Source organism: Mycobacterium sp. NGS39 (assembly GCF_059812765.1).
Genome location: NZ_JCALDH010000016.1, coordinates 1 through 54759, shown reverse-complemented (window position 1 = coordinate 54759; position 54759 = coordinate 1). Strand labels below are relative to the sequence as shown.

Annotated in this window: 57 protein-coding genes, 1 tRNA gene and 1 pseudogene; 26 read left to right on the top strand and 33 right to left on the bottom strand. The window is 67.4% G+C overall.

What is annotated here, in order from left to right:
* Positions 1 to 11: 11 nt before the first annotated feature.
* The 3 genes from AC5Y39_RS19835 to AC5Y39_RS19825 are packed head-to-tail and all read right to left on the bottom strand — an operon-like array spanning position 12 to position 1398.
* Positions 12 to 788 carry an MBL fold metallo-hydrolase gene (locus AC5Y39_RS19835; RefSeq protein WP_500021042.1) on the bottom strand — a complete coding sequence of 259 codons (777 nt, stop codon included), beginning with the start codon at positions 786 to 788 and terminating at the stop codon, positions 12 to 14.
* Positions 785 to 1240: a RidA family protein gene (locus AC5Y39_RS19830; RefSeq protein ID WP_500021044.1), complete on the bottom strand. Its 456-nt coding sequence runs from the start codon at positions 1238 to 1240 to the stop codon at positions 785 to 787. The genes AC5Y39_RS19835 and AC5Y39_RS19830 overlap by 4 nt, the downstream gene beginning before the upstream one ends.
* On the bottom strand, positions 1237 to 1398 hold the full coding sequence (locus AC5Y39_RS19825; protein WP_500021046.1) for a hypothetical protein: 162 nt from the start codon (positions 1396 to 1398) through the stop codon (positions 1237 to 1239). Before AC5Y39_RS19825 ends, AC5Y39_RS19830 begins: the two co-directional genes overlap by 4 nt.
* Positions 1399 to 1447: 49 nt before the next feature.
* Here AC5Y39_RS19825 and bagA point away from each other — a divergent pair, with 49 nt between their 5' ends.
* Positions 1448 to 2467, top strand: coding sequence for an ATPase BagA (gene bagA / locus AC5Y39_RS19820; RefSeq protein WP_500021048.1), 1020 nt, complete (start codon positions 1448 to 1450; stop codon positions 2465 to 2467).
* A 28-nt stretch (positions 2468 to 2495) separates the two neighbouring features.
* Positions 2496 to 3623, top strand: a complete 1128-nt coding sequence (bagB, locus tag AC5Y39_RS19815) for an ATPase BagB (RefSeq protein WP_500048274.1) — start codon at positions 2496 to 2498, stop codon at positions 3621 to 3623.
* A gap of 2 nt (positions 3624 to 3625) precedes the next feature.
* On the opposite strand, the gene AC5Y39_RS19810 is transcribed toward bagB, so the two are convergent.
* Complete coding sequence (locus AC5Y39_RS19810) at positions 3626 to 3934, bottom strand: WhiB family transcriptional regulator (protein ID WP_499907339.1); 309 nt, start codon at positions 3932 to 3934, stop codon at positions 3626 to 3628.
* A gap of 389 nt (positions 3935 to 4323) precedes the next feature.
* Between AC5Y39_RS19810 and ponA2 the strand changes: the two genes are divergently transcribed.
* The 4 genes from ponA2 (at position 4324) to AC5Y39_RS19790 (ending at position 9228) form a co-directional block, all read left to right on the top strand.
* Positions 4324 to 6759 (top strand): transglycosylase/D,D-transpeptidase PonA2, encoded by a 2436-nt coding sequence (gene ponA2 / locus AC5Y39_RS19805; protein WP_500021052.1) that lies wholly within the window; start codon positions 4324 to 4326, stop codon positions 6757 to 6759.
* 74 nt (positions 6760 to 6833) lie between these two features.
* Entirely contained in the window at positions 6834 to 7790 is a 957-nt protein-coding gene (locus tag AC5Y39_RS19800; protein ID WP_500021054.1) for a metallophosphoesterase, read from the top strand.
* Positions 7787 to 8884, top strand: a complete 1098-nt coding sequence (cds1, locus tag AC5Y39_RS19795) for an L-cysteine desulfhydrase Cds1 (protein ID WP_500021056.1) — start codon at positions 7787 to 7789, stop codon at positions 8882 to 8884. The genes AC5Y39_RS19800 and cds1 overlap by 4 nt, the downstream gene beginning before the upstream one ends.
* Before the next feature lie 270 nt (positions 8885 to 9154).
* Positions 9155 to 9228, top strand: a tRNA-Pro gene (locus AC5Y39_RS19790).
* A gap of 11 nt (positions 9229 to 9239) precedes the next feature.
* On the opposite strand, the gene AC5Y39_RS19785 is transcribed toward AC5Y39_RS19790, so the two are convergent.
* Positions 9240 to 10217: a trypsin-like serine peptidase gene (locus tag AC5Y39_RS19785; RefSeq protein ID WP_500021058.1), complete on the bottom strand. Its 978-nt coding sequence runs from the start codon at positions 10215 to 10217 to the stop codon at positions 9240 to 9242.
* A gap of 250 nt (positions 10218 to 10467) precedes the next feature.
* On the opposite strand from AC5Y39_RS19785, the gene AC5Y39_RS19780 reads away from it, so the two are divergent.
* The 3 genes from AC5Y39_RS19780 to AC5Y39_RS19770 are packed head-to-tail and all read left to right on the top strand — an operon-like array spanning position 10468 to position 12485.
* A complete protein-coding gene (locus AC5Y39_RS19780; protein WP_500021060.1) occupies positions 10468 to 11064 on the top strand; it encodes a DUF305 domain-containing protein in 597 nt (198 codons plus the stop codon).
* A gap of 15 nt (positions 11065 to 11079) precedes the next feature.
* Positions 11080 to 11445 (top strand): hypothetical protein, encoded by a 366-nt coding sequence (locus AC5Y39_RS19775; protein ID WP_500021062.1) that lies wholly within the window; start codon positions 11080 to 11082, stop codon positions 11443 to 11445.
* A gap of 35 nt (positions 11446 to 11480) precedes the next feature.
* Positions 11481 to 12485, top strand: coding sequence for an iron-containing redox enzyme family protein (locus tag AC5Y39_RS19770; RefSeq protein WP_500021064.1), 1005 nt, complete (start codon positions 11481 to 11483; stop codon positions 12483 to 12485).
* Here AC5Y39_RS19770 and AC5Y39_RS19765 read toward each other — a convergent pair.
* The gene (locus AC5Y39_RS19765; RefSeq protein ID WP_500021066.1) at positions 12465 to 12683 is read right to left on the bottom strand and encodes a CDGSH iron-sulfur domain-containing protein; all 219 of its coding nucleotides are present in this window, start codon (positions 12681 to 12683) and stop codon (positions 12465 to 12467) included. The two genes, AC5Y39_RS19770 and AC5Y39_RS19765, sit on opposite strands and share 21 nt — an antisense overlap.
* Complete coding sequence (locus tag AC5Y39_RS19760) at positions 12680 to 13375, bottom strand: HemK2/MTQ2 family protein methyltransferase (protein ID WP_500021068.1); 696 nt, start codon at positions 13373 to 13375, stop codon at positions 12680 to 12682. The genes AC5Y39_RS19765 and AC5Y39_RS19760 overlap by 4 nt, the downstream gene beginning before the upstream one ends.
* A 154-nt stretch (positions 13376 to 13529) precedes the next feature.
* On the opposite strand from AC5Y39_RS19760, the gene AC5Y39_RS19755 reads away from it, so the two are divergent.
* Positions 13530 to 14207: a phosphodiesterase gene (locus tag AC5Y39_RS19755; protein WP_500021070.1), complete on the top strand. Its 678-nt coding sequence runs from the start codon at positions 13530 to 13532 to the stop codon at positions 14205 to 14207.
* 3 nt (positions 14208 to 14210) lie between these two features.
* Here AC5Y39_RS19755 and AC5Y39_RS19750 read toward each other — a convergent pair whose 3' ends face one another.
* From AC5Y39_RS19750 to AC5Y39_RS19730, 5 genes are all read right to left on the bottom strand, one after another.
* The gene (locus AC5Y39_RS19750; RefSeq protein ID WP_500021072.1) at positions 14211 to 14342 is read right to left on the bottom strand and encodes a hypothetical protein; all 132 of its coding nucleotides are present in this window, start codon (positions 14340 to 14342) and stop codon (positions 14211 to 14213) included.
* A 70-nt stretch (positions 14343 to 14412) separates the two neighbouring features.
* The gene (locus AC5Y39_RS19745; RefSeq protein WP_500021074.1) at positions 14413 to 14997 is read right to left on the bottom strand and encodes a hemerythrin domain-containing protein; all 585 of its coding nucleotides are present in this window, start codon (positions 14995 to 14997) and stop codon (positions 14413 to 14415) included.
* A 5-nt stretch (positions 14998 to 15002) separates the two neighbouring features.
* On the bottom strand, positions 15003 to 15896 hold the full coding sequence (locus tag AC5Y39_RS19740) for a manganese catalase family protein (RefSeq protein WP_500021075.1): 894 nt from the start codon (positions 15894 to 15896) through the stop codon (positions 15003 to 15005).
* Between the two features lie 118 nt (positions 15897 to 16014).
* Positions 16015 to 17004, bottom strand: coding sequence for an LLM class F420-dependent oxidoreductase (locus tag AC5Y39_RS19735; RefSeq protein ID WP_500021077.1), 990 nt, complete (start codon positions 17002 to 17004; stop codon positions 16015 to 16017).
* Between the two features lie 37 nt (positions 17005 to 17041).
* Entirely contained in the window at positions 17042 to 17506 is a 465-nt protein-coding gene (locus AC5Y39_RS19730) for a GatB/YqeY domain-containing protein (protein ID WP_499907368.1), read from the bottom strand.
* Positions 17507 to 17578: 72 nt separating this feature from the next.
* On the opposite strand from AC5Y39_RS19730, the gene AC5Y39_RS19725 reads away from it, so the two are divergent.
* Genes AC5Y39_RS19725 through AC5Y39_RS19705 form a run of 5 tightly spaced genes read left to right on the top strand, consistent with a single transcriptional unit; the run spans position 17579 to position 22815 of the window.
* Positions 17579 to 18724: a DUF7847 domain-containing protein gene (locus AC5Y39_RS19725; RefSeq protein WP_500021079.1), complete on the top strand. Its 1146-nt coding sequence runs from the start codon at positions 17579 to 17581 to the stop codon at positions 18722 to 18724.
* A 2-nt stretch (positions 18725 to 18726) separates the two neighbouring features.
* Entirely contained in the window at positions 18727 to 19380 is a 654-nt protein-coding gene (locus AC5Y39_RS19720) for a DUF4129 domain-containing protein (protein WP_500021152.1), read from the top strand.
* A complete protein-coding gene (locus tag AC5Y39_RS19715; RefSeq protein ID WP_500021081.1) occupies positions 19362 to 20519 on the top strand; it encodes a DUF4350 domain-containing protein in 1158 nt (385 codons plus the stop codon). Before AC5Y39_RS19720 ends, AC5Y39_RS19715 begins: the two co-directional genes overlap by 19 nt.
* Positions 20516 to 21493 carry an AAA family ATPase gene (locus AC5Y39_RS19710; protein WP_500021083.1) on the top strand — a complete coding sequence of 326 codons (978 nt, stop codon included), beginning with the start codon at positions 20516 to 20518 and terminating at the stop codon, positions 21491 to 21493. Before AC5Y39_RS19715 ends, AC5Y39_RS19710 begins: the two co-directional genes overlap by 4 nt.
* Positions 21493 to 22815 (top strand): DUF58 domain-containing protein, encoded by a 1323-nt coding sequence (locus tag AC5Y39_RS19705; protein WP_500021084.1) that lies wholly within the window; start codon positions 21493 to 21495, stop codon positions 22813 to 22815. Before AC5Y39_RS19710 ends, AC5Y39_RS19705 begins: the two co-directional genes overlap by 1 nt.
* A gap of 75 nt (positions 22816 to 22890) precedes the next feature.
* Here AC5Y39_RS19705 and AC5Y39_RS19700 read toward each other — a convergent pair whose 3' ends face one another.
* Positions 22891 to 23883 carry a stage II sporulation protein M gene (locus tag AC5Y39_RS19700; protein ID WP_500021086.1) on the bottom strand — a complete coding sequence of 331 codons (993 nt, stop codon included), beginning with the start codon at positions 23881 to 23883 and terminating at the stop codon, positions 22891 to 22893.
* A 46-nt stretch (positions 23884 to 23929) separates the two neighbouring features.
* Here AC5Y39_RS19700 and AC5Y39_RS19695 point away from each other — a divergent pair, with 46 nt between their 5' ends.
* Positions 23930 to 24808 (top strand): RDD family protein, encoded by an 879-nt coding sequence (locus tag AC5Y39_RS19695; protein WP_500021088.1) that lies wholly within the window; start codon positions 23930 to 23932, stop codon positions 24806 to 24808.
* Between the two features lie 2 nt (positions 24809 to 24810).
* Here AC5Y39_RS19695 and AC5Y39_RS19690 read toward each other — a convergent pair whose 3' ends face one another.
* Entirely contained in the window at positions 24811 to 26136 is a 1326-nt protein-coding gene (locus AC5Y39_RS19690; protein WP_500021090.1) for a carotenoid oxygenase family protein, read from the bottom strand.
* Between the two features lie 59 nt (positions 26137 to 26195).
* Here AC5Y39_RS19690 and AC5Y39_RS19685 point away from each other — a divergent pair, with 59 nt between their 5' ends.
* From AC5Y39_RS19685 to AC5Y39_RS19675, 3 genes are all read left to right on the top strand, one after another.
* Positions 26196 to 26714 (top strand): PadR family transcriptional regulator, encoded by a 519-nt coding sequence (locus AC5Y39_RS19685; RefSeq protein WP_500021092.1) that lies wholly within the window; start codon positions 26196 to 26198, stop codon positions 26712 to 26714.
* A gap of 85 nt (positions 26715 to 26799) precedes the next feature.
* The gene (locus AC5Y39_RS19680) at positions 26800 to 27561 is read left to right on the top strand and encodes a PadR family transcriptional regulator (RefSeq protein ID WP_500021094.1); all 762 of its coding nucleotides are present in this window, start codon (positions 26800 to 26802) and stop codon (positions 27559 to 27561) included.
* A 40-nt stretch (positions 27562 to 27601) separates the two neighbouring features.
* Positions 27602 to 28486 carry an oxidoreductase gene (locus AC5Y39_RS19675; protein ID WP_500021096.1) on the top strand — a complete coding sequence of 295 codons (885 nt, stop codon included), beginning with the start codon at positions 27602 to 27604 and terminating at the stop codon, positions 28484 to 28486.
* 11 nt (positions 28487 to 28497) lie between these two features.
* Here AC5Y39_RS19675 and glpK read toward each other — a convergent pair whose 3' ends face one another.
* Positions 28498 to 30012, bottom strand: coding sequence for a glycerol kinase GlpK (gene glpK / locus AC5Y39_RS19670; RefSeq protein WP_500021098.1), 1515 nt, complete (start codon positions 30010 to 30012; stop codon positions 28498 to 28500).
* Positions 30013 to 30068: 56 nt separating this feature from the next.
* On the opposite strand from glpK, the gene AC5Y39_RS19665 reads away from it, so the two are divergent.
* Entirely contained in the window at positions 30069 to 30842 is a 774-nt protein-coding gene (locus tag AC5Y39_RS19665) for a class I SAM-dependent methyltransferase (protein ID WP_500021100.1), read from the top strand.
* A 9-nt stretch (positions 30843 to 30851) separates the two neighbouring features.
* On the opposite strand, the gene AC5Y39_RS19660 is transcribed toward AC5Y39_RS19665, so the two are convergent.
* Genes AC5Y39_RS19660 through AC5Y39_RS19650 form a run of 3 tightly spaced genes read right to left on the bottom strand, consistent with a single transcriptional unit; the run spans position 30852 to position 33393 of the window.
* On the bottom strand, positions 30852 to 31349 hold the full coding sequence (locus AC5Y39_RS19660) for a YegP family protein (RefSeq protein ID WP_500021102.1): 498 nt from the start codon (positions 31347 to 31349) through the stop codon (positions 30852 to 30854).
* A gap of 36 nt (positions 31350 to 31385) precedes the next feature.
* Positions 31386 to 32558: an acyltransferase family protein gene (locus AC5Y39_RS19655; RefSeq protein WP_500021104.1), complete on the bottom strand. Its 1173-nt coding sequence runs from the start codon at positions 32556 to 32558 to the stop codon at positions 31386 to 31388.
* A gap of 31 nt (positions 32559 to 32589) precedes the next feature.
* Positions 32590 to 33393 (bottom strand): MBL fold metallo-hydrolase, encoded by an 804-nt coding sequence (locus tag AC5Y39_RS19650; protein ID WP_500021105.1) that lies wholly within the window; start codon positions 33391 to 33393, stop codon positions 32590 to 32592.
* Positions 33394 to 33489: 96 nt separating this feature from the next.
* Between AC5Y39_RS19650 and AC5Y39_RS19645 the strand changes: the two genes are divergently transcribed.
* Both AC5Y39_RS19645 and AC5Y39_RS19640 read left to right on the top strand, forming a co-directional pair.
* Positions 33490 to 34965: a glutamate-cysteine ligase family protein gene (locus AC5Y39_RS19645; RefSeq protein WP_500021107.1), complete on the top strand. Its 1476-nt coding sequence runs from the start codon at positions 33490 to 33492 to the stop codon at positions 34963 to 34965.
* Between the two features lie 10 nt (positions 34966 to 34975).
* On the top strand, positions 34976 to 35650 hold the full coding sequence (locus tag AC5Y39_RS19640; protein WP_500021109.1) for a class I SAM-dependent methyltransferase: 675 nt from the start codon (positions 34976 to 34978) through the stop codon (positions 35648 to 35650).
* On the opposite strand, the gene egtE is transcribed toward AC5Y39_RS19640, so the two are convergent.
* The 12 genes from egtE to AC5Y39_RS19580 form a co-directional block, all read right to left on the bottom strand.
* On the bottom strand, positions 35628 to 36752 hold the full coding sequence (gene egtE / locus AC5Y39_RS19635) for an ergothioneine biosynthesis PLP-dependent enzyme EgtE (protein WP_500021112.1): 1125 nt from the start codon (positions 36750 to 36752) through the stop codon (positions 35628 to 35630). The two genes, AC5Y39_RS19640 and egtE, sit on opposite strands and share 23 nt — an antisense overlap.
* On the bottom strand, positions 36749 to 37714 hold the full coding sequence (egtD, locus tag AC5Y39_RS19630) for an L-histidine N(alpha)-methyltransferase (protein WP_500021114.1): 966 nt from the start codon (positions 37712 to 37714) through the stop codon (positions 36749 to 36751). Before egtD ends, egtE begins: the two co-directional genes overlap by 4 nt.
* Positions 37711 to 38406: an ergothioneine biosynthesis protein EgtC gene (gene egtC, locus AC5Y39_RS19625; protein ID WP_500021116.1), complete on the bottom strand. Its 696-nt coding sequence runs from the start codon at positions 38404 to 38406 to the stop codon at positions 37711 to 37713. The genes egtD and egtC overlap by 4 nt, the downstream gene beginning before the upstream one ends.
* Complete coding sequence (gene egtB / locus AC5Y39_RS19620; protein ID WP_500021118.1) at positions 38406 to 39677, bottom strand: ergothioneine biosynthesis protein EgtB; 1272 nt, start codon at positions 39675 to 39677, stop codon at positions 38406 to 38408. Before egtB ends, egtC begins: the two co-directional genes overlap by 1 nt.
* Positions 39677 to 40945 carry an ergothioneine biosynthesis glutamate--cysteine ligase EgtA gene (gene egtA, locus AC5Y39_RS19615; protein ID WP_500021120.1) on the bottom strand — a complete coding sequence of 423 codons (1269 nt, stop codon included), beginning with the start codon at positions 40943 to 40945 and terminating at the stop codon, positions 39677 to 39679. The genes egtB and egtA overlap by 1 nt, the downstream gene beginning before the upstream one ends.
* A gap of 75 nt (positions 40946 to 41020) precedes the next feature.
* Positions 41021 to 41686, bottom strand: a complete 666-nt coding sequence (locus tag AC5Y39_RS19610; RefSeq protein WP_500021122.1) for a sensor domain-containing protein — start codon at positions 41684 to 41686, stop codon at positions 41021 to 41023.
* The gene (locus AC5Y39_RS19605; protein ID WP_500021124.1) at positions 41664 to 42092 is read right to left on the bottom strand and encodes an organic hydroperoxide resistance protein; all 429 of its coding nucleotides are present in this window, start codon (positions 42090 to 42092) and stop codon (positions 41664 to 41666) included. Before AC5Y39_RS19605 ends, AC5Y39_RS19610 begins: the two co-directional genes overlap by 23 nt.
* Before the next feature lie 58 nt (positions 42093 to 42150).
* Entirely contained in the window at positions 42151 to 43611 is a 1461-nt protein-coding gene (locus AC5Y39_RS19600) for a catalase (RefSeq protein ID WP_500021126.1), read from the bottom strand.
* A gap of 151 nt (positions 43612 to 43762) precedes the next feature.
* The gene (locus tag AC5Y39_RS19595) at positions 43763 to 44131 is read right to left on the bottom strand and encodes a hypothetical protein (RefSeq protein ID WP_500021128.1); all 369 of its coding nucleotides are present in this window, start codon (positions 44129 to 44131) and stop codon (positions 43763 to 43765) included.
* 104 nt (positions 44132 to 44235) lie between these two features.
* Positions 44236 to 45339, bottom strand: coding sequence for a DUF4185 domain-containing protein (locus AC5Y39_RS19590; protein ID WP_500021154.1), 1104 nt, complete (start codon positions 45337 to 45339; stop codon positions 44236 to 44238).
* Between the two features lie 64 nt (positions 45340 to 45403).
* On the bottom strand, positions 45404 to 46435 hold the full coding sequence (locus AC5Y39_RS19585) for an aspartate-semialdehyde dehydrogenase (protein WP_500021130.1): 1032 nt from the start codon (positions 46433 to 46435) through the stop codon (positions 45404 to 45406).
* The gene (locus AC5Y39_RS19580) at positions 46436 to 47701 is read right to left on the bottom strand and encodes an aspartate kinase (protein WP_500021132.1); all 1266 of its coding nucleotides are present in this window, start codon (positions 47699 to 47701) and stop codon (positions 46436 to 46438) included.
* Positions 47702 to 47782: 81 nt separating this feature from the next.
* Between AC5Y39_RS19580 and AC5Y39_RS19575 the strand changes: the two genes are divergently transcribed.
* Both AC5Y39_RS19575 and leuA read left to right on the top strand, forming a co-directional pair.
* The gene (locus AC5Y39_RS19575; protein ID WP_500021134.1) at positions 47783 to 48373 is read left to right on the top strand and encodes a nitroreductase family protein; all 591 of its coding nucleotides are present in this window, start codon (positions 47783 to 47785) and stop codon (positions 48371 to 48373) included.
* Positions 48374 to 48542: 169 nt separating this feature from the next.
* Complete coding sequence (leuA, locus tag AC5Y39_RS19570; protein WP_500021136.1) at positions 48543 to 50366, top strand: 2-isopropylmalate synthase; 1824 nt, start codon at positions 48543 to 48545, stop codon at positions 50364 to 50366.
* 67 nt (positions 50367 to 50433) lie between these two features.
* On the opposite strand, the gene AC5Y39_RS19565 is transcribed toward leuA, so the two are convergent.
* Both AC5Y39_RS19565 and AC5Y39_RS19560 read right to left on the bottom strand, forming a co-directional pair.
* Positions 50434 to 50790 carry a hypothetical protein gene (locus AC5Y39_RS19565; RefSeq protein WP_500021138.1) on the bottom strand — a complete coding sequence of 119 codons (357 nt, stop codon included), beginning with the start codon at positions 50788 to 50790 and terminating at the stop codon, positions 50434 to 50436.
* A 156-nt stretch (positions 50791 to 50946) separates the two neighbouring features.
* On the bottom strand, positions 50947 to 51954 hold the full coding sequence (locus tag AC5Y39_RS19560) for a DEDDh family exonuclease (protein WP_500021140.1): 1008 nt from the start codon (positions 51952 to 51954) through the stop codon (positions 50947 to 50949).
* An 89-nt stretch (positions 51955 to 52043) separates the two neighbouring features.
* Between AC5Y39_RS19560 and AC5Y39_RS19555 the strand changes: the two genes are divergently transcribed.
* Together AC5Y39_RS19555 and AC5Y39_RS19550 are read left to right on the top strand one after the other, a co-directional pair.
* A complete protein-coding gene (locus AC5Y39_RS19555; RefSeq protein WP_500021142.1) occupies positions 52044 to 53276 on the top strand; it encodes a Mur ligase family protein in 1233 nt (410 codons plus the stop codon).
* Positions 53269 to 53973, top strand: coding sequence for a type 1 glutamine amidotransferase (locus tag AC5Y39_RS19550; protein WP_500021144.1), 705 nt, complete (start codon positions 53269 to 53271; stop codon positions 53971 to 53973). Before AC5Y39_RS19555 ends, AC5Y39_RS19550 begins: the two co-directional genes overlap by 8 nt.
* On the opposite strand, the pseudogene AC5Y39_RS19545 reads toward AC5Y39_RS19550, so the two are convergent.
* Positions 53962 to 54759: pseudogene (locus tag AC5Y39_RS19545) on the bottom strand (type IV toxin-antitoxin system AbiEi family antitoxin); the annotation flags it as partial. The gene AC5Y39_RS19550 and the pseudogene AC5Y39_RS19545 overlap by 12 nt on opposite strands.

The following is a 54759-nucleotide window of genomic DNA, read 5'->3' as shown; positions in this document are numbered from 1 at the left end:
GCGCACCGAATTCACCCGCGGAGGTAGTCCAGTTGGGCTTGGACGCTGGATTCGGCCGCTTCCCAGAGCTTTTCGGCGACGTCCGTATAGACGTGCTCGACGATCTGGCGCGCGGTTGCGTCGCCACCGAGCGCGTCCAGCGCGTCGCGCACCTGGTTCAGCCGCTCGTCGCGGTGTGCCAGATACATGTCGGCGACGGCGGCGAGGTCGCTGCGCTCCGGTCCGTGCCCGGGTAGCACGACCCGCCGGCCGAGACCGCGCAGCCGGCGCAGCGACTCCAGGTAGTCGCCGAGGCTGCCGTCTTCGCTGTCGATCACGGTGGTGCCGCGGCCCAGCACGGTGTCGGCGGTCAGCACCGCGTCGTCGAGCACAAACGACAGCGAGTCCGCCGTGTGGCCCGGCGTGGCCATCACCGTGATGCGCACGCCCGCTGCGTCGATCACCTCACCCTCGGTGAGCGGCCCGCCGAGACCGCGCAGAAACCCGCTGCCAACCGATCGCACCACCGCACCGGTCAGCTCGACGATCGTGTCGATGCCGCCGGTGTGGTCCTCGTGGCGGTGGCTGATCAACACCAACGCCACCTTGGCTACGTCGGCCACCCGCTGCAGGTGCTCGACGTCGTGGGGGCCAGGGTCGACGATCACCACCTCGTCGCTTCCCGGGCCGCGCAGCACCCAGGTGTTGGTGCCCTCGAGCGTCATGACGCCCGGGTTGTCGCACAGCAGCACCGACGCGGTCTCGGTGACCGGCCGCAGCACGCCATAGGCAGGATGATCGTCGCTCACGCGACCTCCACAATCACTTCCACTTCCACCGGCGCGTTCAACGGCAACTCCGCAACGCCGACTGCCGACCGCGCATGTACCCCGGCCTCACCGAACACCTCGGCGAACAGCTCTGATGCGCCGTTGATCACCCCGGGCTGGCCAGTGAACCCGGGCGCGGATGCAACGTACCCGACGACCTTCACGACGCGGGTCACCGCGTCGATGCCCACCAGCGCGTCGACCGCTGCCAGCGCGTTGAGTGCACACTGGCGCGCCAGCGCCCGACCGTCCTCGGCGGGGACCTCCCCACCGACTTTCCCACTGCGCACCAAGTTGCCGCCGGCCAACGGCAGCTGACCCGCGGTATAGACCAGATTTCCGGTGCGCACGGCCGGAACGTAAGCGGCCAGCGGCTTGGCGACCGTCGGCAGCTCGATGCCCAGCTCCGCCAGCCGCGCTGACGCCGTCACTTCGGTTTCTTGAGGTAGGCCACGTGCTGCTCCCCGGTGGGCCCCGGCAGCACCGTGACCAGCTCCCAACCCCGCTCGCCCCAGTTGTCGAGAATCTGCTTGGTCGCATGGATCAGCAGCGGGACCGTGACGTACTCCCATTGGGTCGGTTCGCTCATGAGAGCCAACCCTAGCGGTCGCGACCAGGCCGTTGGCTAGGCTGCAAAGGTGGCAATCATAGGCGAGGCAGGACCGGAGGTCGGTTGGCCCGCGCGGCTGCGCGACGCGCGCCTGCACTTCGTGACCGGCAAAGGCGGCACCGGCAAGTCGACCATCGCAGCGTCGCTGGCCCTCGCGATGGCCGCCGGCGGCCGCAAGGTGCTCCTCGTGGAAGTCGAAGGGCGCCAAGGGATTGCACAGCTTTTCGACGTACCGCCGCTGCCCTACCAAGAAGTCAAGATCGCCACCGCGGAACGTGGTGGACAGGTCAACGCGCTGGCCATCGACATCGAGGCGGCGTTTTTGGAATACCTCGACATGTTCTACAACCTCGGCCTCGCCGGCCGGGCCATGCGCCGGATCGGTGCGGTCGAATTCGCGACGACGATCGCGCCGGGGCTTCGCGACGTGCTGCTCACCGGCAAGATCAAAGAGACTGTGGTGCGTTCCGACAAAGCGCGGCTGCCCGCTTACGACGCGGTCGTCGTCGACTCGCCGCCGACCGGCCGGATCACCCGGTTCCTCGACGTCACCAAGGCAGTCTCGGATCTGGCCAAGGGTGGCCCCGTGCACTCACAAGCGGAAGGTGTTGTGCAGCTGCTGCATTCACCGCAGACCGCGATCCACATCGTCACGCTGCTGGAGGCGTTGCCCATGCAGGAGACCGTGGAGGCGATCGACGAGCTGCAGAAGATGGACCTGCCGGTGGGCAGCGTGATCGTCAACCGGACGCTGCCGGTCTACCTTCAGCCCGACGATCTGGCCAAAGCGGCCGAAGGCGACATCGACGCCGACACGGTGCGGGCCGACCTGGCCAAGGTCGGGGTGAACCTCCCCGACGCCGATTTCGCGGGCCTGCTCACCGAGACCATCGAACACGCCACCCGGCTCAAGGCCCGCGCCGAAGCCGCCGAGCAACTCGACGAGATCCACATGCCGCGTCTCGAGCTGCCTCAGCTCGCCGACGGCATCGATTTGGGCAGCCTCTACGAATTGGCCGAAGAGCTTGGGCGACAGGGGGTCCGATGAGTACGAAGCGACGCGTGCGGAGCGGCCAGTGAGTAACGCACCCACACTGGACATGGCCTCGATCCTGGCCGACAGAGCCAACCGCGTGGTGGTCTGCTGCGGGGCGGGCGGTGTCGGCAAGACCACCACGGCCGCGGCGATGGCGTTGCGAGCGGCCGAATACGGCCGCACCGTGGTGGTGCTGACCATCGACCCCGCCCGCCGGCTCGCGCAGGCACTGGGCATCGCGGATTTGGGCAATTCGCCGCAGCGAGTGCCGCTGGGCCCGGAGGTCCAAGGCGAGCTGCACGCGATGATGCTCGACATGCGCCGCACGTTCGACGAGATGGTGGTCGAGTACTCCGGATCCGAACGCGCACAAGCGATTCTGGACAACCAGTTCTATCAGACCGTCGCCACGTCGTTGGCGGGCACGCAGGAATACATGGCGATGGAGAAGCTGGGACAGCTTGTCTCACAAGACAAGTGGGACCTGGTGGTGGTGGACACCCCGCCGTCGCGCAACGCGCTGGATTTCCTCGATGCGCCAAAACGGTTGGGCAGCTTCATGGACAGCCGGCTGTGGCGGATGCTGTTGGCGCCCGGACGCGGCATCGGCCGGCTGGTCACCGGCGCCGTCGGGCTCGCCATGCGCGCCATATCGACGATCTTGGGTTCGCAGATGCTCTCCGACGCGGCGGCGTTCGTGCAGTCGCTGGATTCCACGTTCGGCGGTTTCCGCCAGAAGGCCGAGCGGACCTATGCGCTACTGAAGCGCCGCGGCACGCAGTTCGTCGTGGTGTCGGCGGCCGAACCCGACGCACCGCGCGAGGCGTCCTTCTTCGTCGACCGGCTCTCAGCCGAAGCGATGCCGCTTGCGGGGCTGATCCTCAACCGCACGCATCCGACGTTGTCCAGCCTGCATATCGAGCGGGCGGTCGACGCTGCCGAGGAACTGGAAGCCGACGATCCGGAGTCGCTGGCCGCTGCGGTGCTGCGCATCCACGCCGACCGGGCGCAGACCGCCAAGCGTGAGGTGCGGCTGCTGTCACGGTTCACCGGCGCCAACCCGCACGTGCCGATCGTCGGGGTGCCGTCACTGCCGTTCGACGTGTCCGACATCGACGCACTGCGCGCGATCGCCGATCAGCTGACCGCGTCGAAGGCCGCCAGCTGAGGTCAGCCGGCGGTGCGGTGCTTGCGCTGGGCGGCGAAGAAGTCGGCCCAGGACACCACCTCGGGGTGCTGCTTGAGCAGCGCCCGGCGCTGACGTTCGGTCATTCCTCCCCAGACACCGAACTCGACGCGGTTGTCCAGCGCATCGGCGCCGCACTCGGCAATGACAGGGCAATGCCGGCAAATCACCGCGGCCTTGCGCTGCGCCGCCCCGCGAACGAAGAGTTCGTCGGGGTCGGTGTTACGGCACCGAGCCTTCGACACCCAGGCAATGCGAGCCTCGGCCGCAGCCGCGGCTGACGAACTATGCATCGAGTTTCCCCCTGTGGTCCTCCGCGCGACGGGCCGATTACCTGACACCAGCGTCCCCTTCGTCCAGGCCGTCGTATCGGCGGCGCCACGGCGGTGATCTCGTGATGCGATCTACGCCACACTGCGTACTTTTTTGTTACCTAGATCGCACTAGGAGTACAAAGTAGGTGGTCAGGTGTCGTTTGCGCAACAGTTTGGTACCGGTTCTTTTGGGACGACCGTCCCGACGAGGCCCCTCCCGCGCGACGCATCGGTTCGGGCGCATCGCCCTCGCGCCAGCAAAAACTTGACGCGCATGCCAATTATGCTGCGCAAACACCGCGAACCCAAGAGCGGACGGTCGTCAGCCGTCGGGCGGCGCGCTCGGATCCGAACAGTAATCTGTACCCATGCCGCAGCGCCCCTCGACCGGTCAGACGGTCGTCAAGTTGGGATGGTGCTGTCTTCTTGCCGGCGTTCTGTGCGCCGCTCTGATGTTTCCGTTCGCCGGTGGCCTCGGCTTGATGTCGAACCGGGCATCGGACGTGGTGGCCAACGGGTCCGCGCAGCTGGTGGAGGGCGACGTTCCCCAGGTGTCGACGATGGTCGACGCCGCGGGCAACCCTATTGCCTGGCTCTACAGCCAGCGACGATTCGAGGTGCCCAGCGACCAGATCGCCGACACCATGAAGTTGGCCATCGTCTCGATCGAGGACAAGCGGTTCGCCGAGCACAACGGCGTCGACTGGCAGGGCACGCTGACCGGGCTGGCCGGCTACGTCGGTGGTGACGCGGATACCCGCGGCGGCTCGACCATCGAGCAGCAGTACGTCAAGAACTACCAGTTGCTGGTGACGGCGCAGAGCGACGCCGAGCGACGTGCGGCGGTGGAGACGACGCCCGCGCGCAAGCTGCGGGAGATCCGGATGGCGCTGACGCTCGACAAGACGTTCTCCAAGCCGGAGATCCTGACCCGCTACCTGAACCTGGTGTCGTTCGGCAACGGCGCTTTCGGCGTGCAGGACGCGGCGCAGACGTACTTCGGCATCAACGCCTCCGAGTTGAACTGGCAGCAGGCTGCGCTGCTGGCCGGCTTGGTGCAGTCCACCACCTCGCTGGATCCCTACACCAACCCCGACGGCGCACTGCAGCGGCGAAACGTGGTGCTGGACACCATGATCGACAACTACCCCGCCCAGGCAGACGCGCTGCGCGCCGCCAAGGCGGAGCCGCTGGGTATCTTGCCGCAGCCTCAGGCCCTGCCCCGCGGCTGCATCGCGGCGGGCAACCGGGCGTTCTTCTGCGACTATGTGCTCGACTATCTGGCGCGTGCCGGCATCAGCAAGGACCAGGTGGCTCGCGGCGGTTATCTGATCCGCACCACGTTGGACCCCAAGGTGCAGGACTCGGTCAAGCAGGCCATTGACAGCATCGCGAGCCCGACGCTCGACGGTGTCGCCGACGTGATGAGCGTGATCAAGCCGGGCAAAGACTCGCACCAGGTGATGGCGATGGCCAGCAACCGGACGTACGGGCTGAACACCGACGCGGGCGAAACGATGCAGCCGCAGCCGTTTTCGCTCGTCGGTGACGGTGCCGGATCGATCTTTAAGATCTTCACCACGGCCGCCGCACTCGACATGGGCATGGGCATCAACGCTCAACTCGAGGTGCCCGGCCGGTTCGAGGCCAAGGGCATGGGCTCCGGCGGCGCACGCGGCTGCCCGAAGGACACCTGGTGCGTGCAGAACGACGGTGCGTACCGGGGGTCGATGAACGTCACCGAGGCGCTCGCCACGTCACCCAACACCGCGTTCGCCCGGCTGATCCAGCTGATCGGCGTGCCGCGCGCGGTCGACATGGCCGTCAAGCTCGGCTTGCGCTCCTATGCCCAGCCGGGCACCGCGCGGGCATACGACCCGCAGAGCAACGAGAGCCTGGCCGACTTCGTCAAGCGCCAGAACCTCGGCTCGTTCACGCTGGGGCCGCTGGAGCTGAATCCTCTGGAGTTGTCGAACGTGGCGGCGACGCTGGCGTCGGGCGGCATGTGGTGCCCGCCCAGCCCGGTCGCCGAAATCATCGATCGGCACGGCAAACCGGTTCCGCTGACCACCGAGGCGTGCGAACAGGTGGTCCCTGAGGGGCTCGCGAACACCCTCGCCAACGCGATGAGTCACGACTCGCAGGGCAACGGCACCGCCGCGGGGTCGGCAGCCGCCGCCGGGTGGACCTTGCCGATGTCCGGCAAGACCGGGACCACCGAGGCCCACCGCTCGTCAGGGTTCCTCGGGTTCACCAACAACTACGCCGGTGCGGTGTACATCTTCGACGACTCGCCCGAGCCCACCGACCTGTGCTCGTCTCCGCTGCGCCGCTGCGGATCGGGAAACCTCTACGGCGGCAACGAACCTGCGCGCACCTGGTTCCAGGCGATGAAGCCGATCGCCAACGACTTCGGCGAGGTCAAGCTGCCGCCCACCGATCCCCGCTACGTCGACGGCGGCCCGGGCTCTCGGGTCCCGAGCGTGTCCGGCCTGACGGTGGAGACCGCCAAACAGCGGCTCCGCGACGCCGGCTTCGGCGTCGCGGACCAGCCCGCCTCGGTCAACAGCACCGCCCCCTACGGCACGGTCGTCGGCACCACACCGAGCGGACAGACCGTCCCGGGTGCGATCGTCACGATCAACATCAGCAACGGCATTCCACCGGCGCCGCCTCCGCCCCCGCCAGGCGCACCGCCGATCCCGGTGGTCGGCTCGACCGTCGTGCAGATTCCGGGCCTTCCGCCGATCACGGTGCCGGTGCTGGGACCGCCGCCTCCTCCGGCGGGTGAACCACCGCCGTAACACTGCGCGAGCCGACGGACGCGGTTGCGCAAGCGCAGCACGTGCGGCGGCGCAGCGGGCAGTACGCTGCTCGTATGGCCTTTTCGCCCTCGCAGAAGACAGCTGCCGCCGTGACGGGCGGCTCGGCGCTCGCCTGGCTGGGCTACGCCTCGGTGATCGAGCGCAACGCGTTCGTGGTCCGCGAGGTGACCATGCCGGTGCTGACGCCGGGGTCGACCCCGCTCCGGGTCCTGCACATCAGCGACATCCACATGCGTCCCGCTCAGCGCTACAAGCAGGCATGGTTGCGCGAGTTGGCGCGCTGGGAGCCCGATCTGGTGGTCAACACGGGCGACAACCTGGCCCACCCCAAGGCGGTCCCGGCGGTGGTGCAGACACTCGGCGACCTCCTCAGCGTGCCTGGTTTGTTCGTGTTCGGCAGCAACGACTACTTCGGGCCGCGGCTGAAGAACCCGATCAACTATGTGATCGATCCCGGCCACCGCACCCACGGCAAGCCGCTGCCGTGGCAGGACCTGCGCGCCGCGTTCACCGAACGCGGCTGGCTCGACATGACGCACACCCGCCGCGAACTCGAGGTGGCGGGCTTGAAGATAGCCGCCGCCGGCGTCGACGACCCGCACATCGACCGCGACCGCTACGACACCATCGCAGGGCCGGCCAACCCGGTGGCCAATCTGAAGCTGGGACTGACGCATTCGCCCGAACCGCGGGTGCTGGACCGGTTCGCCGCCGACGGCTACCAGCTGGTGCTGGCCGGACACACGCACGGCGGCCAGTTGTGCCTGCCGTTCTACGGAGCGCTGGTGACCAACTGCGGCCTGGACCGGTCGCGGGCCAAGGGCACGTCGCGATGGGGCGCGAACATGCAGCTGCACGTGTCGGCGGGTATCGGCACCTCGCCGTTCCATCCGGTGCGGTTCTGCTGCCGCCCGGAGGCCACCTTGCTGACCTTGGTGGCCGCACCCACCGGCGGCCCGCAGACCACAGCGGTGTCCCAGCGCTCGGATCCGACCGCCGCCCTGCGGTGACGAGGTCGGCCGCCCGGGCCCGGCCGCGGGAGTGGGTCGACAACGCGGTCCGGCTGATCGAAGCCGACGCTCGGCGCAGCGCGGACACGCACCTGCTGCGGTATCCGCTGCCGTCGGCGTGGTCCTCGCGCGTCGACGTCGCGCTGTACCTCAAAGACGAGAGCACCCACATCACCGGCAGCCTCAAGCACCGGCTGGCCCGATCGCTGTTCCTGTACGCGCTGTGCAACGGCTGGATCACCGAGCGGACCACGGTCGTGGAGGCCTCGTCCGGATCGACCGCCGTGTCGGAGGCGTATTTCGCGCAGCTGCTCGGTCTGCCGTTCATCGCGGTGATGCCGGCGTCGACGAGCGCGGCGAAGATCGCGCTGATCGAAGCGCAAGGCGGCCGTTGCCATTTCGTCGAGGAATCAGGCCAGGTGTACGCCGAGGCCGAGCGGTTGGCCCGCGAGACCGGCGGCCACTATCTCGACCAGTTCACCAATGCCGAGCGCGCCACCGACTGGCGCGGCAACAACAACATCGCCGAGTCGATCTTCACGCAGATGTCGCTGGAGCAGCATCCGGTTCCGGAGTGGGTGGTCGTCGGCGCCGGCACCGGCGGAACCAGCGCGACGATCGGCCGTTACATCCGCTACCGCCGCTACGCGACCCGGCTGTGCGTGGTCGACCCGGAGAACTCGGCGTTCTTTCCCGCCTATGAGACGGGCGACAGCCACGTCACCACCGGTACGTCGTCGCGCATCGAAGGAATCGGCAGGCCGCGAGTAGAGCCGTCGTTCCTGCCCGACGTCGTGGACCGGATGATCGCCGTCACCGACAATGCGTCGATCGCCGCCGCCCGGCACGCGAGCGCTGTGCTCGGCAGGCGGGTGGGTCCGTCCACCGGCACCAATCTGTGGGGCGCGTTCTGCCTGCTGTCAGAGATGGTGGCCGAGGGGCGCAGCGGATCGGTGGTGACGCTGCTGGCCGACAACGGCGATCGCTACGCGGAAACCTACTTCTGCGACGACTGGCTGGCGCAGTACGGGCTCGACCCCACCAGTGCGGCGTCGGCGTTGCGGGAGTTCGAGCGGACCGGCACGTTCGGCTGATCGTTTTCCGGCGGCGACTCCGCACGGTCGGCCGTCAAGAACAGCCACAGCGCCGCCAACCCGAAGAAACCGCCGTAGACCGCCGCGCCCAAGCTCGTCATGGTCGACCACTCCTTCGTCGCTGTTGGTCAGTGTGCACAACACCTCCGACAATCCGGTCCATCCCACGCGCAGAGGTGACGCAGATCTCGTCGCCGAGGGCCCACGGCGGGGCGCCGAGGCGCGTTTGGCCAGCCGGCACACCGGTGCGATACTCTGGCCTGGCTTCTGCGGGGTGTGGCGCAGCTTGGTAGCGCGCTTCGTTCGGGACGAAGAGGCCGTGGGTTCAAATCCCGCCACCCCGACTCATCGGCTGTCATGCCGGCCAATGGGCGCGCGCCCAGTTGGTCAGGCGTTCCAACAAGTCGCCACTGGTCACCAGGTTGACCCGGTCGCCGTTTGCGGTGGCTTCCTTGGCGACGACGCCCACGACCCGCGGATCCAGCCCTGACCCCACCCGGATGAAGGTCCAAAACGGTCCGCCGGAGTTTCCCTGCGTCAGGTCAGCGTGCGTAGTCACCAGCACTGCGTCCTTTTCGCTGTCGAATCCCTCACCGGCGCAAGAGGTTTGGAAGAACGGCCGCACACCTCCGAAGGATCCGGGGTAGCCGATCGTGGCGAAGTGCGCGACGCCGTCCCAGTCGTCGTCCCATTCCTGTACGCCCATATAGCCGATGCGCTGCCCCAGCGGTTCGTAGAGGCGGCACACCATCTGGTCGAAGTGCGGCCCGTCCGGCGAGGGGCGATGCAGATCGCTGACGAACGACGACCCGAATGGCTCGGTGTCGTCGAATCCGTGAGGTACGAACTTCATCCACCACGAGCCCTGGGCGATGCTGCGATCGGGCCGCATGTGCCTGGCGGTCAGCAGCACCCGGTCACCGACCAGTGTGCCGGAGCCCGCTTTGCCGTCGCTGTTGGTCACTCGCCCGGCACACCGCCACGGGAAGCTGGTGTCGGTCAACAGCTGGCGCTCCTCGGGCGGAAACGAGTAGAGGTCGGTGACTTTCCAGCGCCGCCCGGCCAACGTGTGTTCGGCGGAGGCCGGTGGCTCGTAGTCGGCGGAGGCCGGATAGGCCACCATCGGAGTGCCCGCAGGACGGTACCCCTCGAGGCCGCCTTCGGGCACCGTTTCGAGTTCGGTCGGATCTATCGCTGTCTCACGCCTACCGAGGTTTTCCGGTGCCACTTCCTCCGCCGGCTCGGGTGAGAGCTGCCGGCCGGGCTTCGGCCCGAGAATGTCTTGCGCCTCGTCGAAGGAGACTGGCTGATTGGGTTTCTGCGGCGCGGTCATACGGGCCTCATCTCGGTTCTCTGTGATAGCTACGACGCATGAAAGGTAGGTCGTGGACGCCCGCAGGGCATGCGTAGTGGACTACCTGTATTAGAGGCGGTAACGGGGTCTACGCGAGTTGCCTTGCAGTGCAACCACTTTCGAGAACCCACTCCACGGTGCTTGACGCCCTGCCGACACCCGGGGTCGTCTCGCTATACCCCCAAGGGGTATACATGACGTGACGCAGACGAGACGAGAGGATCAGGTGATGAAGCGAGAATTGCTGGCCGTCACCGCGGCGGTGTTGGCCGCAGTGACCACGTTGACTGCATGCGGCAAATCCGGAACGGACGCCAGCGGCACCAGTAGCTCACTGTCCACCACCACAGCCGCGGCGCCACAGTCACACAACGAAGCCGACGTGATGTTCGCGCAGCATATGATTCCGCACCACCAGCAGGCCGTCGAGATGAGCGATGTGCTGCTGGCCAAGCAAGACATCGACGCGCGGGTGGTGGCGTTGGCCAAGCAGATCAAGGCCGCGCAAGGACCCGAGATCCAGCAGATGCAGTCGTGGCTGAGCAGTTGGGGCCAGCCTTCGACGATGCCGATGCCCATGCCTGGTCATGAGATGAGCGGCATGGTGTCCGAACAAGACATGGCCGCACTGAAAAGCGCTCAGGGCGTCGAAGCCGGCAAGCTCTATCTCACCCACATGATCGCGCACCACCAAGGCGCAATTGCGATGGCCCAGAACGAGATCAAGACAGGGCAGTATCCACCTGCCGTCGCGATGGCACGGGCGATCGTCGACACCCAGCAGAAGGAGATCGAGCAGATGCAGGCCATTGCGGCCTCGCTGTGACGCAAGGTGGTGACCATGCCCATCGAATTCCGCTATGACAAAGCGTTCCTCCCGTTAGCCGTGGCGCTGGGGATGGGCCCACGAAGAAGCCGCATTCAGATCGACGACGCCACACTGACCGTCGCGATGGGATGGGGATTTCGCGCGACGGTGCCGTTGGCGTCGATCAAGAAAGCCGAGCCGGTCACCGACAAGGTCTACGCCCGGGGAGCACACGGATGGCGCGGCCGGTGGCTCGTCAACGGGTCCTCGGACGGGCTCGTGGAGCTGACCATCGAGCCACCTGCCCGTGCGTACGTGATGGGCGTGCCGGTGACGTTGCGCAGCTTGCGCCTCAGCGTGACAGATCCTCAGGCGCTGATCGCTGCCGTCGCCGCCTAGTTTGAACGACTCGCTTCTACGGGTAGAAAATCCTCATGACCCTCGCATCGACCTCGGTCGAGCCTGCGCTGCCCACTGCGGCAGGGCCGTTGTCGGCGGCGATCATCGACATGCTGACCGGCGGCGCGTCTGCGTCGGCCCTTCCGGTCGCCGACGCCGATCCCTATGGCATCGACCTGCAGCTGGCGCTGTACCTCTGCTACGAGCTGCACTATCGCGGATTCGCGGACGTCGATCCGGAATGGGAGTGGAACCCAGACCTGTTGCGGCTGCGCGCTGCGCTCGAACAATGCTTCATCGCTGCGGTGCGCGACGAGGTCGGCGAGATCGCGCCCGGCGACACCGCGGCCGCCGAGATGGACGCGTTGACAGAAGAGCCCACGGACGGCAACGGCCCGTCGTACTACCTACGCGACCACGGCACCTGGGAACAGATGCGCGAGTACTTCGTGCACCGTTCGCTGTACCACCTCAAAGAGGCGGACCCGCACGCGTTCGCCATCCCCCGGCTGACCGGTCAGGCCAAGGCCTCTTTCGTCGCGGTGGAGTTCGACGAGTACGGCGCCGGCCACGGCCAGCGACTCCACCAGCAGCTGTTCGCCGATCTGATGGCAGCCGCAGGGCTGGACAACCGCTACCTCGCCTACCTCGAGCACGTGCCCGCTCAGGCGCTGGCCGTGGTGAACCTGATGTCGTATTTCGGCCTGCACCGGTCCATGCGGGGCGCGGCCGTCGGCCACTTCGCGGCCACCGAGATCACGTCGTCGCCGGGGTCTCGCCGCCTGGTCGAAGCACTGGAGCGGATGGGCGCGCCGGAGCCGTGCGCGGCGTTCTACCGCGAACACGTGGAAGCCGACGCGGTACACGAGCAAGTGGTGCGCACCGACGTGGTGGGGAAGCTCATTGCCGACGACCCGCGGTTGGAGCGCGACGTGATCTTCGGCATGCGGGCACTGGACGCGGTGGAGAACCGGCTGGCCGATCACGTGATGGCGAGCTGGACGGCGGGCCGCAGCTCGCTAAGCCGGCCGCTGAGCTGACGCCGCTGCGCGCCGGCGCTTGCGATGGCTGGTGTCGCACAGCGGATACGTCTTGCTGCGCCGGCACATACAGATCGCGACCATGAACCGGTCGGAGTCCACGACGCTGCCGTCGGGCATCTCGATGTGAACCGGGCCCTCCACGAGCATCGGCCCCGCGGGCACCATCCGGACCAGCCGCCGCTGCGGGCAGCTCATGTCTTGTCCGCCCGGATGACCGCCAACAGTTCCTCGCGCCGCCCCGCGCGCAGCCGCCCGGTATTTTCCAGCCACTCCGCCCGTGCCGACAACACCGGTCCGAACGGAATCCATTGCCACAGAACCACTTCCGCGTCCAAGCCGCCGTCCCGCAGCGCCGACAACGATTCTTCGACGCCGGCGAACTCCGACTGCACCAGCAGCATCGAGCCGCCGTCGGCCAGCAGCTCCGGCGCTGCCGCGCACAACGGATCGAGCACCAGCCGCCCGTCGTCGCCTGCATCCCAGGCCCAGGCCGGTCCGACTACCGGCGAGATCATCTCGTCGTCGCTGTCCGGTGTCACCGGAACATACGGGGGATTCGACACGACGACGTCAAAAGGTCCGTGCCGCAATGCATCCGACAACGAGCCCTGCTGGACGTCGACCGCGACGCCGGCGGCAACCGCGTTCGCGCGCGAACACTGCACCGCGCGCGGGCAGATGTCGAACGCAGTGACCTCAGCCGCACCGAGCCGTGCCGCCGCGACCGCCAGCACACCGCTGCCCGTGCAGAAGTCCAGCACCCGCCGGCCCGGCGCCAGACAGGCGCGCTGCAGCGCGTCGACGAGCAACCGGGAATCGTGTTGGGGCGCGTACACACCGACGTCTGTGACGATCGTCTCGCACGGGTCCGGGAAGGTGATCGTCACCGGATGCCCTCATCCCACGCTCGGAAATACACGGTCATGCTGGCCTTTCGACGGAGCTGTCGCGGATAAGCGAACGATCGAGTTACTAATGCCCTGGACAATCCGTACTCAAACCCGGGTTTGCCCGTCCCGGGCTTCGGGCATCCCGCGAGGCGTGAAGGCTTCAGACATCGTTGCGTTGCCGTTGCAGCTCGGGTCGGCCATCCGGCGTCGTCGGGTGTTCCATCCTGTCGGGGTGATGGCGAACGGGTCGCTGGAGCGGCTTTCGCCACCCGGGCAAGGACTGCCGGTGGACGCCGGTGAAGTGGTGGGCCGAATCTCCAAGGGCGTCGGGCTGCCCGGCGCGCTGCCCGACGTCATCGGCCTCGCGATCCGCATTCCCCCGCAGCCGTTCGCCGCCACGCCGTGGGACATCCTGCTGGCGTCCGCGGGTTCAGGTCGTCTCACCCGGTTCGCGTTGCGTCCGGCGGCGTCGTGGACAGCGTCGATGTCGAGCCTGATGCCGTTGCGCTTCGAGGGGCGTTACTGGTGGATTCGGGCGAAGATGACCTCGCAGTTCGACGCCAGCGGGGTGTCGCTTGACGACGTCGCCGACCAGATCGACCGCGGTGGCATCGAGTACGAACTGGACCAGGCCGCCGGCACCGGCGACTTCGAGCCGCTGGCGCGGGTGCGGTTCCACGAAGTGATCTCCGCCGGTCCGTCGAACGAGATCGCATTCGACCCGACCATCCACATCGCACCCGGGGTCAAGCTGGCACCGGAGTGGCTGACCGACATCCGCCAGCGCGCCTACCAGCGCAGCCGCGAAGGCCGTCCGGACGCGAACTGACGGTCACGTGTCAGACGAGCCGTCCTCGGTGAGTTCGGGCGCGTTCTCCCGCGTCGCCATGCCGCCCTCGCGGCCATGATCGGCCGGCCCCGGCGGGGTGGTGTCCTTCTTCTCGTCGCTTCGCTCTTCGCCCATGATCCCTCCCCTCGCATACTTCCACGCTTGGGCCGCCGCCCCACACTGGGCGGCGGCCGTCGCGCGGTCCTCACGGCTTCGGCGGCTCCGGCGGATACTTCTCGGTGCGGCCGGTAGCCGCGTCGACGACGCGGTCGACAACCGCAGCCGCGGTACCCATCGTCTTCTGCACCATCGAATCCGACGGCGTGTTCGGATGCGGGCGGGTTGGCGCAATCTTGTAGGCCTGCTCCAACTTGTCGCCCAGCGACTGGCGTTCCTGTTCGCTCATCGTGCTCTCGAACCGCGGCCACACCGCGGTCTGCTCGTAGTCGATGTGCTCGCGCGCCGCGGCGACGAACGCGTCCAGTGCGTCGTGGTAGTCGGCTTCCCCGGGCTTGCCGTCGACCAGGCGTTGCAACAGCTTCTTGCCGTCCTCCTCCTGGCCGATCGCCTTGTCGGCGAGCTCGTCGCCGTCGTCGAGTGCCTTTCGGACAGCGGGCCAGAAGAACTGCTCTTCGATCGCCTCGTGCCGCGACTCGGCGACAATCAGGTTCTCGACCATCTCCTGTAGCCCGCTCTTCCACGCACCCACACCGCGCGGTGCGTCGGCGAGCGTCTCCAGCATCCCCAGCACGCTTTCATGCTGCTGGCGCAACAATGTCAGTGCATCCATGGCGGTCAGCTCGCTGGGGTGTGCTGCTCGTGCGTGAACGGCTTCTGCCCCTGCACCGCGGGTGTGCCCTCCGGATTCTGTTGTGGGCCTTTGTTTTCCCGATCAGAAGTGCCTAGCCACTCCGACTCCGGGTTCTTCACGTAGCGCCATTCCATGCCCTGCGGCCACGGCCCCTGCCCTTCGTTCCACGGGCCGCGGACATCGCCGTCACCGTTGGACATGTTGAACGCGACGTTCTGGAAGCGGTCGTCACCGGGCAGCTGTCCCGGCGGGAAATTCACCGGCAATTCGTTGAGCGCTGCGGTGAACTGCTGATAGTGGGTGACCTCGCGGGTCATCAGGAACGTCAGCGTGTCTTGCACACCCGGGTCGTCGGTGAACTGCTTGAGGTACTCGTAGACGATCTTGGCCCGGGACTCGGCGGCGATGTTGCTGCGCAGGTCGACGGTCGGGTCTCCGTTGGCGTTGACGAAGGTGCCCTGCCACGGCGTGCCGGCGGAGTCTTTGACGTCCGGACCGCCGCCCGTGAGCGCGAAGAACAGCGGCGTCACTGCTACCGAGTGGATGATGTCGTCGCGGCCGTCGCGGCTGGCCACGGCCGGCATCCAATCGCAGCGCTCGTTGGCGATTTTCAGGTCGTCGTTGAGTCCGTCGAGAAGCATCGTGATCATCGACCCCACCATTTCGAGGTGGCTGAATTCCTCGGTCGCGATATCCATGAAGAGGTCGTACATTTTCGGATTTTTCCGGCGCAGCACGAACGCCTGCGTGAAGTACTGCATGGCGGCCTTCAGTTCGCCGTTGGCGCCACCGAACTGCTCCAGCAGCATCGTCGCGAAGCGCGGATCCGGCTTGTCGACGCGTACCTCGAATTGAAGGTCTTTGTTGTGAACGAACATGAATGGGTCTCCTCAGAAATTCGCTGGGGCTGTAATGGGCCGCATTCCCGAGGTGACGATCAGCCAAACCGATTGTCGGACAATATTTTTAGATGATCAAGTGCCGCATTACTTCTGGCTATTTCGGTGCGGCTTCTCGTAGCCTCGCCAGCAAAGGCTCGGCCGCTTCGGCGAGGAACCGGTCTTGCGTCTCGCCGCCGATCTGAACCAGCGCGATGTCGGTGAAGCCGGCCTCCCAGTACTCGCGCACCGCCTCGACGATCGCGTCGAGATCGGGTCCGCACGGGATGTTCTCCGCGACGTCGTCCGGCCTGACGAACTGCGTGGCAGCGGCAAAGCCCGCTGTGGTCGGCAGATCCGCGTTGACGTGCCAACCGCCGGCGAACCAACGGAATTGGTCGTGCGCGCGCTTGATCGCGGCGTCGCGGTCGGGGTCCCAGCTCACCGGGATCTGACCGATCACCCGCCCGCCGCCCGGCAGCCCTGTCGCGCGCCGCACATCGTGCCACGCCTGAACCAGCTCCTTGCCGGGCTCGACGGCGATCAGATGATCGCCCAGGGGCGCGAACGTGTGTACCGACTTCTCGCCGGACACCGCGATCCCGATGGACACCGGTGTCTCCGGCAGGTCCCACAAGCGCGCGGAATCGACGGTGTAGTACTCGCCTTTCCAGCTCACCAGCTCGCCGCCGAACAATTCGCGGATGATCTGGACCGCTTCCTTGAGCATTTCCTGACGACGCTCCACCTCCGGCCAGCCGCGACCGACGACGTGCTCGTTGAGGTTTTCGCCGCTGCCCAGGCCCAGGATGAACCGGCCGTCGGCGAGAATCTGCAACGTCGCGGCCTTCTGGGCGACGACGGCCGGGTGATAGCGCATCGTCGGGCATGTCACGTACGTCGCCAACTCGACTCGCTCGGTGGCGTGTGCCACCGCACCGAGGACTGCCCATGCGTAGGGGGCGTGGCCCTGCGCACTCAGCCACGGGAAATAGTGGTCGCTGGACACCTCGAAGTCGAAGCCGACCTTTTCAGCCGAAATCCCGTAGCGCACAAGGTCTTTCGGGCCGCTCTGTTCAGTCATAAGCGTGTAGCCGAAGCGCGTCATACGACGACGGATACCCCGCTGCTAGGGGGCGAAACGACTACAGCCGCTCCTTGACGGCGGCAGCCAGCCGGGCGCCGTCAGCCTTTCCCGCCGCGATCGCGGTCGCCGCTTTCATCACCTGACCCATCTGCTTGCGCGTCGGTCGCTCGCCGATCTCTTCGGCCACTTGAGCGATAGCGGTGTCGGCGACGTCGGCCAGCTCCGCTTCGGTCAGCGGCGTCGGGAGGTACTCGTCGATCACTCGGGCTTCGGCGTGCTCGTTGGCGGCAAGCTCACCGCGGCCGTTCTGGGTGTAGATCTCCGCGGCCTCTCCGCGTTTCCGCGACTCCCTGGCCAAGATCTTGAGCACCTCGTCGTCGGTCAGCTCGCGCGATTGCTTGCCGGAAACCTCCTCGTTGCGGATCGCGGACAGCAACATTCGCAACGTCGCTGTGCGCAAGCGATCCTGCGCCTTCATCGACGCAGTGAGGTCGGCCTGAAGCCGGGATTTCAATTCCGCCATAGGCGCCGACGCTACGCCAGCGGGCCGGGGCGTTCGTTGCGGATTGTCATCGCTCTGGTCAGGATGGTCCGCATGACCAACGCCGACGGAGGTTTTGGTGCGAGCACGACGCCACCGCCGCCGGGATACCGCGGACATCCGGGTTATGCGGCTTACCCGCCGCCCGGGTACGGCCCGGGGTATCCGCCGCCTGGCTATCCGGCATATGCGCCGACGTACGCGCCATACGCTGGATATCCCCCACCGGCGCTGAAACCGGGCATCATCCCGTTGCGGCCACTCGGACTCAGCGACATCTTCAACGCCGCCTTCGCCTACATCCGGGTCAACCCCAAAGCCACGCTCGGATTGACGACGGTGGTGGTAGTCGTCACGCAAATCATCGTGCTGATCCTCACGGTGCTGGTGCCACTGATCTTCTACGGCCAGGCCGAAACGTCGCGCGTGGAGGGCGAGTCGACGTCCGGAATCGTCGGCATGCTTCTCGCCGTGATCGCCGCCGGTGGCGCCAGCGCACTGTCGAGCATCGTGTTGAGCGGCATGCTGACCGTGGTCGTGGGCCGGGCCGTATTCGGTGCGCACATCACGGTCGCAGAAACCTGGCAGCGGGTGCGCGGGCGGCTGCTGGCGCTGCTCGCCCTGGCCGCGCTCGAGGGGCTGGGCGCTGGTGTGCTGGTGGTCGCGGCCGTGCTGCTCGTCGTGGCGGCGGCCGCGATAAACCCCGTCATGGGAGTCCTTTTCGGGGTCGTCGTCGTGGTCGCGATGATCGCGCTGATCGCCTACCTGTGGACCATGTTGACCTTCGCACCGGTGCTGATCGTGCTCGAGCGGCTCTCGGTGTTCGCGGCGATCAGCAGGTCCTTCTCGTTGGTGCGCAGGTCGTTTTGGCGAGTGCTGGGGATCCGCGTGCTCGCTGTGGTGGTGGCCGGGCTGGTCTCCACCGCGGTGGCGGTGCCATTCACGATCGGCGGAGAAGTCCTCGCGTTCACTGCCGACTCGGTGGGCGTGGCGCTGATCGCGGCGGTGCTCTCTGCGGTCGGCAGCGCGGTAGGCCAGATCATAACGGCGCCGTTCACGGCGGGGATCGTGGTGCTGCTCTACACCGATCGGCGAATTCGCGCAGAGGCATTCGACCTGGTGTTGCAGACCGGCGCGGCCGGCGACGTCGCCGCTTCGCCCGACGCCACCGACAACCTGTGGCTGATCCGGCACGCCTGACCATGGCCGCTGTTCTGATCGACCGCGACGCTGCCCATGATGCGGCGCAGCGTGAACTGTCCAAGCCGATCTACCCGAAAGAGAACTTCACCGAGCGGCTCAACGAGTGGATCAACGACTTCATGTACCGCGTCATGTCCAAAGGGGCGGAGGTTCCGGGCGGATGGTTCACCATCGCGGTGGTGCTCACCGTTCTGGTTGTGGGCATCGTCGTCGCGGTGCGCATTGCGCGCCGCACCATGCACACCAACCGCAGCCGCGACTTCGCGTTGTTCAACGCTGTCGAGCGCAGTGCCGCAGAGCATCGCGCGACCGCGGAACGCTATGCCACAGAGGGTCGTTGGGCGCCAGCCATTCGTCATCGACTGCGCGCGATCGCCCGCCACCTCGAAGAGACGGGAGTGCTCGACGCCGTGCCCGGGCGCACCGCCAGCGAGCTGGCCCGTGATGCGGCCCGAACGTTCCCAGAGCTGCAATCCGAATTGGCCGACGCAGCAGCGTCTTTCAACGACGTCACTTACGGCGAACGCTCCGGAACCGAAATTGCCTACCGCCAGATCGCCACGCTGGACGAGCACCTTCTCTCCCGCAGATTCACTGGATCTCAGGGCAGCACGTCGTCTCGACCCGCCCAGTCATGGACGCCAGTGCAGTGAGCGCCCTTCCGCCGTCGTTGCGGCCCGTCCGCTCGCGCGACATTCGCACATGGGCGTGGGTGCTGGTGGCGCTCGTGGTGATCGTCGCCGTTGCGGTCGTCAGCACCTACCTCACCGCACCTCGGCCCGGCGGCCGGATGGATGCCGAGTCCACCAGCCCCGACGGCGCCCACGCGTTGGTGGCGCTGCTGCGCGCGCAGGGGGTGGACGTCGTCGTGGCCCACGACGTCTCCGACGTCGAACGGGCGGCGCGGCCCGACTCGCTGCTGCTGGTCGCCGAAACCTACTTCCTGGTCGACGACGATCTGACCGCGCGGCTGGCGAAAGCGCCCGGGGACCGGCTGTTGGTGGAACCGGTGTCGAGCACACGCAAGGCGCTGGCGCCGAAGATCCGCACTGCGCGGGGGTCCACCATGGGCGGCCCCCCGAATTGTGATCTGCCAGAAGCTCTTCGGGCTGGGGAGGTCCAATTCGGCGTCAGCGACACCTATGCGGCCGTCGGCGGCGCCGAGGTGACCACGTGCTACGACGGCGCCGTGGCGCGTTACCGCGATGGGGGCAGAACCGTCACGGTCGTCGGCAGCGCCGACTTCATGACCAACGCCGGTCTGCTGAAGCAAGGCAATGCCGCGCTCGCGATGAACCTAGCCGGTGCCCGGGCGCGGCTGATCTGGTATGCGCCGCAACGTCTTCAGGGCGACCGCAGCGGCGGCTCAGACATCGTCGACCTGTTTCCCGACAACGTCAGGTGGCTTGTCTGGCAGCTGGCGGTCGTCGTGGCGCTCGCGGCACTGTGGCGGGGACGACGCATGGGCCCCCTTGTGCCGGAGAAACTTCCGGTGGTGGTACGAGCGTCGGAAACCGTCGAAGGCCGCGGCCGGCTGTACCGCTCGCGGCGTGCCCGCGACCGCGCGGCCGAGGCACTGCGCACCGCCACGCTGCAGCGCACGCTGCCCAGGCTCGGGCTGGCCGTCAACGCTTCCGCACCTGCCGTCGTCGCGGCGGTGGCGGCGCGATGTGACAAGCCGCCGGAGGCGCTGCATCACATATTGTTCGGACGTCCACCGGCGTCCGATGACGAGTTGGTGCAGCTCGCTCACCAGCTCGACGACATCGAAAGGCAGGTCGCGCACTCGTGACTCAGCAAGCTCAGGCTCCCGACGACACGTCGCAGGAGGCGCGCGCCAAACTGATCGCGCTGCGGGGCGAGATCGCCAAGGCGGTCGTCGGCCAGGACTCCGTGGTCTCCGGGCTGGTGATCGCGCTGCTGTGCCGCGGCCACGTGTTGTTGGAGGGCGTGCCCGGCGTGGCCAAGACACTGCTGGTGCGCGCCACCGCGGCGGCGCTGGACCTGGAGTTCAAGCGGGTGCAGTTCACGCCCGACCTGATGCCCGGCGACGTCACCGGTTCGCTGGTGTACGACGCGCGCACCGCGGTGTTCGAGTTCCGTCCCGGGCCTGTCTTCACGAACCTGCTGCTGGCCGACGAAATCAACCGCACGCCGCCCAAGACGCAGGCGGCGCTGCTGGAGGCCATGGAGGAGCGTCAGGTCAGCGTCGAAGGGGAGGCGCGGCCGCTGCCCGACCCGTTCATCGTCGCCGCCACCCAGAACCCGATCGAGTACGAGGGCACCTACCAGCTGCCGGAGGCCCAGCTCGACCGGTTCTTGCTCAAGCTGAACGTGGCGCTGCCGCCGCGCGAGCAGGAGATCCAGATCCTCGACCGGCACGCGCGCGGCTTCGATCCGCGCGACCTGTCGGCCGTGCGGCCGGTCGCGTCCGCCGCCGACCTCGAGGCCGGCCGCGACGCCGTGCGCCGGGTGCTGGTGGCCGACGAGGTGCTCGGGTACATCGTCGACGTCGTGCGGGCCACCCGCCAGTCGCCGGCGCTGCAACTGGGGGTTTCGCCGCGCGGAGCGACCGCGCTGTTGGCGACCGCCCGGGCGTGGGCATGGCTGTCTGGCCGCAACTATGTCACTCCCGACGACGTCAAGGCGATGTCGCGGCCGGTGCTGCGGCACCGCATCGGGCTGCGGCCCGAAGCCGAGCTCGAGGGCGCCAACGCGGACGGGGTGCTGGACGGCATTCTGTCGTCAGTGCCGGTACCGCGCTAGTGGTCGTCACCGGCCGTACCGCGCTGCTGGCGCTGCTGCTCGTTCTGCCGGTGGCGTTGTCTCCCTGGCCCGCAACGCTTTTCTGGCTCGGGCTGCTGGCCGTGCTCGGGCTTGTGGGTGTCGACGCGTTGTTGGCGGCCAGCACTGGGGCGTTGCGGTTCAGCCGCGACGGCGACGTGACCGCGCGGCTGGGGCAATCCGCCGACGTGGTACTGGTTGTGGTCAACGAGGGCCGCCGCCGCTTCAAGGGCCACCTGCGAGACGCGTGGGCGCCCAGTGCCAGAGCTGAGCCGCGCACACATACCGTCGACATCCCTGCGGGACAACAGGAGTCGTTCGTCACCCGGCTGCGGCCCACACGCCGCGGCGACCAGCACGCCGCGGCGGTGACCGCGCGCTCGATCGGGCCGCTCGGGTTGGGGGGGCGGCAGGGCTCGGCGGCGGTGCCGTGGCAGGTGCGGATCCTGCCGCCGTTTCTGTCGCGCAAGCACCTGCCGTCGCGGCTGGCCAAGCTGCGCGAGATCGACGGGCTGCTGCCGGTGCTGATCCGCGGGCAAGGCACCGAATTCGATTCGCTGCGCGAATATGTGATCGGCGACGACGTCCGGTCCATCGACTGGCGGGCCACCGCACGCCGCGCCGATGTGGTGGTGCGGACCTGGCGGCCCGAACGCGACCGCCGCGTCGTGCTGGTGCTCGACACCGGGCGCACGTCGGCAGGCCGAGTGGGCGTCGACCCCAGCGCCGGTGACCCCCGCGGCTGGCCCCGCCTCGACTGGTCAATGGACGCGGCGCTGCTGCTGGCCGCGCTGGCGTCGCGCGCCGGCGACCACGTCGACTTCATCGCCCACGACCGGGTGTTGCGGGCCAGCGTGCAGAACGCATCACGCACCGAGGTGCTGGCGCAGCTGGTCAACGCGATGGCTCCGCTGCAGCCCGCGCTCGTCGAATCCGATGCGACCGCGATGGTGGCGGCGGTGCAGCGGCGGGTTCGGCGTCGTGCGCTGGTGGTGCTGCTCACCGACCTCAACGCCTCCGCACTGGACGAGGGCCTGATGCCGGTGCTGCCCCAGTTGTCGGCCAAGCATCAGGTGATCGTCGCCGCGGTCGCCGACCCGCGCGTCGACCTGCTGGCCGCGGGCCGTTCGGACGCTGCCGCGGTGTACGACGCGGCCGCGGCGGAACGGTCGCGCAACGACCGACGCGCGATCGCGTCGCGGCTGCGCCGCAGCGGCGTCGACGTGGTGGACGCACCGCCGGAGGAGCTGGCGCCTGCGTTGGCGGATCGCTATCTGGCGATGAAGGCCGCCGGCAAGCTCTGACCTCACGCCGAGTGTGGGGTTGGGTCACGCCTCGCGCGCTCGAGCGTGGATCATCTCCACACTCGGCGCACGCGACTAGCGCACGACGTCGACGTCGGGCGCGTCGGCCAGGTCCCCTGACTCCCCTGCGGCGACCGCCTTACGGCCGAAATGCACGACATAGGCCAGGAATGCGACCTCGGCGACCGCGCCGATCGCGATCCGCACGAACGTCGGCAGCGGCGACGGCGTCACCATCGCTTCGATCAGACCCGAAACCAACAGCACCGCGGCCAACCCCACTGCGACGGCCACCACGGCCCGGCCCTGCTCGGCGAGTACCTGGGCGCGCGGCCGGTTCCCAGGCGAGATCACCGACCAGCCAAGCCGCATGCCGGCGGCGCCGGCCAAAAACACCGCGGTCAGCTCGAGCAGGCCATGGGGGGTCAGCAGCCCCAGCAGAATGTCGCCCTTGCCGGCGTGGAACATCAAGCCGCCGATCACGCCGACGTTGGCGGCGTTCTGGAACAGCACGTACGGGATCGGCAGGCCCAACACGATCGAGTAGGCGATGCACTGCGCGGCGACCCACGAGTTGTTCAGCCACACCTGAAGCGCGAACGATGCCGCGGGATGCTCGCTGTAGTAGGAGGAGAAGTCGTGGTTGACCAACTGGTCGATCTCTTCGGGCGTGCCGACGGCCGCCTGGACCTCCGGACTGCCGGCCACCCAGACGCCCATCACCACCGCGACGACGAAGAACGCAACGGCCGTCGCCAACCACCACCGCCATGCGCGGTAAGCGACGACCGGGAAAGAGACCGTCCAGAACCGGACGAACTCACTCCACACCGGCGCATGGGCGCCCGTCACCGCAGAACGCGCCCGCGCCACCAAGCTCGACAACCGGCCCACCAGAACCGAATCCACTGACGCCGAGCGCACCATCGACAAGTGCGTCGACACCCGTTGGTAGAGGTCGACGAGCTCGTCGATCTCGGCGCCGGAAAGCCGGCGGCGGCGCTTGACCAGGTGGTCCAGCCGGTCCCAGGTCGGCCGGTGTGCCAGTACAAACGCGTCGACGTCCACGCCGGCGAGTCTATGGGCCCTCGGGGTGCCGGTAGCCTTCCGCGGTATGGCGGATGTGGTGACCGGCGACGCGGTGGTGGTCGAGGTGCAGATCGCGCAACTGCCGGTGCGCGCGGTGAGCGCGCTGATCGACCTGAGCGTGATCGTCGTGCTCTACACGATCGGTTTGACGTTGGCTGCGATGTCGATCAGCCAGTTCGACGACGCGCTGGTGGCCGCGCTGCTGATTTTCTTCATGGTGCTGGCGATGGTCGGCTACCCGGTGATCTTCGAGACGGCCAGCCGGGGCCGGTCGCTGGGCAAGATGGCGATGGGCCTGCGCGTGGTGTCCGACGACGGCGGCCCGGAACGCTTCCGGCAGGCGCTGTTTCGCGCGCTCGCGGCAGTGGTGGAGATCTGGATGCTGGGCGGCGGTCCTGCGGTGATCTGCAGCCTGCTGTCGTCGAAGGGCAAACGCATCGGCGACGTGTTCGCAGGCACAGTGGTGATCAGCGAGCGCGGGCCCAAGCTCGAGCCGCCGCCGGCGATGCCGCCGGCGCTGGCGTGGTGGGCGGCGTCGTTGCAGTTGTCCGGGCTCCGGCCGCAGACGGCGCAGCTGGCTCGCCAATTCCTTTCTCGCGCAGCGCAGTTGGATCCGCAACTGCGCGACCAGATGGCCTACCGGATCGCCGCCGAGGTGGCCGCGCAGGTGTCACCGCCGCCACCACCGGGTGTGCCGCCGCAGTACATGCTGGCCGCAGTGCTCGCCGAACGGCATCGCCGGGAGTTGATGCGACTTCGGCAGCCGCCACCCGCGGCCTCCCCGCAGCCTCCCGTCGTCCCGCCCCCGGCCGGTCCCGCAGCGCCCGCGCCGCCGCCTGTAGTTTCCCCGCCCTCGGCACGGAACGTCCCATCCGAGCCGGGAGGCTTCGCACCCCCGAGCTGACTTCAGTCGCTCAGCCAGTTGCCGTGGAAGCCGTGTGGAACTCGTTGCGGAAGCCGCACACGCGCAACGGGTTGCGCGGTGAAGTCCGACGCGTCGACGATCACCAGGTCGCTGCCGTCCCGCGCGGGGTCGTACACGTAGGACAGGTACCAGCCGTCCAGTTCGCCGGCGCCCGACGGCACGTACACCGCTTCCCCCGGCTCGCCGGCGAACCGATGCTCTTGGGACCCACCAGTTTTCAGGTCGTAGCGAACCAGGTTGCGGTTGCCGACCGTAACCGCGTAGCGCGCGGGCAGACCGGCCAGCCGGTCGTCGATGCGGGGGAATTCCACACCGCGGTCGTCGAGCTGACGTTCCTCGACGGTGCCGGCGTCCAGATCGATCCTCCACTGCCACATCACGCCGTCGACTTCGAAGCCACCGTTGTAGCGCCACAGTTCGGGATATCGGACCGCTTGCAGCACAACGGAATTGCCGTCGTCGTAGGAGTTGGCGACATGGAAGACGTAGCACGGCGCGATCTCGAACCATCGGATCGGGCCGAACGGGTCATCGCGGCGCATCACACCGAGTCGGGCTCCGTAGTCGTCGTCCCAGCGGTAAGGCATGTCGGCCTCGCCCTTGAGTGCGATGTCGAGGTTGAACACGATCGGCAGATCCATGAATATCACGTGGTCGGCCGTCAGCGCGAAGTCGTGCATCATCGTCAGCGCGGGCACCTCGACGGGCCGGTTGACAGTCAACTCCCCGTTTGCGTCGGCGCGGTGATACGTGACGTGTGGCGCAAAGATGTTGCCGTAGCCGAAGAAGTGCAACTCACCTGTGGTCGGGCAGATCTTGGGGTGGGCGGTCATCGAGTCGGCGAGCTTGCCGCCGAAGTCGTAGGCACCCAACGTCTCGAGGTCGTTGGTGATTTCATACGGCAGCGACGACTCGACCAGCGCGAGCGTCCTTCCGGCGTGCCTGACGACGTGGGTGTTGGCAACGCTGGAATGCAAGTTGCGGCTGCCGTCGGCGTTGTAGACCGGGAACGGGTTGTCGAAGCTTTCGGTGCGCACCCAACGGTTGCGGTACCAGGCGGCGCGGCCGTTCTCCAGCCGCACGCCGTGGATCATGCCGTCGCCGGTGAACCAGTGCTGGGTGGCTTGGCGCGGGTTCGGGCCGTTGCGCAGGTACCAGCCGTTGAGCGCCTCGGGGATTGCGCCCTCGACGGGCAGGTCGAACGCGGTCAGTTCGTCAGCCACCGGGGCGTAATTGCCGCGACGGAAGAACGGGACGACGGTTTCTTCTGCGGACGAGAGGAGCGAAAGGTCATCTGCTTGCGTCATGGTTCCCGACTATGACATTCCACTACTGACATGTCAATGCTGGAATGTAGGATGCTTCTGTGAGTTTGCGACATGCCGCACTCGGGCTGCTGGCCCGGGGCCCGGCCAGCGGATACGACCTGCTCAAAGTCTTCGAAGCGTCGATGGCCAACGTGTGGCCGGCGACCCAAAGCCAGCTCTACGGGGAACTGAACAAGCTCGCCGACGCGGGACTCCTCGAAGTCACCGCAGTCGGGCCGCGCGGACGCAAGGTGTACGCGATCACCGACACCGGCCGTGCCGAACTGCAGCGCTGGCTGGCGTCACCGCAGGACGACCCGGTGTTTCGCAGCGCGCAACTTCTTCGCATCTTCCTGCTCGACGAACTGCCGCGCGACGAGGCACGCAAGTACCTGAAGGCGGTGCGTGAGCACGCCGATCGTGAGCACAAGCGCTATGAGCAGATTCGCGACACCTACGACTGGTCGGGCAGCGACCAGGCGTTCTTTGCCCGGGCAGCGCTGGAGAATGGCCTGCGCTCCACCCGCATGGAGTCGGAGTGGGCCAGCTGGGTGCTCGAGGAACTCGACAAGCGCTGAGACGTTGCATCTCGATAGTTTGCGATATATCGTCGACGCATCGGGTCGCGCATCCGGCGCGCCCCTAACGAGAAACGAGAGCGAGATGACTCAGCCATTCAGGGGCCATGACGGCCCACACAGCGAAGGTTTCGGCTTCAGTGCCTTCGACCCTTACGCCCGCCGCGCCATGCACCAGGCCCGGCGTGACGCCCGCCGCGAACTCAAAGGGTTCCTGAAAGATCAGGCGTTCGCGCGCGCGGGCGGCTTCGGCTTCGGCCACGGCGGCCCGGCCGGTTTTGGACACGGCGGCCCAGCCGGCTTCGGACACGGCGGATTCGGGCCCGGCGCATTCGGACCAGGTGCGTTTGGCTTCGGACCCGGATTCGCCACGGGCGGTCCGCGCGGCAGGCAGCGCGGCCGTGGGCGCGGACGTCGTGGCGACGTGCGTGCCGCGATCTTGGCGCTGCTGGCCGAGCGGCCGATGCACGGCTACGAGATGATCCAGGAGATCGGCGCGCGCAGTAACGGACTGTGGCGCCCCAGCCCCGGATCCGTCTACCCCACGCTGCAACTGCTCGTCGACGAAGGCCTGATCGTCGCGGCCGAATCAGGCGGCAGCAAGCGGCTTTTCGAGCTCACCGACGAGGGCCGCGAGGCGGCGACCGCCACGCAGACGCCGCCGTGGGAGGAGATCGCCGAAGGCGCCGACCCGAACGTGATGGACCTGCGGGCCGCGTTCGGTCAACTGGGCGCCGCGGTGTTCCAAGGCGCCCACGCCGCCACCGCGGAGCAGCAGAAGCGCATCATCGAGATCGTCAACACCGCTCGCCGCGATATCTACGGCGTGCTGGGCGAAACCGACTAGCGGCCAACGCGACAGCGCTGCACGGCTCTAGTGTGGAGCCGTGCAGCGCTTTCCACTCGGTTCCTACAATGTCGGCCGCATCGGCTTCGGCGCGATGCAACTACCCGGCCCCGGCGTATTCGGACCGCCTCGCGACCACGAGCAGGCGCTCGCGGTGTTGCGTCGAGCCGTCGAGCTGGGCGTCGACCACATCGACACCGCGCAGTTCTACGGCCCGAATGTTGCCAACGAATTGATCCGCGAAGCCCTCTACCCGTACCCGGACAACCTGGCGCTGGTCAGCAAGGTCGGCGGCCGCCGCGACGAGCACGGCAACTGGCTGCCTGCCCAGCAACCTGACGAGCTTCGCGCCGGCATCGAAGAGAACCTGCGCACCCTCGGCGTCGACCGCCTGGCCGCGGTGAATCTTCGTGTCCACGACCACGATTCGGATCCGAATCAGCCCGGCCGGCTCGACCGCGAGCTGTTCGACCGACAGCTGACCACGATGATCCAGGCCCGCGACGAGGGGCTGATCGGCGGCATCGGGCTCAGCAGCGTCACCGTCGACCACCTGCGCATTGCGCTGGACCGCACCGAGATCGTCTGCGTGCAGAACGCCTACAACCTGGTCGACCGCACGTCACAACCGGTGCTCGACGAATGCGCCGAGCGGGGAATCGCATTCGTGCCGTTCTTCCCGCTCGGCTCGAGCTTCGCGACGAACAACCCGGTACTGGGCCATCCCGTCGTTCAGCGCATAGCCGGTGAACTGGGCCGCACCCCGGCACAGATTGCGCTGGCCTGGACGCTGGCGGTGTCGCCGAATGTGCTTCTGATTCCAGGCACGTCGTCGGTTGCGCATCTCGAGGAGAACATGGCCGTGGCCGAGATTGCGCTCGACCCTAGCGATTTCGGTGCGCTAACCGGCGCTGGGCGCACGTAAACGCACCGAAATCACACCTCGACCCAGTCGAGGGTGCGCTCGACGGCCTTGCGCCACCCCGCGTAGGCCGCCTCCCGCTGGTCCTCGCTCCACTGCGGCGTCCATCGCTTGTCCTCGCGCCAATTCGCTTTCAGCTCACCAGGATTCGACCAGAAGCCAACGGCCAGCCCGGCGGCATACGCGGCGCCCAACGCGGTGGTCTCGGCGACCACCGGCCGCACCACGTCGACGCCCAGCACGTCAGCTTGGATCTGCATGCACAGTTCGTTGGCCGTGATGCCGCCGTCCACCTTCAGTTCTTCGAGATGCACGCCGGAGTCGGCCTCCATCGCGTCCGCGACATCGCGGCTCTGATAGCAGATCGCTTCCAGCGTGGCGCGAGCCAGATGTGCGTTCGAGTTGTACCGCGACAGCCCGACGATCGCGCCGCGCGCGTCCGAACGCCAGTACGGCGCGAACAACCCCGAGAACGCGGGCACGAAGTACACCCCGCCGTTGTCCTCGACCTGCCGCGCCAGCGACTCGCTCTGCGCGGCTCCGCTGATGATGCCGAGCTGGTCGCGCAGCCACTGCACCGCAGAGCCGGTGACGGCGATCGAACCCTCGAGGGCGTAAACGGGTTTCGCGTCACCGAACTGGTAGCACACCGTGGTCAGCAACCCGTTGTTCGAGCGCACGATCGACTCGCCGGTGTTGAGCAGAAGGAAATTGCCGGTGCCGTAGGTGTTTTTCGCTTCACCCTGCTCCAGACAGACCTGGCCGACCATCGCGGCCTGCTGATCACCCAGGATGCCGCTGATCGGGACCTCGTTGTCCAGCGGCCCGGACGGATGCGTCGTGCCATAGGGGTCTGGCGACGACGACGGGCGGATCTCGGGCAGCATCTCCCGCGGAATTCCGAAGAGCGCCAACAGTTCGTCGTCCCAGTCCAGCGTCTCCAGGTTCATCAGCATCGTGCGGCTGGCGTTGGTGACGTCGGTGACGTGCACGCCGCCTCGCGGACCGCCGGTCAGGTTCCACGCCACCCAGCTGTCGGTGGTGCCGAACGCGGCCTCGCCGTTTTCGGCCGCTTCGCGCACCCCGTCGACGTTCTCCAGGATCCACTGCAGCTTGCCGCCGGAGAAGTACGTGGCCGGCGGCAGCCCGGCCTTGCGGCGGATGACGTCACCGCGGCCGTCGCGGTCCAGCGCCGAGGCGATCTTGTCGGTGCGGGTGTCCTGCCAGACGATCGCGTTGTAGTACGGCCGGCCGGTCCTGCGGTTCCACACCACGGTGGTCTCGCGCTGGTTGGTCACCCCCAGCGCCGCGAGGTCCGTGTCGGACAGGTTGGTCTTGTTCAGCGCCGACATCAGCACCGACTGCGTGCGCTCCCAGATCTCGACAGGGTTGTGCTCGACCCACCCGGCCTTCGGCAGGATCTGCTCGTGCTCGAGCTGGTGTCGGCCCACCTCCGAGCCGGACTGGTCGAAGATCATGCAGCGCGTGCTGGTGGTGCCCTGGTCAATCGAGGCAACGAACTCAGCCAACTCGGATGCTCCCGTCGGGTCGAAGCGAACGCGTCCAATGGTCAATGATGGCAAGTATGGGAAGCGCTGAGACCGCCGCCGCCGAGATCACCGAAGCCGACATCGACGCGATGCCACGCGGTGGACCGGATGCGTCGTGGCTGGATCGCCGGCTGGAGACCGGATGCGCCGAGTACCTCGACCGCGACGACGTCGACGAGCGCATCAAGCGCAGCATCGTCAGGTCGTTGGAGTGGGTGGGCGACGTGTTCAAGAACCACGAACGATTCGCCTACCTTGCGCTCGAGGAAGTCGCCGACGTGGCTGACCCGAAGATTCTGGAACTCGGCGCAGGGCACGGCGGGTTGTCACGCAAGCTGCTCGAGCAGCATCCCACCGCCCGGGTGACCGTCACCGACCTCAACGCGCCGTCGGTTCTCGACATCGCATCGGGCGAACTCGGCAGCCATCCCCGCGCGGTCGTCCGGGTGGAGGACGCCACCCAAATCGACGCTTCCGACGGGTATTTCGACCTCGCGGTGATGGCGTTGACGTTCCATCACCTACCGCCTGCCCTGGCCGCTCGGGTGATCGCCGAAGGCACCCGGGTCGCCAGCAAGCTGTTGATCATCGACCTGCCACGACCGCCGTCGCTTCTGCACATCGTGAAGCTGGCGACGATGGTGCCGTTCCTCGTGGTCCCGTTCGCCCACGACGGATTCATCAGCTCGATGCGCGCCTACAGCCCGTCGGCTTTGCGGACCCTGGCCCAGTACGCCGACCCGGGGATCACCGTGGAGTTGCGCAAGCAGCCGTTGGGCCCGCAGGTGCTGGTCGCCAGCCGCGCTTGAGCTCAGCGCCTAATTGGCTTGGGTCAGGTCTTCGACCGTCGCGTAGCGCGCAGTCGTCTTCACCGCCTGAATAGCCCGGCCGACGCCGGCCTTGGTTTCATATCCGCGGCTGTCGACGATGACTTCGCCGTCGGCGGCTTTGAGCTGGAACCGGAATCTGCCTGCGTCGTCCCTGCTGATCTCGAACTTGCTCGTGAGGCCGTCGGCGAAGGCCGCCGCCTGGCGGTGCCGCCCGGCCTCAGCCGGTTGCTCCTCGTCCCGTTTCTTCTGGTCCGTGTACAACTCCATCACGATGACGGCCACCGCCGCGAGCACCAGCACCAGCAAAAACAGCAACGGATACGCGACCACGGCGCTGATGCCGCCGATCGTCAGCGGCACCGCGACGGCTACCGCGGCCCACGGATGCCGATCACTCCAGTCAATGACCTTCGCGGGCAGCGCGAACGCCGCCGCAGCACGCGGATGCCGGTCCGGCCAATCGGCGACCATTCGCGGAGACCACATATCCAACTTCCTTGCGCAGATTTGAGAAGTTCAAGCCTAAGGCACCGCGTTCGCGGTAGTGCGGAAGTGACGCACGTTCAGCTTCGGCCGGGTGAGGCGGTGCAGCAGCCAGGCCGGCGGAATCGTCAACGCCAGCGTGACCGCGAACAGCCCCCACACCGAGCCGGTGTAGATGTGCCAGCGCAGTACCGACACCATCGCGATCTCCATCACGATCACATGGAGCAGAAAAATTTCGTAGGAGACTTCGCCGAGCCACACCATCGGCCTGCTGCCGAGCACACGCGCGTACCAGCCCCGTTCCCCGAGCGCCAACGGCGCCACCACGAGCGTGGCGACGACCCCGTACAGCACCGTCTTGGCCACGGACTCCGGCATGTCGGGCTCAGCCGTCGCGGCCCCCGCGATGGGCGTTGACACGATCAGATAGCTGATTGCCGCCAGTGGCAGCGCGACGGCCGTGTAGCTGCGAATTCCCATGGCGCTCAACACGGTTAGGACCATGCCGCCGACGAACCAGACCAGGTAGTGCGGCAACCACAGCCCGGCCGACTTCGGCAACACGTCGCTGGTGCCCATCACCACCAGCCAGGCCGGGCTCAGCGCCGCCAGAACCCCCAGCGCGGCAAGAAGCACGCGGGGCCGCCAGCGCCGCCGGCACAGCACCGTGACCATCACGAAGGCCAGCAGCGGCAGCGCGATGTAGAACGCGACCTCTACGGCCAGGCTCCACATCTGCGTCAGCCCCTGGTGCAGATAGCGGGTCAGGTAGTCGTCGCTGTAGATCTGTGTGAGCGTCAGGTGCCGCAGTAAGCCCGTCCAGGTGTGCCCGGGATTCGGGCCCGGCGTGCGGAAGTGGTAGACGACGTACGCGACGACGACCGTCACCAGGTAGGGCGGCATGATCCGCCGCACCCGGTTGCGGGCATAGCGGTGCAGCGCCGGGCCGGCCCCTCCTGTTCTGGCGGCTTGAACCCACGGCCCGAACAGTAGAAAACCCGACAGCACGAAGAAGATTGCGACGCCGATCTCCAGACGGGCGGTAACCAGCCCCAGGTAGCCGTGGTTGTACTTGCCGGTGGCGTAGGCCGCGTGCGTGTCCATGACCAGCAAGGCGGCGACCGCGCGCACACCGGTCAGCGAGGCGACCCGGTCGACGGTCGAAACCTGCTCCAGGCCGCCTTGGTCGACTTCGATCGTCGGCGGCATCGCGGCTTCACCCTAATCGCGCCCTGAACCGTCAAATAGTGGCCGACGCGCCGCGCTCGAGTTCGACGATCCGCTCGGCCATCCCCCGCTGCCTCATCGCTTTCTTGAAGTCGTCGAGTCCGGACGCGAAGACGCCGTAGTCGTCGAAATGCACCGGGATCACCTTGGGCAGCCCAACGGCCTCGACCGCGCCGGCGCCCTGGCGGCCGTCCATCGTCACGGTCAGCCCGAACGGCAATTTGCGCCCGGCGGGCAGCCGGGTGCCGCCCAGATGAAGCACACCGGCGTCGATCGCCGAGAACCGCAGCGGAATCTCGCTGAGCTCGTCGATCAGCAGCGTGTCACCCGAGATGTACAGCCGCCGCGTCGCGCCGTGGTTGCCGACGAACTCCAGCATCGACCCCATGACCGGCGGCAGCATCCGGTTCAGCGGCACCGGCGCGTGCCGGCCTGGCAGCGCGGTGATTGTGACGATCGCATCACCTTTGGTGAGCGTGTGCGTATCCCAGGTGGACAGACCATTCGCCGCGCGAAACCCTCTGTGCTGCAACCGCTTTGCGGCATGGTGGGTGGTCACGACCGGCAGCTTTTTGTCCAGACTTCGTTCGGCGACACGGTCCCAGTGGTCGCCGTGCATGTGGGACAGCACTACGGCGTCGAGTGGCGGCAGTTCGTCGACCTTGCGCGCGGGGTCGTGAAGGCGTTTGGACACCAGCCCGTAACCCAGGTAAGCGTGCTGGCCGCGGTGCAGGAAGTTGGGGTCGGTCAACAACGTGATCCCGCCGAACGTGATCAGCGTGGTGGCGTTGCCGACGAAGGTGACGCTGACGTCCATGACATGCGGGCTACCCGCGCCGCCGCCGATCAACCCTGTAATCCGGTGCGCGATCGGTCGTTGACACGGCTCGCAGCGTCGCGTTGCATCGGCGATGTGGGCGAGGAAGTCAAGGCCACCACGTTCAGCGGTGCCCAACGCCGGGACTACCGGCGCAAGGTGCAGCTGTCGCTCGACGTGTTCGAGACCATGCTCGCGCAGTCGAGCTTCGAGTGCGAACGGCCACTCACCGGCATGGAAATCGAGTGCAATCTCGTCGACGAGCACTACCACCCCGCGATGGCGAACCGCGAGGTGTTGGAAGCCATCGCCGATCCGGCATTTCAGACCGAATTAGGCGCCTACAACATCGAATTCAACGTTCCGCCGCGTCCGCTGCCCGGCACGTCAGCGCTGGAGCTCGAGGCGGACGTGCGCGCGAGCCTCAATGCCGCCGAGACCAAGGCCAATCAGCACGGCGCGCACATCGTGATGGTCGGCATTCTGCCGACGCTGATGCCCGAGCATCTGACCGGACAGTGGATGAGCGAGTCGAGGCGGTACCGGGCGCTGCAGGAATCGGTGTTCATGGCCCGGGGTGAAGACATTGTCATCGACATCTCCGGCCCCGAACGGTTGAGCCTCCAAATGACCTCCATCGCACCGGAATCCGCGTGCACCAGCATGCAACTGCATCTGCAGGTGTCACCCGCCGACTTCGCCGACAACTGGAATGCCGCGCAGGTGCTGGCGGCGCCGCAGCTGGCGCTCGGAGCGAACTCCCCCTATTTCCTCGGCCATCAACTTTGGGCCGAGACCCGCATCGAATTGTTCCTGCAAGCCATCGACACCCGGCCCGACGAACTCAAGGCGCAGGGCGTCCGGCCGCGAGTTTGGTTCGGCGAGCGGTGGATAACGTCGATCTTCGACTTGTTCGAGGAGAACGTTCGCTACTTCCCGTCGCTGTTGCCCGAAATCTCCGACGAGGACCCGGTCGCCGAACTGGCAGCCGGGCGAGCGCCGCAACTGCACGAGCTGACACTGCACAACGGCACGATCTACCGGTGGAATCGGCCGGTGTACGCCGTCGTCGACGGGCGCCCGCATCTGCGGGTGGAGAACCGTGTGCTGCCGGCGGGTCCAACGGTCATCGACATGATGGCCAACGCGGCGTTCTACTACGGTGCGCTGCGCGCATTGTCGGAGGACGACCGGCCGTTGTGGACGCAGATGAGTTTCGCTGCGGCACAAGAGAATTTCGGCAACGCGGCCCGGTTCGGGATGGCCACGCGACTGTACTGGCCCGGCATGGGCACCGTCACCGCCGACGAACTCGTGCTGCGGCGACTGCTGCCGCTCGCCGACGAGGGCCTGCGCCGGTGGGGCGTGGCGGTGACGGTCCGCGATCGCTACCTCGGCGTCATCGAGGGTCGCGCCAAAGCCGGCGTCAACGGCGCCGCGTGGCAGGTGCAGACGGTCAACGCGCTGCAGGAAGAAAAGGGACTGACCCGTCCGCGAGCGCTGTGTGAGATGCTGCGGCGCTACACCGAGCGCATGCACAGCAACGAGCCGGTACACACCTGGGAGCTGTAGGTTGGAATTCATGCCGGATCAGCTGATGAATTGGGACGAAATCTATCGGGAGCAGGGCTTCTTCGAAGGACCGCCGCCGTGGAACATCGGTGAGCCGCAGCCGGAGATCGCCACACTCATCCGCGAGGGCAGGTTCCGCAGCCCGGTCCTCGACGCCGGCTGCGGTCTGGCCGAAGCGTCCCTCGCGCTGGCGGAGCAAGGCCACACCGTCGTCGGCATCGACTTGACACCCACCGCAGTGGCCGCCGCTACCAAGGCGGCGCAGGAGCGGGGGCTGACTACCGCGACGTTCGTGCAGGACGACATCACGTCGTTCACCGGCTACGACGGCCGATTCAACACCATCCTCGACAGCACGCTGTTCCACTCACTGCCGGTCGAAAGCCGCGACGATTACCTGCGTGCCGTCCACCGCGCGGCTGCACCCCGTGCGATGTACTTCGTCTTGGTGTTCGCCACTGGTGCATTTCCGCAGGGCACCGATTTGCCGTTGCCGAATGTGGTCACCGAAGACGAACTGCGCGAAGCGGTTTCGAGGTACTGGGAGATCGATGAGATCCGCCCGGCGTTCATTCATGCCAATATGCCGCAGCTTCCCGATGCGGCGCCGCAGCAGTTCGACCTCGACGAGAAGGGCCGGCAGAAGATGCCTGCGTTTCTACTCACCGCTCACAAAGCGAACTGACCGCCTCCGCGAAGGTCGTCAACTCCCGCTCTGTGACGTCGACGTGCGGCGACAGCCGCAAGACGGCATTGGCCAGTTCCAGCGGTGCCCGCTGCGGTCCGGCGACAGTGGTCACGATGCCGTAGCGCGCGATCAACTCGGCACGCACCTGTCCCACGTCGGCCCCGTCGGTCGGCGCCAGGGTCGTGATCGCCGTCGGCGCGTCGGCCGGCTCGACCACCTGCCAGCCCGCTAGGTCGCCGAGCACGGTGCGGGTCAGATGCCCCGCGGCCGTCAGCCCTTCGCGTACCTGGGCAGGGCCGTACTGCACGTGTTCGGACACTGAGACCGAAAAGCCCACGCGGGCAGCAATATTCGCCTCACCCATCTCGAGGCGGCGCAACGCTGAGATGTCAGTTGCCCACTGTGGCGGAGGCAGCCGCGGGCGCAGCGTCGCCGCCCGGTCAGGGTGCACAGCGAGTACGCCGACTCCGCGGGGACCGGCCAGCCACTTGCGTGACGTCGCGTAGATGACGTCGGCATCCACCGCGCAGTCGACGTGGCCGAGCCCTTGTGCTGCGTCGATCACCAGCGGCACGCCGAATTCTCGGCACGCTGCGGCGATTTCGTGTGCCGGCTGCACGATGCCGCGGTGGCTGGGCACCACGGTCAGATGCATCAGCGACGGCGCATCGGCCGCCAGGCTGCGGGCCAGCTCGTCGACCGCGACGACGCCCAGCGAGTCGACCGGCGCCAGCGTCACCTCGAAGCCGTTAGCGGCCATCGCCGCGAGGTTGGGTCCGAATTCGCCTGGGACACAGGTGATCACCCGGCGCTCGTCGGGCCAGGCGCTGAGCAGGAGGTCCAGCGCATGGGCGGCGCCGGTGGTGAACACCACGTCGTCGGCGGTCATGCCGGTCAAGGCGCCGACGGCCGCACGCCCGGCCGCCAACGTGTCTTCGGCTTCCTGCGCGGCGACGTACCCGCCGACCTCGGCCTCGCGACGGGCATGCGCCGCCGCCGCGTCGATCGCCGCGAAGCTCTGCCGCGAGCATGCCGCGCTGTCCAAATGCACACCGCTGACCGCCGGGCGGGCGTCGCGCCACCGCTGCGCCAGATTCATTTCACCGCGAGCGACAAGCCGAAGTCACCCGCCGGATCGGTCCACCAATGGGCCAATTGAAGTCCAGCGGCAGCAAGTTCGGCGCTCACCCCGTCCCGCCGGAACTTGCACGATACCTCGGTCAGCATCTCTTCTGCCGCCGCGAAGCGGACGTCAAGGTCCAGCTCCCCGACCCTAACGCTCTGCGCGACAGTCGATCTCAGCCACATCTCGATCCGCTCCTGGGCGGAGTTCCAGCGGGCGACGTGTTCGAACGCATCCAGGTCGAAGTCCGCGTCGAGCTCCCGGTTCACCACCGCCAGCACGTTGCGGTTGAACGCCGCGGTCACTCCCGCGCTGTCGTCGTAGGCGCGCACCAGCCGGTCAGGGTCTTTCACGAGGTCGGTGCCAAGCAGCAGGCTGTCACCTGGCTGCATCACCCCGGCCAGCGTGGCCAGAAAGTGCGCGCGCGGACCCGGCGTCAGGTTGCCGATGGTGGATCCCAGGAAGGCGATCAATCGTTTTCCGCCACCGGGAATTTCAGTCAGGTGCTGTTCGAAGTCGCCGCACACTGCTTCGACCTCGATGCCGCGGTATTCCGCCAGGATCGCGGTGCCGGCCGTCTGCAACACGCCCGCGTCGACGTCGAACGGGATGAACCGCCGCAGCGTGCCCCGGCGATGCAGGGCGTCGAGCAGCATGCGGGTCTTCTCCGACGTGCCGCTGCCGAGTTCGACGAGTGTGTCGGCGCCGCTGAATTCTGCGATCGCCGCCGCCTGCGCCCGCAGGATCGTCGCCTCCGTGCGGGTCGGGTAGTACTCCGGCAACCGGGTGATCTGGTCGAACAGCTGGCTTCCGGTCTGGTCGTAGAACCACTTGGGCGGCAACGTCTTCGGTGTCTGCGTCAACCCGTGGAGGACGTCGCGGCGCAACGCCCGGTTGGCGGAGTCTGCCTCGAGGTGGTTGGCCAGCATGACGCTCATTGCGCCCCTCTCAGCGGAGTCAGCGTGACGGCGCGGCGGTGGACAACCACGAGGTGACGGTCGGGCACGTCCTGCCAGGCGGGGTTGTCGTCGAACGGCTCGCTGGCCACCACGACGCCGTCGTCGCCTTCCAGGACCGATAAAGTGTCGCCCCACGTCGTGGCCAACAGCTGATTGCCGTCGGCGGCGAGAATGTTCAGGCGCGCGTCGGGATCGGCCGCTGCGATGTCGGTGATGGTGTCTGCGAGTGAATCGAGGCCACGATCGAAGATCAGGGCCGCCAAAAGCGCACTGTCGACCGTTGATTCGGCATGCGGGGCGGCCGGCAACGCCGCACGGTCCACCAGGCCGTTGTGGGACAGCAGCCAGTGGCCGTCGGTGAACGGGGCCGACGCCGAGGCTTCCACCGGCATCCCGACCGTCGCCGAGCGGACCGCCGCGACCGCACAGCTGCTTCGCAGCACCGGTGCGATCGAGGCGAATGAAGCGTCACTCCACAGCGGCGACGCACTGCGCCAGCGCCTGGGCACCCCTGCGCCGTCGAAGAACCCGACACCCCAGCCGTCGGCGTTGAGCAGTCCGTGCTTTTGGCGGCGCGGCGAATACGATTGCACCACAAGCCCATACGGCTGATCGAGCATCAATGACGCCAGCGAGCGCGGCTCACCCAGCCAGCCCAGGTGCCGGCACATCAGACGTCCCACGCCAATCGGACGCCCGAGAAGATCTGCCGGCGGATCGGGTGGTCCCAGTTGCGGAAGCTGGGCCGCAGGATCTCCCGGGCGACCGCCCACGACCCGCCCCGCAGCACGCGGTAGTCGCCGTCGAAGAACGGCTGCGAGTAGCGCTGGTAGATCATCGGTGTGAAACCCGGCCACGGCCGCAGCGGCGACGACGTCCACTCCCACACGTCGCCCAGCATCTGCTCGGCGCCGTACGCGGACGCGCCCGCCGGGTAGGCACCGACGGGTGCAGGCCGCAGCGCGTCACCGCCCAGATTCGCCAGTTCCGGCGTGGGCTCGGCATTTCCCCACGGGAAGCGACGGCGGCTCTGCATGTGCGGATCCCACGCGCACGCCTTCTCCCACTCGATCTCGGTGGGCAGGCGGGCGCCGGCCCACGCGGCGTACGCCTGCGCTTCGAAGTACGTCACGTGCTGCACGGGCTCGTCGGGCGGCAGGTCTTCGACGTGGCCGAACCGCGTGCGGGTGCCGTCGCCGTTCCAGAACTGCGGCATTTCCAAACCAGCCCGGACACGATGCTGCCAGCCCCGCTGCGACCACCACTGCGGCGCGCGGTAGCCGCCGTCGTCGACGAACGCCTGCCACTCGGCATTGGTGACGGGCACGCGGCCGATGCGAAACGACGGCACGTCGACGACGCGGGCCGGGCGTTCGTTGTCGAGTGAGTCCGGTTCAGTGTTCGCGTCGACGCCGAGCACGAACGGCCCGCCGGGCACCAGCACCGACGTGCCGGCCACCCCGGGCCGCCCGTGCGGCAGCGGCGCACCCGGCTGCAGAAGCGGTTCGCCGACGCGCAAGTTCAGCGCCTGCAGCATCGTTTCGCGGTGCTGATGCTCATGGCTCAGGACGAGCGCGAAGGGAAACAGTGGCTGGTCGTCGGGAACCCCGTCGAGCGCATCGAGCGCCTCGTCGCGCACCGTGCGGCAGAACGCACGCGCTTCGGTGGGAGACAGCAGCGGCAGATCCACCCGGCTGGCGCGCGAGTGGACGAACGCGTCGTACAGCGATTCCTTCGGGCCGAGCATGCTCGGCCGGTCGGGGTTGCCGCCGCGCAGCAGCCACAGTTCCTCTTGCTGGCCGATGTGGGCCAGATCCCACACCAGCGGGCTCATCAGCGGGTCGAATTGGCGGCGCAGCTCGTCGTCGTCGACGTCGACCAGCGCCAAGGTCCGTTCTCGCGCGGCGATCAAATCACGTGCCAGCCGGTCGCGTGTCGACATCACCCTTCGCTCCTCGCCAGTTCCGTCACCGCTGCTGCCACCCCGCAACAGATCGCCCGCTCGGCGAATTCCTCACCCGGACAGCCTGCCTGCTCGACGATGCGGACCAGCCGCTGCATCGAAGAGTGCAGCGACGGCGGAGCGCGATCCGCGGCCGCGGCGACGCAGCGGGTGGCGCTGGCATGCAGCCGCCGGTCGGCCAGCCCCACCCGGGCTGCGACATCCCACGCCGTGGCAACCGGCTCGGTGGCCTCTGCCGCCAGGTCGGCCGCGGCAGGGTCGTCAAGAAGAGTGACCAGGGTGAAAACTACAGCCGGCCAGAGGGCGTCGGGCACGCTGTCGAGGTAGCGCACCTCGAGCCAGCGCCGCGGCCGCACCGGAGGGAACAGCGTGGTCAGGTGGTAGTCCAGGTCTGCTGTGGTGGGGCGTCCGGCCAGACTCGCCCGCCCGTCGACCCAGTCGGCGAAGGCGACATACCGGGTGACCGGTACTGCTTCTGGGCCGTGGACGAGCATCACCGGCGCGCGCAGCGCGTAGCGGGCCCAATCGCTGGCCGGGTCGTCGCCGGTGGCGCCGAGGACCGGACCGCAACGCGCGACGTCGAGCTGGCCCCACACGCGCTGCCGGGTGCTGCGCCAGCCGGTGAACGACCCGGCCAGCAGCGGGGAATTGGCCGACATCGCGATCATCGTCGGGCCGAGGGCGTGCGTCAGGCGAACTCTGTCGGCCCAGCCGTGCACCGGGCCGGCATCGACGTTCACTTGCACCGACGCCGTCGACGTCATCATTGCTGCGCCCGCCTCACCGGTGTTCGCGGCGGCGAAGTGCTTCTCCATAGCCTGATAGCGGGCACCGGGATTCACTCGCCGGGGCGGCCGCAGCGGATCCGTGCCGAGCAGCACCAGCCCGAGACCGGCTTGAGCGAATGCCGTCCGCAGCACCGCCCTGTCGGCCGTCAGCGCGTCGATGGCGGCGACAACACCCCACATCGGCGGGGTTGACAACTCCACGGCGCCGCCGGGCTCGACAGTGACGCGACTGCCCCCAGGAAGTTCAGGCAATGCGGCGATCACGTCGCACAGTTGGGTCCAGCCCGGTCGACGCTGGGGCGCTGCGATGTCGAAGCAGTGCGCCTCCAACTCCAACCCGACCAGACCCACCGGAGTCTCGGTCAGGCAGGTGGCGGCGATGTGATCGGCCGCGGCGCTGACCGAGTGGAGGGGCTGATCCTGCACCTCTGACGCAACGGCGATCTCGGCCTCGGCCATTCCTCCATCTTGTTGCAGAGGACCGACAAGTTCTCGCCGATTGGCGTGACGGCTCGGTGACAGGTGGGCGTCGTGCTACTGGCCCAGTGAGTTCTGCATCGCGCCGGCCAACGCGTTCACCGCCGGGCCGCCGTTGCCCGACTGGCACACCTTGGCTTGCAGCAGCACGTTCTCCCGGCGGCGGGTTTGCGTAAAGCAGCGCCGATCGGTGCCGGCCTCCTGCTTCACCCACTCCTGGTCGGTGGCGTTTTGCAGTCCGCTCGAAAACGACCACACCTGATTTGTGCCGTCGGCAAAGTGCATGCCTGTGGTCTGGCCGGCGCACCCGACGGTGCGGTCAACCACCCGATGAAACGCGCGGTCAGCGGCGTCGTTGGTGGCGAAGACACCGACCGCCTGCTTCACGAAATGCGTTTCGTCCGTTGGCGATTCCTTGGTTTCGGCACCGTTGAACGAGGCGAGATCGGGATCGAGGTAGACCTCGGGTAGCCCGATGTCGGCCCAGTTGTTGCACGCCGGCACGTCCACCCAATAGCCCTGGAACGGCTCGGTGAAGAAGTTCTCCCACCGCATCGTCGCACCGACGATGTTGCCGACCGACCCTTTGCCCATCACCGCGTAGTTCACGACGCCGGGCTCAGAGGGCCTGGCGTGTGCGGGGACCGCCAGGCCTGCTGCAACGCCGACACCGAGCGCTGCAGCGGCCCAGCGAACTGCGCTAAACCTTCGCCGAGAGCTCAACGTCGACGTTGCCGCGGGTGGCTTTGGAGTACGGGCACACCTGGTGGGCCTTTTGCATCAGCTCGTCGGCCTGCTTCTGCTCGAGCCCAGGCAGGTAACCGATGAGCTGTCCGGTCAGGCCGAAGCCGCCCTCCGAGTCCTTGCCGAAGCCGATGCGCGCGGTGATTGCCGTGGCGTCGTCCAGGTCGATCTTCTCGTTGCGGGCGACGAGCCGCAGCGCACCCAGGAAGCACGCCGCATAGCCGGCTGAGAACAGCAGTTCGGGGTTGACTCCTTCCCCGCTGCCACCCATCTCCTTCGGTGGGCGGGTGTCGAGGTCGATCTTGCCGTCGGTCGACTTCACATGGCCGTCGCGGCCTCCGCCGGATGCCGTGGACTCTGCGGTGTAAACGACTTCGATGCTCATGGGCTCGATCATGCCAGCCTCGGTCGAGACAGCAAGACGCCCGTCGCGATTCGCCGAATTACGCGCCGTTGCCCTCGAGCTTAGCCCGCACGCCTTCCTCCACCTTCTTGCCCAGATCGGAGTCGACGTTGCGCCAATACTCGAACACCCGTGACAGCACCGGCTCCTTCACACCATCGGACACGTGCCCGATGATGTTGTGCGCCAAGCGTTCTCGGGCCTCATCGTCGAGCACTTCACGCACCAACGTGCCGGCCTGCCCCCAGTCGTCGTCGTCCGGCCGCAACGTATACGCCGCACGCACCATGTCGCCGTCCGAAGCCCAGTGCACTTCAGCCGCGCGCCGGGGATCGGCTTCGGGGCCGCCCATCGAGTTCGGTGTGTACACCGGATCGGTGACGTTGCGGATTCGCATCGCCCCGTCCTTGTTGTAGCTGTGCACCTCGACTTTGGGGGTGTTCACCGGAATCTGCTTGTAGTTCACGCCAAGTCGGGCACGGTGGGCGTCGGCGTATGAGAAGCCGCGCGCCAGCAGCATCTTGTCCGGTGACAGGCCGGTGCCCGGCACCATGTTGTTCGGCTCGAACGCCGCCTGCTCCATCTCGGCGTGGTAGTCGGTGACGTTGCGGTTCAGCGTGAGCCGACCGACTTCGTGCAGCGGGTAGTCACCGTGCGGCCACACTTTCGTCAGGTCGAACGGGTTGAACCGATACGTCTTGGCTTCCTCGAACGGCATGATCTGCACGTTGAGCGTCCAGCTCGGATAGTTGCCGCCTTCGATGGACTCGTAGAGGTCGCGCTGGTGATAGTCGCCGTCCTCACCGGCCAGCCGGTCGCCCTCCTCCTGGGTGAGAAATTCGATGCCCTGGTCGGTCTTGAAGTGGTACTTGACCCAGAAGAGTTCGCCGTCGGCGTTGATCCAGCTGTACGTGTGGCTGGAGTAGCCGTTCATGTGCCGCCAGGTCTTGGGGATGCCGCGGTCACCCATCAACCAGGTCACCTGATGCGCTGATTCCGGCGACAGCGTCCAGAAATCCCACTGCATGTGGTGGTCGCGCAGATTGCTTGCCTGCAGGCGCTTCTGGCTGCGGATGAAGTTCTGGAACTTCATCGGGTCGCGCACGAAGAACACCGGGGTGTTGTTGCCCACCATGTCGAAGTTGCCTTCGCTGGTGTAGAACTTCACCGCGAAGCCGCGCGGGTCGCGCCACGTGTCTGGGCTGCCGCGCTCGCCGGCGACCGTGGAGAAGCGGACCAGCGTGTCGGTCTTGGTGCCCGGCTGGAACACCGCGGCCTTGGTGTACTTGCTGACGTCCTGGGTGACTTCGAAGTGCCCGAACGCCCCGCCACCCTTGGCGTGCGGCTGGCGCTCCGGGATGCGCTCCCGGTTGAAGTTCGCCATCTGCTCGATGAGGTAGTGGTCATGCAGCAGGATCGGGCCGTCCGGACCGACCGTCAGCGAGTGCTCGAAGCTGGGTACGGGTGCTCCGCCGTCAGTTGTCGCGTACTTTTCCGCCATTTCGTCTCATCTCTCTCGGTGCTGGCTGTCGCACCCCTACAGGTACCCACTACACGTACCCAAATAGATCGACCAGACGGCACCGAAACGTGCGTCAGTGGCGAAAAGTTCGAAGAATGTTCGCCGGCGACGCGCGTTCGGCGCACGTCGGCTACGGACGCGGGGGCGAGGGAACGCTCGTCGGCGACGGCGGGTTACCTGGACTACCCGGCGCACCCGGCGCACCCGGGCCCATCTGACCCGGGCCCATCTGACCCGGGCCCTGCCAGGTTCCCGGGCCCATCGGCGGCGGTCCGCCGCGGTGGAACATGTGCACGCCGTGATGGCCCCGGAAATGGCCTAATCCGGAACCGGAGTGCTTGCCGATGATGAACCCGGAGAAGAACACCACGGCGACGATGAACACCACGCCGGCCACGATGCCGACCCAGGCCAACACTTGGTTGAGCCGGCTCGGCCTCGGGCGGGCCGGCTCCTCGGTCCTGACGGGAGTAGTTGGTTGTTCAGCTGTTTCAGTCATGCTTTCGATGATGCCGAGCACATTGCCATGGATGGCCCGATCGGTGCTGTGCATTCGCTATGAAAGCGGGCCGGTAGGCACAGGGTTCTGGCCACGGCGTTCGGCTACGGCTTGACCGGGTTCACCGCGAACTGAATCACCCGATACGGCGCACGCGAGCGTGGATCGACGTTGTGCCATTGGCTGACGAAGATCCGCAACTCGTCGAGCGTCGACCCCGGCGAAATGTAGCCGCCGTAGGCCTGGGACAGCCGATTGTCGTCTGGCGGCGGCAGCGTCTCCGGCGGGTCGGGCCAGGGGGCCGCCTGAACCACCGTGGTGACCGGCGCGGTGCCCAGACCGGTCGGGTGCTCGGCCACCCGCACCTCCATGTCGCCGGTCGTCAGGTTGAGATACGACAGCACCACCTTGCCGTCGATCTGCTTGATGCTCATCTCGCCGACCTTGTCGCCCCACAGCGGTGTCGGCGGCTTGTTCCACCCCCCGTCGGGGCCGGGCGACCCCGACCAGCCCTGCCAGCTCGACCGGTCGGTGAACGCCTCCGGTTTGGCCCGATACAACGTGACCGGCTGAGTGCGGTCGAAGTTGTTGGCGACGATGTACACCCATCCGGTCGGCGACTCGCTTGTGGGCACGGGGTCGTAGTACCCGCTGATCTGAGACTGCCGGCCACCCTGGAAGCTGGCGTCGCGCACCGAACCCGGCACGGTGCGCCAACCTGGCTGCGCCGCTTGGGCTTTCACCAGCCGCGAACTCTGCGGCACCAAGTTTCGCACCGTGGTGACCAAGAGGTAGTTGTCGCGGTTGATCTGCACCACGCCGGCCGGCAATTGCGAATCGCCCGCGGGTGTGGGATCTGCCAGCAGCGGTGTGCCGATGCCCATGACGCGGTCGTAGCGCACTCCGGCCGGGTCGTCGATCGAGTCGGTGTCGACGTGCAGTGCGATCGGCGCGTACCAGCCCCCGAAGCCGACGCCCTGGCCGGCGAAACTGTCGCCGCACACCTGCAGGATCCCGCTCGGAAATTCCATGAATTCGCACAGGTCGGTCGCACCGATGCCGTAGTCGCGGGTAGGCGTTCCGGTTCCAGCCACCGGACCGATGCGCACCACCTGACCCTCGGCCAGCGGCCCGAGGACAGGTTGCGGCTGCGGCGAGGGCGGATCAGCGAGGGCCGGTGCCGCGGTGAGGACAGCGACCGCGGTCAGCGCCGAAACGGCATTCCGCGTGGCTCTCACTCGCACTTTTCCGCGTGGAATACCGTTTCGGCGGCTAGAGCTGAGCCGTCAGCAACTCGGCGATCTGGATGGTGTTCAGCGCCGCGCCCTTGCGCAGGTTGTCGCCGGAGACGAACAGCGCGAGCCCGCGGCCGTCGGGAACACCGGGATCCCGGCGAATGCGCCCCACCAGCGACTCGTCGATTCCGGCAGCGGCCAGCGGTGTCGGCACGTCGACCAGTTTCACGCCCGGCGCATCGGACAGCAGCTCTGTCGCACGCTCTACCGACAGGGGGCGGGCGAACTCCGCGTTGATCGACAGCGAGTGGCCAGTGAAGACCGGCACCCGCACACATGTCCCGCTGACCGCAAGGTCGGGGATGCCGAGGATCTTGCGGCTCTCATGACGCAGCTTCTGGTCTTCGTCGGTTTCGCCGGAGCCGTCGTCCACCAGCGAGCCGGCCAGCGCGACCACATTGAAAGCGATTGGGGCGACGTACTTTTCAGGCTTCGGGAACGACAGTGCGCTGCCGTCCTGCACCAGCTGCTCGGCGTCGTCGATCACGGCCCGGGTTTGCGCAGCCAGCTCGGACACCCCGGCGACGCCGCTGCCCGACACCGCCTGGTACGTCGACGCCACGATCCGTACCAGCTCGGCCTCGTCGTGCAGCACCTTGAGCACCGGCATTGCCACCATCGTGGTGCAGTTCGGGTTCGCGATGATCCCCTTCGGCCGGCGCGCGGCCGCAGCGAAGTTCACCTCGGACACCACCAGCGGCACGTCAGGGTCTTTTCGCCATGCCGACGAGTTGTCGATCACCGTGACGCCGGCTTCGGCGAATCGCGGTGCCTGCACCCGCGACGTCGACGCGCCCGCTGAGAACAGCGCGATGTCCAAGCCGCTCGGATCGGCGGTCGCGGCGTCTTCGACCTCGATCTCCTGTCCCCGGAACGACAGCTTGCGCCCGGCCGAACGCGCCGACGCGAAGAACCGCACTGAGGTGGCGGGAAAGTCGCGTTCGTCGAGCAGCTTGCGCATCACCTCGCCTACTTGGCCGGTGGCGCCGACGACTCCTATCGCTACCATCTAGCGGCCCGTCCCTGCGTACACCGTCGCGACCTCGTCGCCGCCGAGTCCGAAAGCCTCATGCAGTGCGGCCACCGCCTTGTCGAGTTCAGTGTCCTTGACCAGCACCGAGATTCGGATCTCCGACGTCGAGATCAGGTCGATGTTGACCCCCACCTCGGCCAAGGTCTCGCAGAACGTCGCCGTGACGCCGGGATGGCTGCGCATGCCGGCGCCGACGAGCGAGACCTTGCCGACGTGATCGTCGTAAAGCACTCTGGTGAAACCGATTTCGACCTGCTGCGCCTTGAGCTGCTCGACGGCACGCGGGCCGCTCTCGCGCGAACAGGTGAACGTGATGTCGGTCTTGCCGTCTTCCACCTTCGACGCGTTCTGCAGCACCATGTCGATGTTGATGTCCGCGTCGGCGAGGACGCGAAAAACCTTGGCGGCGTAGCCCGGAACGTCGGGAATCCCGACCACGGTGACCCGCGCCTCGCTGCGGTCGTGCGCGACTCCGGTGAGAATGGCGTCTTCCATGGGGATGTCCTCCATCGATCCGGCCACCCAGGTGCCGGGCTTGTCCGAATATGACGACCGGACGTGTATCGGAACGTTGTAGCGGCGGGCGTACTCCACACAACGCAGCATCAGCACCTTGGCACCCGACGCGGCCATCTCCAGCATCTCCTCGAAGCTGACCTTGTCGAGCCGGCGCGCGTTGGACACGATGCGCGGGTCGGCGGTGAAAACTCCGTCGACGTCGGTGTAGATCTCGCACACGTCGGCGTTCAGCGCCGCGGCCAGCGCGACAGCGGTGGTGTCGGAGCCGCCACGCCCCAGCGTGGTGACGTCCTTGCTGTCCTGGCTGACGCCCTGGAAGCCGGCAACCAGCACGATCAGCCCTTCGTCGAGAGCGTCGCGCAGCCGGCCCGGCGTGACGTCGATGATCTTGGCGTTGCCGTGAGTGCTGGTGGTGATCACACCGGCCTGCGAGCCGGTGAACGAGCGGGCCTTCGCGCCGAGCGAGTCGATCGCCATCGCGACCAGCGCGTTGCTGATCCGCTCTCCCGCGGTGAGCAGCATGTCCATTTCGCGCGGTGGCGGCGCCGGGCAGACCTGCTTGGCCAGGTCGAGCAGTTCGTCGGTGGTGTCGCCCATCGCCGAGACCACGACGACGACCTCGTTGCCTTGTTTTTTCGTCTCGACGATGCGCTCGGCCACGCGGCGGATACGGTCGGCGTCGGCGACCGACGATCCACCGTATTTCTGCACGACGAGCGCCACGGTTGAGACCTTTCGGGAAAGCGGTTTCACCAAGAATAAGGGTTTGGCGCATGTCATTTTGGCTGGCGTAGCGTGACCGAGGTGACCGACCGGAGCGCCGACACGAGCGTTCCGATCAATCCGGTGCTGGCCGCACGCTGGAGCCCTCGGGCGTTCGACGCGACGGCGGTTCTGACCGCCGAGCAGATCACGGCCCTGCTCGAGGCCGCGCGGTGGGCGGCAACCTGGGGCGATCGGCAGCCGGTGCGGTTCATCGTCGGCCTGCGCGGCGACGAGACGTTCACGAAGATCGGCGAGCTGCTCAAACGCGGCAACAGGTACGCGAAGCTGGCCAGCGCGCTGTTCATGGTGTGCGTCGACGAGGGTCCAGACGAGAAGACCGCGCGCTACGCCGCGGTGGACGCCGGCGCGGCGATCGCACAGCTGACGGTCGAAGCTGTGTCACGGGGACTGGTCGCACACCCGATGGCCGGCTTCGACGCTGTGAGCGCATACGAAGTGTTCGAGTTGCCCGAGCACGTGCGCGCTCTGGCGGTCGTGGCCGTCGGCACGCTGGGCGACTACGCGTCCGTCGACCCCGCGGTCATCGAACGCGACGCGCGGGGACGGCAGCGCCTGCCGCTGGACAAGATCGCGTTCGCGGGCCGCTGGGGCCAGCCGTTTCGCCCGTGACGCCCGGCTGGCTGGCTCGGCGGCCGGTGGAGTACAGTGACCGTACTGTGTTTTCTGTGCGGGTGCTCCTTCTCGGCAGCCGCGACGGGGTCTGATCCAGACCGGCTTCCCGTCGCGGGTGTTCGCGATGCGCCGGTCGTAGTTCGCAACTCCCGGAAAGCAAAGCAAAATGACCCCCACCGATCCTCGCGTTGAAGTAATCGACAACGCCGACGCGTTCGTGTCAGCCCGCACCATCAAGACACCGGCCGGACCGCCCCGCCCCGGCCAACCGGTATGGAACACCCAGCGCGGTTCGTCGATGCCGGTGCACCGGTACCGCTCATTCGCCGACGAGGTCGAGCCCATTCGGCTGCCGGATCGCACCTGGCCCGACCGCGTCATCACCCACGCGCCGATGTGGTGTGCGGTGGACCTGCGTGACGGCAACCAGGCGCTGATCGACCCGATGAGCCCGGCTCGCAAGCGGCGGATGTTCGACCTGTTGATTCGCATGGGCTACAAGGAAATCGAGGTCGGGTTCCCGTCTGCCAGCCAGACCGACTTCGACTTCGTGCGCGAAATCATCCAGCAGGGCGTGATTCCCGACGATGTCACCATTCAGGTGCTGACGCAGTGCCGCCCGGAGTTGATCGAGCGGACCTTCGAAGCGTGCGCGGGTGCGCCGCGGGCGATCGTGCACTTCTACAACTCGACGTCCATTCTCCAGCGGCGGGTGGTGTTCCGCGCCGACCGTGAGGCGGTGAAGCAGATCGCCGTCGACGGCGCGCGCAAATGCGTCGAGGAAGCCGCGAAATACCCTGAGACGCAATGGCGTTTCGAGTATTCGCCCGAGTCGTACACCGGCACCGAGTTGGAGTACGCCCTCGACGTGTGCAATGCCGTCGGCGACGTGATCGAGCCCACGCCCGAGCACCCGATCATCTTCAATCTGCCGGCGACCGTCGAGATGGCCACCCCGAACGTATACGCCGACTCGATCGAATGGATGCACCGCAACCTGGCCCGTCGCGACAGCGTGATCCTGAGCCTTCATCCGCACAACGACCGCGGAACCGCTGTTGCCGCAGCAGAATTGGGCTTCCAAGCCGGCGCTGACCGCATCGAGGGGTGCCTGTTCGGCAACGGCGAGCGCACCGGCAACGTCTGCCTGGTGACGCTAGGGCTGAACCTGTTCAGCCGCGGCATCGACCCGCAGATCGACTTCTCCAACATCGACGAGATCCGTCGCACCGTGGAGTACTGCAATCAGCTGCCGGTGGGCGAACGTCATCCCTACGGCGGCGATCTGGTGTACACCGCATTTTCGGGCAGCCACCAGGACGCCATCAACAAGGGTCTGGACGCGATGAAGTACGCCGCGGACGAAGCCGGCGCCGACGTCGACGACATCTTGTGGCAGGTGCCGTACCTGCCGATCGACCCGAAGGACGTGGGGCGCACCTACGAGGCCGTGATCCGGGTCAACTCACAGTCCGGCAAGGGCGGCGTCGCCTACATCATGAAGGCCGACCACGGCCTGATGCTGCCGCGCCGCTTGCAGATCGAGTTCTCGCAGGTGATCCAGAAGATCACCGACGGCGAGGGCGGTGAGGTGTCGTCGAAGGAGATGTGGGACGTCTTCGCCGACGAGTACCTGCGGCCCGTGCGTCCGCTCGAGCGGGTGCGCCAGCGGGTGATCGCCGCGGAAACCGACGGCGGCACCGATGCGATCGAGGCGACCGTCCTGGTCGACGGCGTGGAAACCGAGATCCGCGGGGAAGGCAACGGCCCGCTGGCGGCTTTCGTGCACGCGCTCTCGACGGTCGGCATCGACGTGCAGGTGCTCGACTACGCCGAGCATGCGATGTCGTCGGGTGAACAGGCCCAGGCAGCTGCCTATGTGGAGGCGTCGGTGAACGGTCGGACCGTGTGGGGCGTGGGCATCGCGACGTCGATCACCACCGCGTCGCTGCGCGCGGTGGTGTCGGCGGTGAACCGGGCCTCGCGCTAGCCGCGCGATCTCGGCGCGCAAAACGACGCTGCGCTACGTTTTGCGGTTTTGCGCGCCGAGATCACCTCTACAGCGGGATCCAGATGGAGCCGAGCCAGATGCCCCAGCCCTGGTGATCGATGTCCCAGACCACCGGCGCGTTCGGCGCATAGCCGGGAGGGGCAGGACGCGGCGGCGCCCACGCCGGCGGTTCCCCGACGTGCGGCCCGCGATCGGGACCCTCCGGCCCGCGATCGGGACCCTCCGGCCCGCGGTCGGGACCCTGCGGGCCGGGTCCGGCCTCACCCGGCCACGGCTGAGCTGGTCCGGGCTGCCCCGGTCCCGGCGGTGGCTCAGCGCCGGCCAGACCAGCGCCGACACCCAGCGCCGCCGCGCCCAACCCGCCGGCAATGGTCGCGCCGGCAATCAACTTAGCGATCTTCATCTCACGAGCTCCGTTCTGCGGTCTGGCCCAAAACCGCTCTGTCTCAGTGCATTTGGATGCATGCAGTCGCTCGAAAAGGCCATGACGGCAGTCTTCACAGGCCGGCTAGGTGCCGCGTGGGTCGAGGCTGTGCGCCAGCTTTGACCTTGGCGCGAATCAGAACAGCGCGAACTGGTCGCCGGCGACCGTCGGATCGGTGAACTCCTCGATCGAGGTACCCCCGACGACCGAGTCGAGCGCGGCCATGAACTCCGCGTCCGACATCGTGGCCACACCCAGTTCGCGGGCATGAAAACCCTTGCCCTGCTCGGCATTTGGATCGTTGCAAATCACCAGTGACGTTTCGGCATCGACGACGTCGGTGTAAGCGAGTCCGACGTGCAGGATCCGCTCGATCAGTTCCTCATGGGTGCGCTGCACTTCGGCCGACAACGCCACACGCATGCCTTGCACCAGTGGCCGGCCGGCGACGTGAGGCCCTGGATTCAGCCATGGGCACGGAACCCGGGCCGCCACAGCCTTGAGCGGCCGCAGCTCGTCGTGCGTGACACGGCCGTTCGGCCAGCGCCGTCGCGTAGTCGGCCGCAGCGGCAGCCACACGTCCAGCTCGCGGGCGCGGTGCACTGCGGACGTCAACACCCGTGACAACACGAGCGCGTCGTCAAGGGCATCGTGCGGGCGAAGCTGTGGGACGCCCCAGTGCGACGCCAGCGTCTCCAGCCGCAAGTTCTCCGTGCCCAGCGCCAGCCGCCGGGTCAGCTCCACCGTGCACATCACGGTGTCGACCGGCAGTTCGACCCCCGCCAACTCCGCTTCGGCGGCCAAGAACATGTAGTCGAACGCGACGTTGTGGGCGACCAATGTGCGGCCCTGCAGTAGATCGGCCAGCTCGGCGGCGATCTGCGCGAACGACGGCTGGTCCGCCAGCATCTGGGCCGTGAGGCCGTGCACGTGCGTCGGACCAGGATCGACGCCGGGGTTCAGCAGGCTGACCACCGAGCGCTCGATGCTGCCGTCGGCGCCCAGCGCCAACGCGGCGATGCTGATGATGCGCGCCTGACCCGGGCGGAAACCTGACGTCTCGACGTCCACGACCACCCAGCCGGCGTCGTGCTCGGCCGCCGGCCGACCCCACGGCGTCGTGCACGTCGCTGGCGCTGTCACGCCCCCAGAATGGCACGCAGCACCGACAAAACAGCTGATCGCAGCGCTCGTGTCGCAGTTCAGTGGGCACGTCGTCATAAACTGCCCCGGTGATCACCACCCGCGGACGCCTCGCGCTCGCCGCCGGAGCGGCGGCACGATGGGCGTCGCGAGCGACCGGCCGCGGAGCGGGCGCGATGATCGGCGGCCTGGTCGCGATGACGCTGGATCGTTCGCTGCTGCGGCAGCTGGGCGAGGGGCGCCAGACGGTGCTGGTGACCGGCACCAACGGCAAGTCCACGACGACGCGGATGGCGGCGGCGGCCCTGGAGTCGCTGGGACGGGTGGCGACGAACTCCGAGGGCGCGAACATGGACGCCGGGCTGATCGCGGCGCTGGCAGTGGCCCGCGACGCTTCGCTGGCCGCGCTGGAGGTGGACGAGATGCATCTGCCGCACGTCGCCGACGCGGTGGATCCGCGGGTGATCGTGCTGCTCAATCTGTCGCGTGACCAGCTGGACCGGGTCGGCGAGATCAACACGATCGAACGCACATTACGGGCCGGGCTGGCGCGTCATCCCGACGCGGTGGTGGTGGCCAACTGTGACGACGTGCTGATGACTTCGGCAGCCTACGACTGTCCACGAGTGGTGTGGGTGTCCGCCGGCGGGGCCTGGGCCAACGACTCGGTGAGTTGCCCACGGTCCGGCGAGGTGATCGTCCGCGACCACTCCCACTGGTACAGCACGGGCACAGATTTCAAACGCCCTACTCCGCAGTGGTGGTTCGACGACGAAATTCTGTACGGCCCAGACGGCTTGGCGCTGCCGATGACCCTGTCGCTGCCCGGTGCGGTGAACCGCGGCAATGCCGCGCAGGCGGTCGCGGCGGCAGTGTCGCTGGGGGTGGACCCGGCTTCCGCAGTGGCGGCGGTCTCGAGGGTGTCAGAAGTCGCCGGCCGGTACCGGACGGTGGCGCTCGGCCGTCACACCGCCCGCATTCTGCTGGCCAAGAATCCCGCGGGCTGGCAGGAGGCGCTGTCGATGATCGACAAGCAGGGCGCCGGCGTCGTCATCGCGGTGAACGGTCAAGTGCCCGACGGCGAGGACCTGTCGTGGCTGTGGGACGTCCGGTTCGAGCACTTCGAAGGGACGTCCGTGGTGGCCGCTGGTGAGCGTGGTACCGATCTGGCGGTGCGGCTGACCTACGCAGGCGTGGAGCACACGCTGGTCCACGACACGATCGCGGCGATCGAGTCGTGTCCGCCCGGGCACGTCGAAGTGATCGCCAACTACACCGCGTTTCTGCAACTGCAACGCGCGCTGGGCAGGCACCGTGCCTGAGGCGGTTCGGATCGGGCTGGTGCTGCCCGACGTGATGGGTACGTACGGCGACAGCGGCAACGCGGTGGTGCTGCGGCAGCGACTGCTCCTGCGCGGGATACCCGCCGAGATCGTCGAGATCACCCTGGCCGACCCGGTGCCGTCGTCGCTGGATCTCTACACCCTTGGCGGGGCCGAGGATTACGCCCAGCGGTTGGCCACCAAGCATCTGCAGCGGTATCCCGGCCTACAGCAAGCGGTTTCGCGCGGTGCGCCGGTGCTGGCGATCTGCGCGGCGATCCAAGTCCTCGGCCACTGGTATGAGACCTCAGCAGGTGAGCGCGTCGACGGCGTCGGGCTGCTGGATCTGGTGACCTCGCCGCAGGCCGTCCGCACCATCGGCGAGGTGGTGAGCCGGCCCCTGCTCGACGGGCTCAGCCAGCCGTTGACCGGCTTCGAAAACCACAGGGGCGGAACGGTTTTGGGTTCGACCGCTCAACCGCTGGCGGCGGTGACTCGCGGTGCGGGCAATCGCGCCGGCGACGGCTTCGACGGCGCGGTGCAGGGCAGCGTCGTCGCCACCTACATGCACGGTCCCTGTCTGGCACGCAACCCCGAGCTGGCGGACCTACTGCTCACGCGCGTGGTGGGCGAGCTGCCACCGCTGGAGCTCGACGAGGTGGCGCTGCTGCGTCGCGAACGGTTATCAGCCCGGTAAGCGGACCGCCTGCAACCGGGCTATCGCCTCGGCACACGTGAAGTCCGGTTTCCACCCGCGCGAGACCATCGCCTCATACGAGCGGGTGACGGTCTCCGCCTCGCAATGCTCCTTGATGACGCGGTCCACGATCCAGCCCAAGCGGTGCAATGTTGGGAAAACTTTCATGTCCTTGACGTATTGGGCGCGGTTCGTGAGGTGCTGTTGCCCGTCGTATTCAGCGGCCACCATGAACTCCTTCCAGCCCATGTCGAGCCAACGCACGAGCCGCCCCCTCTCGTCGACGACAGGAATTTGCGTGGTGGGCTTCGGGAAGCCGGCGTCGATGAACAGCAGCCGCAGCCACGTCTCCCTTGGCGACGCCGCTCCGCCGTCGACAAGCGGCAGCAGCGTGCGGAGTTGACGCGTGCCGCGTGCGCCTTGATAGCGCTTGCTCAGCAGTTGGACGTCCTCGATGGAAAACGAGGTGGCTCGCATCAAGGCGTCGAGTCGCTCGAGCGCCTCACCTCGACGCAGATGACGACCGAGGTCGAAGGCGGTCCGCGCCGGCGTGGTCACAGGTATCCGCGCAACGCGGGTGATCTCGTCGTCGGCAATGGCTTCTTGCCTGACTACAAGCCCGGGGTGGGGACGAGAACGCCGCCAGATCAACTCGATTGGCGTCGCGTCGTCGACCCAATTCGCGCCATGGAGAGCGGATGCTGCACTCCAGCGATGACCCCGCGCCGGCGCGACCACAGCCACGCTCCCATGGTTCGGTCCCGCAGGGGGTACATGGCCCTTCGG

Bases quoted from the DNA above. Each gene is read 5' to 3' on its own strand.
- AC5Y39_RS19775 (WP_500021062.1), top strand. From the start codon at position 11,080: ATGCCCATCGAATTCCGCTATGACAAAGCGTTCCTCCCGTTAGCCGTG.
- AC5Y39_RS19650 (WP_500021105.1), bottom strand. From the start codon at position 33,393: ATGGACGTCAGCGTCACCTTCGTCGGCAACGCCACCACGCTGATCACG.
- egtE (WP_500021112.1), bottom strand. From the start codon at position 36,752: ATGAATCTGGCGCAGCGGTGGCGCGACGCCCGCCCGGCGGTCAGCGGT.
- AC5Y39_RS19715 (WP_500021081.1), top strand. From the start codon at position 19,362: ATGGACGCCAGTGCAGTGAGCGCCCTTCCGCCGTCGTTGCGGCCCGTC.
- AC5Y39_RS19750 (WP_500021072.1), bottom strand. From the start codon at position 14,342: ATGGGCGAAGAGCGAAGCGACGAGAAGAAGGACACCACCCCGCCGGGG.
- AC5Y39_RS19725 (WP_500021079.1), top strand. From the start codon at position 17,579: ATGACCAACGCCGACGGAGGTTTTGGTGCGAGCACGACGCCACCGCCG.
- AC5Y39_RS19585 (WP_500021130.1), bottom strand. From the start codon at position 46,435: ATGGTAGCGATAGGAGTCGTCGGCGCCACCGGCCAAGTAGGCGAGGTG.
- AC5Y39_RS19595 (WP_500021128.1), bottom strand. From the start codon at position 44,131: ATGACTGAAACAGCTGAACAACCAACTACTCCCGTCAGGACCGAGGAG.
- AC5Y39_RS19565 (WP_500021138.1), bottom strand. From the start codon at position 50,790: ATGAAGATCGCTAAGTTGATTGCCGGCGCGACCATTGCCGGCGGGTTG.
- AC5Y39_RS19655 (WP_500021104.1), bottom strand. From the start codon at position 32,558: ATGCCGCCGACGATCGAAGTCGACCAAGGCGGCCTGGAGCAGGTTTCG.
- egtA (WP_500021120.1), bottom strand. From the start codon at position 40,945: ATGGCCGAGGCCGAGATCGCCGTTGCGTCAGAGGTGCAGGATCAGCCC.
- AC5Y39_RS19605 (WP_500021124.1), bottom strand. From the start codon at position 42,092: ATGAGCATCGAAGTCGTTTACACCGCAGAGTCCACGGCATCCGGCGGA.
- AC5Y39_RS19695 (WP_500021088.1), top strand. From the start codon at position 23,930: ATGGCGGATGTGGTGACCGGCGACGCGGTGGTGGTCGAGGTGCAGATC.
- AC5Y39_RS19720 (WP_500021152.1), top strand. From the start codon at position 18,727: ATGGCCGCTGTTCTGATCGACCGCGACGCTGCCCATGATGCGGCGCAG.
- AC5Y39_RS19785 (WP_500021058.1), bottom strand. From the start codon at position 10,217: ATGACCGCGCCGCAGAAACCCAATCAGCCAGTCTCCTTCGACGAGGCG.
- egtB (WP_500021118.1), bottom strand. From the start codon at position 39,677: ATGTCGACACGCGACCGGCTGGCACGTGATTTGATCGCCGCGCGAGAA.
- AC5Y39_RS19600 (WP_500021126.1), bottom strand. From the start codon at position 43,611: ATGGCGGAAAAGTACGCGACAACTGACGGCGGAGCACCCGTACCCAGC.
- AC5Y39_RS19740 (WP_500021075.1), bottom strand. From the start codon at position 15,896: ATGTTCGTTCACAACAAAGACCTTCAATTCGAGGTACGCGTCGACAAG.
- AC5Y39_RS19810 (WP_499907339.1), bottom strand. From the start codon at position 3,934: ATGCATAGTTCGTCAGCCGCGGCTGCGGCCGAGGCTCGCATTGCCTGG.
- AC5Y39_RS19640 (WP_500021109.1), top strand. From the start codon at position 34,976: ATGCCGGATCAGCTGATGAATTGGGACGAAATCTATCGGGAGCAGGGC.
- AC5Y39_RS19730 (WP_499907368.1), bottom strand. From the start codon at position 17,506: ATGGCGGAATTGAAATCCCGGCTTCAGGCCGACCTCACTGCGTCGATG.
- AC5Y39_RS19660 (WP_500021102.1), bottom strand. From the start codon at position 31,349: ATGTGGTCTCCGCGAATGGTCGCCGATTGGCCGGACCGGCATCCGCGT.
- AC5Y39_RS19690 (WP_500021090.1), bottom strand. From the start codon at position 26,136: ATGACGCAAGCAGATGACCTTTCGCTCCTCTCGTCCGCAGAAGAAACC.
- AC5Y39_RS19745 (WP_500021074.1), bottom strand. From the start codon at position 14,997: ATGGATGCACTGACATTGTTGCGCCAGCAGCATGAAAGCGTGCTGGGG.
- leuA (WP_500021136.1), top strand. From the start codon at position 48,543: ATGACCCCCACCGATCCTCGCGTTGAAGTAATCGACAACGCCGACGCG.
- AC5Y39_RS19665 (WP_500021100.1), top strand. From the start codon at position 30,069: ATGGGAAGCGCTGAGACCGCCGCCGCCGAGATCACCGAAGCCGACATC.
- AC5Y39_RS19780 (WP_500021060.1), top strand. From the start codon at position 10,468: ATGAAGCGAGAATTGCTGGCCGTCACCGCGGCGGTGTTGGCCGCAGTG.
- AC5Y39_RS19800 (WP_500021054.1), top strand. From the start codon at position 6,834: ATGGCCTTTTCGCCCTCGCAGAAGACAGCTGCCGCCGTGACGGGCGGC.
- AC5Y39_RS19735 (WP_500021077.1), bottom strand. From the start codon at position 17,004: ATGACGCGCTTCGGCTACACGCTTATGACTGAACAGAGCGGCCCGAAA.
- AC5Y39_RS19770 (WP_500021064.1), top strand. From the start codon at position 11,481: ATGACCCTCGCATCGACCTCGGTCGAGCCTGCGCTGCCCACTGCGGCA.
- AC5Y39_RS19680 (WP_500021094.1), top strand. From the start codon at position 26,800: ATGACTCAGCCATTCAGGGGCCATGACGGCCCACACAGCGAAGGTTTC.
- egtC (WP_500021116.1), bottom strand. From the start codon at position 38,406: ATGTGCCGGCACCTGGGCTGGCTGGGTGAGCCGCGCTCGCTGGCGTCA.
- egtD (WP_500021114.1), bottom strand. From the start codon at position 37,714: ATGAGCGTCATGCTGGCCAACCACCTCGAGGCAGACTCCGCCAACCGG.
- AC5Y39_RS19765 (WP_500021066.1), bottom strand. From the start codon at position 12,683: ATGAGCTGCCCGCAGCGGCGGCTGGTCCGGATGGTGCCCGCGGGGCCG.
- AC5Y39_RS19825 (WP_500021046.1), bottom strand. From the start codon at position 1,398: ATGAGCGAACCGACCCAATGGGAGTACGTCACGGTCCCGCTGCTGATC.
- ponA2 (WP_500021052.1), top strand. From the start codon at position 4,324: ATGCCGCAGCGCCCCTCGACCGGTCAGACGGTCGTCAAGTTGGGATGG.